36 protein-coding genes and 2 pseudogenes are annotated in these 45,606 nt (G+C 61.2%); 19 read left to right on the top strand and 19 right to left on the bottom strand.

Annotated elements, in window-relative coordinates:
- Positions 1-631: pseudogene (locus tag Q0072_RS07655) on the top strand (hypothetical protein); the annotation flags it as partial.
- Between the two features lie 149 nt (positions 632-780).
- On the opposite strand, the gene Q0072_RS07660 reads toward Q0072_RS07655, so the two are convergent.
- Positions 781-1,836 carry an aspartate-semialdehyde dehydrogenase gene (locus Q0072_RS07660; protein ID WP_298328012.1) on the bottom strand — a complete coding sequence of 352 codons (1,056 nt, stop codon included), beginning with the start codon at positions 1,834-1,836 and terminating at the stop codon, positions 781-783.
- A 310-nt stretch (positions 1,837-2,146) separates the two neighbouring features.
- Here Q0072_RS07660 and Q0072_RS07665 point away from each other — a divergent pair, with 310 nt between their 5' ends.
- Positions 2,147-2,632 (top strand): pentapeptide repeat-containing protein, encoded by a 486-nt coding sequence (locus Q0072_RS07665; RefSeq protein ID WP_290796831.1) that lies wholly within the window; start codon positions 2,147-2,149, stop codon positions 2,630-2,632.
- 129 nt (positions 2,633-2,761) lie between these two features.
- Here Q0072_RS07665 and aspS read toward each other — a convergent pair whose 3' ends face one another.
- Positions 2,762-4,543, bottom strand: a complete 1,782-nt coding sequence (aspS, locus tag Q0072_RS07670; RefSeq protein WP_298328024.1) for an aspartate--tRNA ligase — start codon at positions 4,541-4,543, stop codon at positions 2,762-2,764.
- A gap of 327 nt (positions 4,544-4,870) precedes the next feature.
- The gene (locus Q0072_RS07675; RefSeq protein ID WP_298328027.1) at positions 4,871-5,302 is read right to left on the bottom strand and encodes a hypothetical protein; all 432 of its coding nucleotides are present in this window, start codon (positions 5,300-5,302) and stop codon (positions 4,871-4,873) included.
- Positions 5,303-5,587: 285 nt separating this feature from the next.
- Between Q0072_RS07675 and Q0072_RS07680 the strand changes: the two genes are divergently transcribed.
- Genes Q0072_RS07680 through Q0072_RS07695 form a run of 4 tightly spaced genes read left to right on the top strand, consistent with a single transcriptional unit; the run spans position 5,588 to position 10,325 of the window.
- A complete protein-coding gene (locus Q0072_RS07680; RefSeq protein ID WP_298328029.1) occupies positions 5,588-6,253 on the top strand; it encodes a DnaA/Hda family protein in 666 nt (221 codons plus the stop codon).
- Positions 6,254-6,290: 37 nt separating this feature from the next.
- Positions 6,291-8,519, top strand: a complete 2,229-nt coding sequence (locus tag Q0072_RS07685; protein ID WP_298328032.1) for an RNA degradosome polyphosphate kinase — start codon at positions 6,291-6,293, stop codon at positions 8,517-8,519.
- Positions 8,500-10,026, top strand: a complete 1,527-nt coding sequence (locus Q0072_RS07690; RefSeq protein ID WP_298328035.1) for a Ppx/GppA family phosphatase — start codon at positions 8,500-8,502, stop codon at positions 10,024-10,026. The genes Q0072_RS07685 and Q0072_RS07690 overlap by 20 nt, the downstream gene beginning before the upstream one ends.
- A 5-nt stretch (positions 10,027-10,031) precedes the next feature.
- Positions 10,032-10,325: a hypothetical protein gene (locus tag Q0072_RS07695; RefSeq protein ID WP_298328038.1), complete on the top strand. Its 294-nt coding sequence runs from the start codon at positions 10,032-10,034 to the stop codon at positions 10,323-10,325.
- A 232-nt stretch (positions 10,326-10,557) separates the two neighbouring features.
- On the opposite strand, the gene Q0072_RS07700 is transcribed toward Q0072_RS07695, so the two are convergent.
- The 3 genes from Q0072_RS07700 to purM form a co-directional block, all read right to left on the bottom strand.
- Complete coding sequence (locus tag Q0072_RS07700) at positions 10,558-12,633, bottom strand: S46 family peptidase (protein WP_298328041.1); 2,076 nt, start codon at positions 12,631-12,633, stop codon at positions 10,558-10,560.
- An 86-nt stretch (positions 12,634-12,719) separates the two neighbouring features.
- Positions 12,720-13,301: a phosphoribosylglycinamide formyltransferase gene (gene purN / locus Q0072_RS07705; protein WP_298328044.1), complete on the bottom strand. Its 582-nt coding sequence runs from the start codon at positions 13,299-13,301 to the stop codon at positions 12,720-12,722.
- Between the two features lie 191 nt (positions 13,302-13,492).
- The gene (purM, locus tag Q0072_RS07710; RefSeq protein ID WP_013480481.1) at positions 13,493-14,521 is read right to left on the bottom strand and encodes a phosphoribosylformylglycinamidine cyclo-ligase; all 1,029 of its coding nucleotides are present in this window, start codon (positions 14,519-14,521) and stop codon (positions 13,493-13,495) included.
- A gap of 225 nt (positions 14,522-14,746) precedes the next feature.
- Between purM and rnd the strand changes: the two genes are divergently transcribed.
- Entirely contained in the window at positions 14,747-15,895 is a 1,149-nt protein-coding gene (rnd, locus tag Q0072_RS07715) for a ribonuclease D (RefSeq protein ID WP_298328048.1), read from the top strand.
- A 222-nt stretch (positions 15,896-16,117) separates the two neighbouring features.
- On the opposite strand, the gene ndk is transcribed toward rnd, so the two are convergent.
- Complete coding sequence (ndk, locus tag Q0072_RS07720) at positions 16,118-16,534, bottom strand: nucleoside-diphosphate kinase (protein WP_013480483.1); 417 nt, start codon at positions 16,532-16,534, stop codon at positions 16,118-16,120.
- Positions 16,535-16,630: 96 nt separating this feature from the next.
- Here ndk and Q0072_RS07725 point away from each other — a divergent pair, with 96 nt between their 5' ends.
- Entirely contained in the window at positions 16,631-18,532 is a 1,902-nt protein-coding gene (locus tag Q0072_RS07725) for an ABC-F family ATP-binding cassette domain-containing protein (RefSeq protein WP_298328051.1), read from the top strand.
- Between the two features lie 248 nt (positions 18,533-18,780).
- Here Q0072_RS07725 and Q0072_RS07730 read toward each other — a convergent pair whose 3' ends face one another.
- The 3 genes from Q0072_RS07730 to Q0072_RS07740 form a co-directional block, all read right to left on the bottom strand.
- Entirely contained in the window at positions 18,781-19,116 is a 336-nt protein-coding gene (locus Q0072_RS07730; RefSeq protein ID WP_298328054.1) for a proteinase inhibitor i78, read from the bottom strand.
- Positions 19,113-19,562 (bottom strand): DNA polymerase III subunit chi, encoded by a 450-nt coding sequence (locus Q0072_RS07735; RefSeq protein WP_298328056.1) that lies wholly within the window; start codon positions 19,560-19,562, stop codon positions 19,113-19,115. Before Q0072_RS07735 ends, Q0072_RS07730 begins: the two co-directional genes overlap by 4 nt.
- 114 nt (positions 19,563-19,676) lie before the next feature.
- A complete protein-coding gene (locus tag Q0072_RS07740) occupies positions 19,677-21,146 on the bottom strand; it encodes a leucyl aminopeptidase (protein ID WP_298328059.1) in 1,470 nt (489 codons plus the stop codon).
- 336 nt (positions 21,147-21,482) lie between these two features.
- Between Q0072_RS07740 and Q0072_RS07745 the strand changes: the two genes are divergently transcribed.
- The 6 genes from Q0072_RS07745 to rsmA all read left to right on the top strand — a co-directional run bounded on the left by Q0072_RS07745 (position 21,483) and on the right by rsmA (position 30,180).
- Entirely contained in the window at positions 21,483-22,637 is a 1,155-nt protein-coding gene (locus Q0072_RS07745) for an LptF/LptG family permease (protein WP_298328062.1), read from the top strand.
- Entirely contained in the window at positions 22,634-23,773 is a 1,140-nt protein-coding gene (locus Q0072_RS07750) for an LptF/LptG family permease (protein WP_298328065.1), read from the top strand. Before Q0072_RS07745 ends, Q0072_RS07750 begins: the two co-directional genes overlap by 4 nt.
- Before the next feature lie 217 nt (positions 23,774-23,990).
- On the top strand, positions 23,991-26,969 hold the full coding sequence (lptD, locus tag Q0072_RS07755; protein ID WP_298328068.1) for an LPS assembly protein LptD: 2,979 nt from the start codon (positions 23,991-23,993) through the stop codon (positions 26,967-26,969).
- Positions 26,970-27,040: 71 nt separating this feature from the next.
- Complete coding sequence (locus Q0072_RS07760; protein ID WP_298328071.1) at positions 27,041-28,312, top strand: peptidylprolyl isomerase; 1,272 nt, start codon at positions 27,041-27,043, stop codon at positions 28,310-28,312.
- Positions 28,313-28,317: 5 nt separating this feature from the next.
- Complete coding sequence (gene pdxA / locus Q0072_RS07765) at positions 28,318-29,346, top strand: 4-hydroxythreonine-4-phosphate dehydrogenase PdxA (protein WP_298328073.1); 1,029 nt, start codon at positions 28,318-28,320, stop codon at positions 29,344-29,346.
- A complete protein-coding gene (gene rsmA / locus Q0072_RS07770; RefSeq protein WP_298328074.1) occupies positions 29,347-30,180 on the top strand; it encodes a 16S rRNA (adenine(1518)-N(6)/adenine(1519)-N(6))-dimethyltransferase RsmA in 834 nt (277 codons plus the stop codon). It begins immediately after the preceding gene.
- 103 nt (positions 30,181-30,283) lie between these two features.
- On the opposite strand, the gene Q0072_RS07775 is transcribed toward rsmA, so the two are convergent.
- The 5 genes from Q0072_RS07775 to Q0072_RS07795 all read right to left on the bottom strand — a co-directional run bounded on the left by Q0072_RS07775 (position 30,284) and on the right by Q0072_RS07795 (position 34,042).
- Positions 30,284-31,045 (bottom strand): hypothetical protein, encoded by a 762-nt coding sequence (locus Q0072_RS07775; protein WP_298328077.1) that lies wholly within the window; start codon positions 31,043-31,045, stop codon positions 30,284-30,286.
- Positions 31,046-31,080: 35 nt separating this feature from the next.
- The gene (locus tag Q0072_RS07780; protein ID WP_298328082.1) at positions 31,081-31,884 is read right to left on the bottom strand and encodes a class II aldolase/adducin family protein; all 804 of its coding nucleotides are present in this window, start codon (positions 31,882-31,884) and stop codon (positions 31,081-31,083) included.
- A 94-nt stretch (positions 31,885-31,978) separates the two neighbouring features.
- Entirely contained in the window at positions 31,979-32,461 is a 483-nt protein-coding gene (locus tag Q0072_RS07785; protein ID WP_298328085.1) for an NfeD family protein, read from the bottom strand.
- Positions 32,462-32,472: 11 nt separating this feature from the next.
- Positions 32,473-33,402: an SPFH domain-containing protein gene (locus Q0072_RS07790; protein WP_298328087.1), complete on the bottom strand. Its 930-nt coding sequence runs from the start codon at positions 33,400-33,402 to the stop codon at positions 32,473-32,475.
- 211 nt (positions 33,403-33,613) lie between these two features.
- Positions 33,614-34,042, bottom strand: a complete 429-nt coding sequence (locus tag Q0072_RS07795; RefSeq protein WP_298328089.1) for an NUDIX hydrolase — start codon at positions 34,040-34,042, stop codon at positions 33,614-33,616.
- Positions 34,043-34,104: 62 nt separating this feature from the next.
- Between Q0072_RS07795 and Q0072_RS07800 the strand changes: the two genes are divergently transcribed.
- Complete coding sequence (locus Q0072_RS07800; protein WP_298328091.1) at positions 34,105-35,538, top strand: FAD-binding oxidoreductase; 1,434 nt, start codon at positions 34,105-34,107, stop codon at positions 35,536-35,538.
- Between the two features lie 190 nt (positions 35,539-35,728).
- On the opposite strand, the gene Q0072_RS07805 is transcribed toward Q0072_RS07800, so the two are convergent.
- Positions 35,729-36,580, bottom strand: coding sequence for a response regulator (locus Q0072_RS07805; RefSeq protein ID WP_298328092.1), 852 nt, complete (start codon positions 36,578-36,580; stop codon positions 35,729-35,731).
- A 295-nt stretch (positions 36,581-36,875) separates the two neighbouring features.
- Between Q0072_RS07805 and yaaA the strand changes: the two genes are divergently transcribed.
- On the top strand, positions 36,876-37,643 hold the full coding sequence (gene yaaA, locus Q0072_RS07810; protein ID WP_298328094.1) for a peroxide stress protein YaaA: 768 nt from the start codon (positions 36,876-36,878) through the stop codon (positions 37,641-37,643).
- Here yaaA and Q0072_RS07815 read toward each other — a convergent pair.
- Both Q0072_RS07815 and Q0072_RS07820 read right to left on the bottom strand, forming a co-directional pair.
- A complete protein-coding gene (locus Q0072_RS07815) occupies positions 37,640-38,569 on the bottom strand; it encodes an L-threonylcarbamoyladenylate synthase (RefSeq protein ID WP_298328096.1) in 930 nt (309 codons plus the stop codon). The two genes, yaaA and Q0072_RS07815, sit on opposite strands and share 4 nt — an antisense overlap.
- 230 nt (positions 38,570-38,799) lie before the next feature.
- Entirely contained in the window at positions 38,800-40,062 is a 1,263-nt protein-coding gene (locus tag Q0072_RS07820; protein ID WP_298328098.1) for a YceI family protein, read from the bottom strand.
- A gap of 217 nt (positions 40,063-40,279) precedes the next feature.
- Between Q0072_RS07820 and Q0072_RS07825 the strand changes: the two genes are divergently transcribed.
- Positions 40,280-42,034, top strand: coding sequence for an acyl-CoA dehydrogenase (locus Q0072_RS07825; protein WP_298328101.1), 1,755 nt, complete (start codon positions 40,280-40,282; stop codon positions 42,032-42,034).
- A 3-nt stretch (positions 42,035-42,037) separates the two neighbouring features.
- Here the strand turns inward: Q0072_RS07825 and Q0072_RS07830 are convergent, their stop codons facing one another.
- A complete protein-coding gene (locus tag Q0072_RS07830) occupies positions 42,038-42,913 on the bottom strand; it encodes a serine protease (RefSeq protein WP_298328104.1) in 876 nt (291 codons plus the stop codon).
- 277 nt (positions 42,914-43,190) lie between these two features.
- On the opposite strand from Q0072_RS07830, the gene Q0072_RS07835 reads away from it, so the two are divergent.
- Together Q0072_RS07835 and Q0072_RS07840 are read left to right on the top strand one after the other, a co-directional pair.
- Positions 43,191-45,323: a S9 family peptidase gene (locus tag Q0072_RS07835; RefSeq protein ID WP_298328107.1), complete on the top strand. Its 2,133-nt coding sequence runs from the start codon at positions 43,191-43,193 to the stop codon at positions 45,321-45,323.
- Positions 45,324-45,379: 56 nt separating this feature from the next.
- Positions 45,380-45,606, top strand: a pseudogene (locus tag Q0072_RS07840) (GNAT family N-acetyltransferase); the annotation flags it as partial.

Raw genomic sequence — 45,606 nt, forward strand, 5'->3', positions numbered from 1 at the left:
ACCCGTGCGCGAAGCCCTGGCGCAGACGGTCATCGAAAAGATCATCGAGCGCGACCGCGAACGCCAGAAACTGCCCGACCGCCGCAAGGGCTACATCCAGAAGGCCAGCGTCGGTGGCCATAAGGTCTATCTGCACACCGGCGAATACGAAGACGGTTCGGTCGGCGAAATCTTCATTGACATGCACAAGGAAGGCGCGGCCTTCCGTTCACTGATGAATAATTTTGCCATCGCCGTGTCGATCGGCCTGCAATACGGCGTGCCGCTGGACGAATTTGTCGATGCCTTCGTCTTTACGCGCTTTGAACCGGCCGGTCCGGTCAGCGGCAATGATTCGATCCGCTCGGCGACCTCGATCCTTGACTATATCTTCCGGGAACTGGCGATTTCCTATCTCAACCGCGAAGACCTGTCGAACGCCGATCCGGATGAGCTGAACGCCGACGGTCTGGGTCAGGGGCATGGCCTGTCGAAGCTGGTCGATGACGGCAATGAAGGCATTGCCGCCTCTCACCTGATTTCCAAGGGTTTTATGCGTGGACAGCCGGACAATCTGGTCGTCGTGCCCTTTGGACGCAAGGCCCCGAAAACGGACGATCCGTCCCTGCCGCCCGAAGCGCAGGGGGAATAGTCCAGCCTCCTCCCCTGTGAGCGGCGCGAACGGGAGAGGTGTCGAGCAAGCGAAGCGCCTCAAGACGGAGGGGGCGTTCGGCGGGTTTCGCCCCCTCCGTCTCGTCGCTTACGCGACGATCCACCTCCCCCGCTTTGCAGGGGAGGAGATCAGGCCCACGCCTTTTGCTTCAGCCATTCCTCGGCAATCTGCACCGCATTCAGCGCGGCCCCCTTGCGCAGATTGTCGCCGCTGATGAACAGGGTCAGGCCGTGCGCCACGGTCGGATCGCGGCGGATACGGCCCACCTGCACCGGGTCACGTCCGGACACAGCCAGCGGATTGGGGACATCGGCGATTTCGACGCCGGGGGCTTCGGCCAGCAGGGCCAGCGCCACCTCAGGCGTCATAGGGCGCTCAAACTCAGCATTGATCGACAGGGAATGGCCCGTAAAGACCGGCACGCGCACGCAGGTCGCCGCTACCAGCAGGTTCGGAATTTCAAGGATTTTGCGGCTTTCGTCGCGCAGCTTCAGTTCCTCTTCCGTATAGCCGTCCTCGCCCAGCACATAGTTCAGCGGCACGACATTATAGGCGATCGGCACGGCCCATTTGCGCACCGGTCCCAAATCGACCGCCGCCCCGTCCTGCGCCAGCGCGGCGCAGGCGTCCGCCCCGGCCACGATCTGATCGCGCAGGATTTCAACCCCCTCCATACCGCCACCGGACACGGCCTGATAGGTGCTGGCGATCAGGCGCTTCAGCCCCGCCGCCTCATGCAGCGGCTTCAAGACCGGCATGGCCGCCATGGTCGTGCAGTTGGGGTTGGCCACAATGCCCTTGGGCGTGTGCTTCAGCGCGTGCGGATTGACCTCCGCCACCACCAGCGGCACGTCCGGATCGCTGCGCCAGGCCGACGAATTGTCGATGACGATGGCCCCGGCGGCCGCCACCTTTTCGGCCAGCGCCTTGGAGGTGGAACCGCCCGCCGAGAAGAAGACGATATCAAGGCCGCTATAGTCGGCGGCGGAGGCGTCCTCCACCACGATTTCACGCTCCCCGAAGCGCACGCGACTGCCGGCCGAGCGCGCCGAAGCAAACAGGCGCAGCTTGTTCAGCGGGAAGCGGCGTTCGGCCAGTATGGACAGCATCATGCCGCCGACAAGGCCCGTCGCGCCAACTATCCCCACATTGGGAAACTGCGTATAATGGGATTGATCGTTCATAGGTCACGTCTCCTGCGTCAAAAAAGTTTGGCGGGAGGCGCGAGGTTTTGGGTTTTCTGTGAAACCGGCCCCGCGCATTCCGCGGGGCTTCGTCCAGATGCCTTGGCTTACACCGTCAGCACGACCGGACCGGCCCCGCGAAGCGGGTCGGCTTGGTAGTGGCTTTGGTGGTCGTCATCTGGAACATGAAAGCGGCTTTACCGGGAATGACGGGTTTTGTAAACCGCTCTTATACCTCTCCGGTTTATGGGGAGAGGGCGCAGGCCCCGATCTTGCTTAAGAAAAGCGAAACCATATGAGGTGTCCCATCATGAAACGCATCGCTCTGGCCGTGGCCGCGCTTTCGCTGTTTGCCCTTCCCGCTTCGGCGCAAAACCCTGTACAGATCAGCCGCGCCGGTTCGGGCGCGTCCTGCCCCGGCTGCAACCTGTTTCAGGCCGATTTTTCCGGTAAGACGCTGAAAGGCAAGAACTTCGCTGGGGCGCGCCTGCGTCAGGCGGACCTGTCGAGCGGCGTTTTCAACGGCACGAGCTTTGCGGGCGGTGACCTGCGTGACCTCAACGGGTTTGGCTCGCTGTTCGGCCATGCCAATTTCGCGCGCACCAATCTGACCAACGCCAATTTCGTCGGGGCCTATCTCGAAGGGGCCAATTTTGCAGGTGCCAATCTGAGCGGCGTCAACTTCTCCGGGGCCGAGATGGCGTCGGCGCGCGGCATCACCCAGCGCATGATGGATCAGGCCTGCGGCGACAAGACGACGGTGGCACCGAAGGGTATCCGCGTTCCGGTGTGCTAAACCTATGGGGTGTGGGGTCCGTGACCCCAAGTCTTCTACCCTCAAAGAAAAACCCCCTCGGCAAAACCGAAGGGGTTTTTCTTTGAATATAAAGGTTTGTGGGGCCGCAGGCCCCACACCCCATCCGTTTTAGCTCACCTTGATCGGCAGTTGCGTCCGGATATGCAGTTCCTTCAACTGCTTCTCCGTCACCTCCGACGGCGCGCTCATCATCACGTCCTGTCCCTGTTGGTTCAGCGGGAAGGCGATGACTTCGCGGATCGCCGTCTGCCCGGCCAGCAGCATCACGATGCGGTCGATACCGGGGGCCAGACCGCCGTGCGGCGGCGCGCCGTATTTGAAGGCGTTGAGCATCCCGCCGAACTGGCTTTCGACCACATCAGCGCCGTAGCCCGCGATCTCAAAAGCCTTGAGCATGATCTCCTGCTTGTGGTTCCGGATCGCACCGGAGCACAGCTCATAGCCGTTGCAGACGATGTCGTACTGATAGGCCAGAATGTCGAGCGGGTCCTTGGTGAGGAGCGCCTCCATCTCGCCTTGCGGCATGGAGAACGGGTTGTGCGAGAAATCGACCTTCTTCTCGTCCTCATTATACTCGAACATCGGGAAATCGACGATCCAGCAGAAGCGGAACTGATCCTCGTCCACCAGGTTGAGATCCGTGCCGACCTTGGTGCGCGCCAGACCCGCAAACTTATAGAAGACCTTGGGGTCGCCGGCCACGAAGAAGGCCGCGTCGCCCTGCCCCAGACCCAGCGCCGTCATCAGCGCCGTTGTGGCCTCGTTGCCAAGGTTCTTGGCGATGGGGCCGCCCCATGCGCCCTGATCCTCAGACCAGAAGATGTAGCCGAGGCCCGGCTGGCCTTCGCCCTGCGCCCACGAATTCATGCGGTCGCAGAAGGCGCGCGAGCCGCCCTTGGGGGCCGGAACGGCCCACACGGCATTGGCGCTGTTTTCGAGGATACGCGCAAACAGCCCAAAGCCGCCGCCGCGGAAATGCTCGGACACGTCCTGCATCTCGATGGGGTTGCGCAGGTCCGGCTTGTCCGAGCCGTACTTGGCAATGGACTCTTTGTAGGGGATGCGCTGGAACGGATAGCTGGAAACGCGCTTGCCTTCGCCGAACTCGGTAAACAGGCCGTGCATCACCGGCTCGATGGCCGCGAATACGTCTTCCTGCGTCACAAAGCTCATCTCGATATCGAGCTGATAGAATTCCAAGCTACGGTCGGCGCGCAGGTCTTCGTCACGGAAGCACGGCGCGATCTGGAAATAACGGTCGAAACCCGACACCATCAGCAACTGCTTGAACTGCTGCGGCGCTTGCGGAAGGGCGTAGAACTTGCCCGCATGCAGGCGCGACGGCACCAGGAAGTCGCGCGCCCCTTCGGGCGACGAGGCGGTCAGGATGGGGGTCTGGTACTCCAGAAAACCCTGCGCGACCATACGATTACGGATCGACTGAATGACGCGCGAACGCAGCACGATATTCTTGTGCAGGGTTTCGCGACGCAGATCGAGGAAGCGGTTCTTCAGGCGGATTTCTTCGGGATATTCCGGCTCACCGAACACTGGCAGCGGCAGTTCCGCGGCTTCGGACAGCACTTCGATATCCGACACCACGACTTCGATCGCCCCGGTCGGCAGGTTGGGATTGACGGTCGCTTCGTCGCGCGCCACCACCTTGCCATCGACGCGAATAACGCTTTCAGCGCGCAAGCGTTCGACCTTGGCAAAGCCCGCGCTGTCCGGATTGAACACCAGTTGCGTCAGGCCGTAATGGTCGCGCAGGTCGATGAACAACAGGCCACCATGGTCGCGCTTGCGGTGAATCCAGCCCGACACGCGCACCTCGGCGCCGGCGTCGGTGGCGCGCAGCGCGCCGCAGGTATGGGTACGGTAACTATGCATTGTGAGTCTCTGAATCCGGCTCAAAAAACGGTTGGGGGCTAGGGCACATGACAGGGGCTGATTGTCAAGACTTGTGTCCGGACTCCCGGCAAAAAGCCGCCTTAGGATTTAGTTTTTATTTGCAAGTGAGATTCTTTTTTTAGGTTTGAACCACGGATGCACACGGATGATCGCCTGCGGCGATCGCACGGATAATCAGGCCCACACGCCTCAGCCTTCTCGGACCATCCGTGAGCCTGCCCGCTTAGCGGGCGGGCATCGGTGTCTATCCGTGGTTCATTCTTTTTGTCGGCACCATCCATCGCAAAGATAAATTGCGAACCGCAATTAACCCCCGGCTCCACTTAGGCTTAGGCGATACGCTTCCAGTGCCTCCGAACGTTGGGCGGACTCGGCGACGTGTATCAGGCGGGTTTCCTTCAATTCAACGGTCGGGTGGCTGGCGCAATGTCCAGCAAACCACAGGACTTCTGACAATGATTCATCAGGATGCCACGTGGTCAAGACATGGTGATCATCCGGAATGGGGGCGATACTGAATACCGAGATATTGGCCCAATCGACCGCATCGTGCCATGCTTCACACGCGGCACCCCATGCCAACGCGTAAAGACACCCGCTGCTCACAAGCCATGTAGCCACCTTCTCCCGCCACACCTTGTCAACCGTCATGTCGGCAATGATAACAGCCCGGAAAGGCTTGTTACCCAACTCAGGCAGCGCTTTTGCGGGCGTAATGTGCAGATATTCAAATTCCATGGAACAACCCTAGCCTTTAAAAGCGGGAAACAAAAGCGATGGCCTTTGTGTAAACCATCTGGGTTTTAACCATGGATGCACACGGATGATCGCCTGCGGCGATCTCACGGATAGTCAGACCCACACACCTCAGCCTTCTCGGACCATCCGTGGACCTGCCCGCTTAGCGGGCAGGCATCCGTGTCTATCCGTGGTACCTTTTCCCCAGATTAGTCCCCGGAACGACCCAAAGCCATAATGCGCCTGCCGATTGCCTTCTGCGCCCCATCTTCCTAAGTTAAGCGCATGGCGCATCAGTACCCGCTCGACCTGTCCCTGCCCGCCCCCTATGCGGCGGCAAACTTTGTCGTCTCCGACGCCAATCGCGGGTTGTTTGCGCTTTTGATGACGCCCGCGGACTGGCTGAACCCGCATCTGGTACTGACCGGCCCGGCCGGCTCTGGCAAGACCCACGCCGGCCATGTCTTTGCTGAAACGCACGGGGCGCACTGGCTGAACCCCGCCGCGCCCGTGCCGGACAACGCCACCCTGTTCGTGGTCGATGAAGCCGAGGCCTTCGATCAGGAGGTCCTGTTCCACCTCTATAACCGCACGGCGTCGGATGGCCGCCTGCTGCTGCTGTCGCGGCAGCACCCGGCGCAATGGACCATCCGTGTCCCCGATTTCGAGTCGCGGCTGAAAGCCATGCGCGTCGTCGATATGCCGGAACCGGACGATAGCCTGCTCAAAAGCGTGCTGAAAAAGCTGTTTGAGGCGCGGGTCATCACGCCGTCCGACGACGTGCTGGAATATCTCAGCCGCCGTATGGAGCGCTCCGTGGCGCACGCCCAAAAAATTGTCACAGGTCTTGAGGCATATGCCAACGGCCGCGCCTTTACCCGGTCGCTGGCGCGTCAATTTATCGAGACGAGTGAAAATATGACTTGGTTCGATGATTGGGATGAGATTTAGTCAGGAACATATAAGAAAATAAGGATTCTGAACCGCTATGCCTGCGTCCGAAACCGTCAATGACATTATCCGCACGACCGAGTCGGTGGCGGCTGAGCCTCAGCCAGAGTCTCAAATTGATCTGACCTCGGACGAAGCGCTGGGCGATGCGCTCTATATCAACCGCGAACTGTCGTGGCTGGCCTTCAACAAGCGGGTGATCGAAGAAGCCGAAAACCCCCGCCATCCGCTGCTGGAGCGTCTGCGCTTCCTGTCGATTTCAGCCAACAATCTCGATGAATTCTACATGGTGCGCGTCGCCGGGCTTCAGGGTCAGGTGCGCGAAGGCGTGCGCATCCTGTCCGAAGACGGCCATACCCCGGCCGAGCAGCTTGAGGCCGTCAACAAGGTCGCTCAGGCCCTGATGAACAAGCAGCAGACCATCTGGTCCAAACTGAAGGCCGAACTGTCGGCCAATGGCCTGATCCTGCTGGACCACAAGGAAGTCACCAAGACCGACACGGCGTGGCTGGAAAAGCGCTTCCATGAGCAGCTTTTCCCCGTGCTGACGCCGCTGGCGATCGACCCGGCGCACCCCTTCCCCTTCATCCCCAATCTGGGCTTCTGTATCGCGCTCAAGCTGCAACGCCGCGCCGATGCCAAGACGCTGTATGCCCTTGTGCCCATCCCCACGGGGGTGCGCCGTTTCTGGGAGATCGGCGGCAATTCGCGCGGTCAGAACACGCGGCGCAAATTCGTCACGCTGGAGGGCATGGTGGTCATGTTCGCCCAGCAGATCTTCCCCGGCTTTGACATTCTGGGCAAGGGCGTCTTCCGCATCATCCGCGACTCGGACATCGAAATCGAGGAAGAGGCCGAAGACCTTGTGCGTGAGTTCGAGGCCCTGCTGAAGCAGCGCCGCCTCGGTTCGGTGGTGCGCGTCAAGTTCGGCGCCTCCATGCCCGAAGACCTGCGCGAATTCATCATCGAACAACTGCACGCCCAGCCGCAGGATGTGACGATTGTCGATGGCATTCTGGGGATGTCCGAGCTGTCGCAGCTTATCCCGCCCGACCGCAACGACCTGAAATTCAAGCCCTATACGCCGCGCTTCCCCGAACGCATCCGCGACAATGCCGGGGACATCTTCTCGGCCATCCGCGAAAAGGACATTCTGGTCCACCACCCGTTCGAGAGCTTCGACGCCGTGGTGCAGTTCCTGCGTCAGGCGGCGCGCGACCCGAACGTCATCGCCATCAAGCAGACGCTTTATCGCACCTCCAAAGACTCGCCCATCGTCGCCGCCCTCATTGAGGCCGCCGAGCAGGGCAAGAACGTCACGGCGCTGGTCGAAATCAAGGCGCGCTTTGACGAAGAGGCCAATATGCGCTGGGCCCGCGCCATGGAACGCGCCGGGGTTCACGTCGTCTATGGCTTTGTGGAATACAAGACCCACGCCAAGCTGAGCGTCGTGGCGCGCCGCGAAGGCGAGGCCTTGCGCACCTATTGCCACTTTGGCACCGGCAATTATCACCCGGTGACGGCCAAGGTCTATACGGACCTGAGCCTGTTCACCGCCGACCCGGCGCTGGGGCGCGATGCTATGCGTGTCTTCAACTTCATCACCGGCTATGCCCGCCCGGACGTGATGGAAAAGCTCTACTTCTCGCCCGTGACGCTGAAGCAGGGGCTGATCTATCTGATCGAGCAGGAAATCGCCAATGCCCGCGCCGGCAAGCCCGCGCAAATCTGGGCCAAGATGAATTCGCTGGTCGATCCGGTGATCATCCGCAAGCTCTATCAGGCCTCGCAGGCCGGGGTGCAGATCGACCTTGTTATCCGTGGCATCTGCTGCCTGCGTCCCGGCGTGGCGGGCTATTCGGACAATATCCGCGTCAAGTCGATCGTCGGACGCTTCTTGGAGCACACGCGCATCGTCTGCTTCGCCAATGGCCATGCCCTGCCGTCGGATCAGGCCCGCGTCTTCATCTCATCCGCCGACTGGATGAGCCGCAATCTGGACCGTCGCGTCGAAACCCTGATCCCCGTCGATAATCCCACCGTGCACCGTCAGGTGCTGGATCAGATCATGGTCGCCAACCTGAATGACGAGGCGCAATCGTGGAACCTGTCGTCGGACGGCACCTATACGCGCTTTGATACGACCGGCCTTGATGCGCCCTTCTCGGCCCACGAATACTTCATGACAAACCCGTCGCTGTCCGGTAGAGGTCGCGGCGTCAAGGATCTCCCCCAAGCGTTTGATCATGTCGGTGCCCGAAAGTAGCTTTGCCCCCCTTCCCGTCGCGACGGCCCTGCCCGCCGCCTACTACACGGCCGTTATCGACATCGGGTCCAACTCGGTGCGTCTGGTCATCTATCGCATTGAGGGGCGCTCGATCTGGCCGGTGCATAACGAAAAGGTGCTGGCCGGGCTGGGGCGTGAACTGATGCGCAGCGGTCGCTTAAGCCCGTCGGGCTGCCGCGACACGCTGATCGCGCTGAAACGCTTTCGCTTTATCGTCGATTCCTACCCCCTGTCGCAGGTGCACGCCGTGGCCACCGCCGCCATCCGCGAGGCCGTGGACGGCCCGGACTTGGTGCACAGTATCGAGGCCGAAACCGGCTTCAAGGTCCGCGTCCTCAGCGGGGCCGAAGAAGCCTATTATTCGGCGCTGGGCGTGCTGTGCGGCCATGACGATGCAGTCGGCGTGGTCGGAGACCTCGGCGGTTCGAGCCTTGAACTGATTGATCTGCAAGGTGAAAACGCCTTCAAAGGCATAACCCTGCCTCTGGGGCCATTCGCGCTGGGGGCTCCGGCAGCGGTCGATATCGACAAGACCCTGACGCACATTCGTGAGGTTCTGACGCCCCACAAGGATCGCTTTCAGTTTGCAACTTTTCATGCGGTCGGTGGCGCTTGGCGCAACCTCGCCATCATCTGGATGCAGAAGGCCAACTATCCGCTTCAGATCGTTCAGCAATTCGAGCTGCCCGCGCGGGAAGCCCTCAATATCTGCCGCCTGATTGCCACCCAGTCGCCCGCCTCGCTGGAGCGCATCCGGGGCGTCACCAAGCGACGCATGGAGCATCTGGCCTATGCGGCTCTGGTGCTTCAGGCCCTGATCGAAACCTTCGGCTTCGACACCATCAACTTCTCGGCCAACGGCCTGCGCGAAGGCGTGCTGTTTGAGCAACTGCCCAAGGACGTGCAAAAGCGTGATCCGCTGATCGAAGGCTGCGCCGCTCTGGGCGCGCGTCAGGGCATCAGCAACGATATGGGGCCGGCTCTGGCCCAGTGGGTGTGCGATTTCTATGATACCACCTCCGGCATCGACATACCCGATGTGCGCCTGATCCGCGCGGCGGCCAAGCTGTCGGACATGGGCGCGCTGCTGCACCCCGACCACCGCGCCGACCTCGTCTGCGATCAGGTGCTGCGCGCGCCCATTCCGGGGCAGAACCACGCCGAGCGTGTCTTTCTGGCCTGCACCCTCTTCACCCGTTATTCGGGAGACGCCTACACCAAGGAGCCGGTGCTGATCAGTCGTATTCTGGGCGATGAGGGGCTTGAACGCGCCACGCGATTGGGTCTGGCCCTGCGGCTGGGCTGCGACCTGTCGGCCAAGTCGGGTGCTCTGCTCAGCCACGCCCACCTGACGCAACAGGGCCGTGATCTGGTGCTGGAGGCCAAGAGCGGCTGGGAAGACCTGCTTTTGGGCGAACAGACCCGCAAGCGGGTCAAGGCAATGGCCAATGCGCTGAAACTCAATCTGAAAATGGGAAGTTATTGAGGCTCATGCCACCAGAGTCTGAAAGGCCAGATGCGAAACTGAAAACATGGGCAGGCCTGATAGTAGTGGTTGTCGGCATAGCTGCCTTTTTCTCGCATGGGTATCTGTTCGATTTGTGGGGCCAGAGACTTCAATTTCGCTGGGCATCGCTCGGTTGGTTTGGCTGGTTATCCGTTGTGGCTTTCGGTGCCGGAGCCATGACCGGGGGAATCAAGGATGGACTGAAGACTGCGGCTGGTGTGATTGGCTTGCTGTCCTTAGCCTTGATTGTAGGATTTCTAAGCGGAAAATACAGCTAACCTTCTCCTCCCTGTGCCGAAGGCATGGGGACCGGGCCGCCGGTGCGGGTGGATTTTGGCGCGAAGCGACAAAAGCCGGAGGGGGATGACACAGAAAAAGGCCAGAGGCGCAAGCCCCTGACCTTTTGCAAGCTCTATATTCAGTACACGGAATAACGGAAGAGTCATCCCCCCTCCGCCTCGCAAGCTCGGCACCTCCCCATCGCTACGCGACAGGGAGGAGGGTTGAGACTTACTTACCGGTCAGCTCCTTCACCAGCGCCTTTTGGTCATAGACCTTGTCCAGCGCCTCAAGGATAGCGGTCGAGGCCACGGTGACGGTGCGGTTGATCGTGCCATCGTAATAATAGGCCCCACCCAGTGAGTGGATATTGCCGTCGAAGGCCGCGCCCACGACTTCCGCCCTGGCATTGATCACCGGTGAGCCGGAATTCCCACCGATGATGTCGTTGGTCGAGGAGAAGTTATAGACGATCTTCGGGTCGATCTTGCCCTTGGCGGCAGCGAACTTCGGCGACAGCTCATAGGGGTCATTGCCAGTCGCACGATCATAGAGACCCGCAAACTGCGTAAAGGCCGGCACGGTCTGACCGCGATAGGTCCAGCCCGTCACCTTGCCGTAGGACAGGCGAAGCGAGAAGGTCGCGTCCGGATAGGTCGAGTTGCCATAGGCCTTAAAGCGGATCTTGGCGACCTTTTCGGCAGCGATACGCGTCGGGCCGGAAACCTTTGCCTCATATGCCTTGCGCAGGGCCAGCGCCTGATCGTCGATACGAAGGGCATACTGGATCATCGTGTCGTCTGAGGCCTGAATGGCCGCCAGACCGCCGTCCCACAGGGCCTTGCGCACCGCCGGATCACCCAGCTTGGTGCCTTCGATCAGACGTTTCGACAGGCCTTCGGGCGATTCCTTACCCAGCATCAGCTTGGTGATGGCGTTGTCCGTCGTCAGGTATTCGCGGGCCTTAAGCAGGCGGAATTCGAGGAAGATGCGCTCATGCGCCGGGATGATGTTCGCCTTGTCCAGCAGGCGCTTTTCGACCAGCGGCAGGCGCGTATCGGCAAATTCCGGCAGACGCTCGGCCGATGGCTTGGCGCGCTCCTTGGCGGCACGCACCAGGGTGCGGGCATAGGAGAACAGGCTCGACGAATTGAGCGACGAGTCGAGGAAATAGTAGGGCAGATAGAGGTCCTTGGCCGTCACCTGAACCGCCGCCAGATCGGCCCATGGATCGCCATAGAGCGCCTTGTCTTCAGCGCTCATACCGGCCTTTAACGCGGCTTCTTCGGCGCGCTTGGCCTCCATGACCTTAGGGTCCTGAAGCGCCAGTTGCTGACCGTAGAAGACTTTGAAGCCGTTTTCGAGGCTGGTCAGGGTATCGACCGTGATCTTCTTGTTGGCTTCCGATTCGGCGCCGAACTGGATCAGGCGACCGCGCAGCTCCGAGCGCATCAGTTGCTGCGTCGGAATGGTCACATCGCGCAGGGTCTCAAGCTGAGAGACCGTCAACAGACGGCTGGTCGAGCCGGGGTTGCCGGCCACCAGCACCAGTTCGTTCTCCTTCGGCGCGGTGGTGGCGAATGTCAGGTGCTGCGGCGTCTTCACCGGCTGACCGTTTTCGTACAGGCGCAGGAAGCCGGAATCGAGATTATAGCGCGGGAAGTTGAAATTGTCGGGGTCGCCGCCGAAGAAGCCCGCCTTATATTCCGGATAAAAGACCAGGCGCACATCGGTATAGCGGCGGTATTTATAGAGCTTGTACTCACCGCCCTGATAGAAGCTGATCACCTGACAGCGGATCGTCTTATCGTCGCCGCAACCCGCTTTTTCCAGTTCCGCCGACTTGACGTTCTGCGCCTTGACGAAATCAGCGCCGGTGAGGCCCTTGGTCGCGGCGTTAATGTCCTTGGTCACATCCGTGATCGACAGCAGGATTTCCGCCGTCTGACCGGGGCAGGTCTTTTCCTCGGTGCGCGCCTTGGTCAGAAAGCCGTCATTGACGTAATCGGTCTGCGGCGTGGTCAGGTCCTGCGCACAGGCAATCACGCAGTGGGCATTGGTCAGGACCAGACCGTCCGGCGACACGACCGAGGCCGAGCAGCCCGACAGGCGCACGGCCGCGGCCTGCACCTTGTCCATCCACGCCTTGTCGAGCGTGACGCCGTAGGTTTCCTTGACCTTGGCCGTAGGGAAGTTGTCGAAGGTCCACATGCCTTCGTCGGCCAGCGCCGTACCCGGCGCGGCAGGAGCCATTACGGCGGCCAGCGCAAAGGCGGCCCCATAGGTGAGGACGGATTTCAGCGACATGCGAGCGCATCCTGTGTAAATTTATAACAGGCTGCGGACTTTACATGAGCGCCTTTGTTGCGCAAGAAACCTTAACGGCGGCCAGATTACATTTTTGTTAGAATATCGCGCACCGCGGCGGGATAAAGCCGGTGTTCCTCTGTCAGCACGCGCGCCGCCAGCGTATCGGGCGTGTCGCCTTCAAGGATCGGCACGCGGGCCTGAGCGATCAAAGCCCCTTCGTCCACCCCGGCGGACACCCAGTGGATGCTACACCCGGCCTCGGCATCGCCCGCGTCAATCGCGCGTTCGTGGGTGTGCAGACCCTTGTACTTCGGCAGCAAGGACGGGTGAATATTGATCATCCGCCCCTCCCACTGCGTCACCAGCCACGGCGTCAGGATGCGCATATAGCCGGCCAGACAGATGAATTCGACGCCGCGCGCCCGCAACTCAGCGTCAATGGCGCGCTCGTGCGCCTCGCGGTCCTTGCCGAAGGGCTTGTGATCGACAGCCAGCGCCGCAATCCCCTGCGACGTCGCCCACTCAAGCCCTGCGGCGGCAGGGTCATTGGAGACCACCACGACGCATTCGGCCGGAAAGTCCGGAGCTTTGGCGGCTTCGACAAGGGCCATCATATTGGACCCCCGGCCGGAAATAAAAATGGCGATTCTGGTTTTGCGTGTCATGCAATCCTCCTACTCCCCCAACCTGTTTGGGGGAGGTGGCATCCGCGGAACGGATGACGGAGGGGGGCTCGGATAAGCACCACAACGCAGCGCTTTCACAGCTTGGGCTGCCCCCCACCACCGCATCTCGCCGCATACATGCGGCATCGTGCGGTCCCCCTCCCCCGCTGTCGCAGGGGAGGTATATGTTCTTACCCCGCGACCAGTTGGCCGCAGATAAAGGCGTCTTCGCCCGCATTGAGCAGCGCCGCCAGCACGGCGTCGGCATTGTGCGGCTTCACATAGAGCACAAACCCGACACCACAGTTAAAGGTGCGCAGCATTTCGTGTTTGTCGATATTGCCCGTCTGCATCAGCCACTGGAAGACCGGCGGGAAGGTCCAGCCGTCGAAATCGAACTCGGCCTTAAGCCCCTCAGCAATGGCGCGGCCGGGGTTTTCGATCAGGCCGCCGCCCGTGATATGCGCGCCGCCGGTGACCAGACCCGCCTTCATCAGCGGCAGGACCGACGAAATATAGATGCGCGTCGGCTCCAGCAACGCCTGCGCCAGCGACTTTTCGGTGGCAAACGGCGCGTCGTCGGCCCAGTTCAGGCCCGACCGCTCGACCACCTTGCGGATCAGCGAATAGCCGTTGGAGTGAGGACCCGACGACCCCAGAGCGATGATCAGATCGCCTGCCGCCTGTGCCTCTAGCTTCGGCAGCACCTTGTCGCGGTTGACCGCGCCGACGCTGAACCCGGCCAGATCATAGTCTTCGCCCTCGTACATACCGGGCATTTCGGCGGTTTCCCCGCCGACCAGCGCGCAGCCCGCGCGCTTGCAGCCTTCGGCAATCCCGGCCACCACGCGGCGCGCCGTATCGACGTCGAGCTTTGACGTCGCGTAGTAGTCGAGGAACATCAGGGGCTCAGCGCCTTGCGCCAGCAGGTCGTTGACGCACATGGCCACCAGATCGATGCCCACCGTGTCGTGGCGGTTGGTGTCGATGGCGATGCGCAGCTTGGTGCCCACACCGTCCGTCGTGGTGACGATCAGCGGGTCGTCATAGCCCGCCGCCTTGAGGTCAAACAGGGCACCAAACCCGCCCAGACTGGCTTCGGCACCGGGGCGGCGCGTGGCCTTGGCCAGCGGTTTGATGGCGTCCACAAGCGCTTCGCCCGCGTCGATATCGACGCCGGACTGGGCATAGGTAAGGCCGTTGGATTGGGGCTCGGTCATAAAACTAACCTTAAGTATACGCGCCGGAAAGCGATTTGAGGGTGATTTGAGGATGATTTGGGCGCTCTATAGCGGGCTTGACGCTTTTCGTCCCGCAAAAACTTGCTATAGCTATTCGCAAAATCGTCAAATCGTGCGCCGGGCAGCCGCCGTGCGGTCCTCTCTTTTCATCGCCGTGGAAAAAGACGGGCATCCCCGTCGCGCTTCACGCACAAAGTCGTATTTATGCCCACTATCACCACGACCGCCGCCCTCACCGACTTCTGCGCCAAAATCGCCAGCGCCCCGTTCATCACCGTCGATACGGAGTTCATGCGCGAAACCACCTACTGGCCCAAGCTGTGCCTGATACAGGCGGCGTCTGAGGACCACGCGGGCATTATCGACCCCCTGTCTCCTGACCTTGATCTGAAACCGTTTCTGGACCTGCTGACCGATCCGGCCATCCTCAAGGTGTTCCACGCCTGTCGTCAGGACGTGGAAATCTTCAACAATCTGGGGGCCATGCCCGCCCCGGTCTTCGATACGCAGGTTGCGGCGATGGCGGCGGGCTTTGGCGATCAGGTGGCCTATGATTCGCTGGTCCGTCAGGTGATCAAGGTCGATATCGACAAGGGCTCGCGCTTCACCGACTGGTCGCGCCGGCCCCTGTCCGAGCAGCAGTTGCAATACGCGCTGGGTGACGTGACGCATCTGGCCAAACTCTATCCGAAGCTGGTCGAAAAGCTCAAAGCGCAGAACCGCTACGAATGGGTCGCCGCCGAAATGGCAGACCTGACCGATCCGAAGCTCTACAACACTTCGCCCGACGACGCCTGGCGGCGGCTGCGTCCGCGCAAGCCCTCGCTGAAATATATGGCGGTGTTCAAAGAGGTCGCCGCGTGGCGCGAGCGCGTGGCGCAGGAGCGCGATCAGCCGCGCGGCCGTATCCTCAAGGACGAGGGCGTGGACGAAATCGCCACGCAACTGCCCACCGATGCGGCGGCTTTTGATCGGCTGCGCTCGACGCCCAAGGGCTTCGGGGCGTCCAAATTCGGCATCGAACTGTGCGACGTGATCCAGACGGCTCTGGCCGAGCCGGAAAAATACGCCCCCAAGGTCGATAAGGCCCCGCCCCCGGTGCAGGTCCCGGCCAGCGTGGTGGAACTGCTGAAGGTGCTGCTGCGCGTGCGCTGCGAAGACGAAGGCGTGGCCCCGAAGCTGATCGCGTCTGTGGCCGATCTGGAAAAGATCGCGCTGGATGACAAGGCCAATGTCCCGGCGCTCGAAGGCTGGCGACGTAAGGTGTTCGGCGACGACGCCATCAAGCTGAAAAAAGGCGAGCTGGCTCTGGTGCTCAACGGCACCCGCGTCGAAGTGGTCGAGCTGGATTAGATTCGCGGCCGAAGAATTTAGCCACGAAAAACACGAAAATCACGAACAACGCGGTCAACATTTGGCGCGCCGCGCTGTACATGAAGTCCTGCCACAATGACAGCAGGCCCTTCGGGCAAAAAGGGGGGCAGCCTTTTTGTGCCTTTCGTGTTTTTCGTGGCCAATAAAAAACCCCGCCGGGCGCACCGGCGGGGTTTTTAAGTTCCGGCAATAAGCCTCAGATTAGCCGACGATTTCGGCTTCCGAGAAGAACTGCGCGATTTCGATAGCGGCGTTTTCGTCCGAGTCCGAACCGTGCGCGGTGTTTTCACCGATCGACAGGGCGAACAGCTTGCGGACGGTGCCTTCGGCGGCCTGTTCCGGGTTGGTGGCACCCAGCACTTCGCGGTACTTGGCGACGGCATTTTCGCCTTCCAGAACCTGAACGACGACCGGCGCGGCGGTCATTTGCTCAACCAGTTCACCGAAGAAGGGGCGCTCCTTGTGGACGCCGTAGAAACGCTCGGCCTGAGCCTTGGTGAAGTGAACGCGCTTCTGAGCGACGATGCGCAGGCCGGCGGCCTCGATCACGGCGTTGACGGCGCCGGTGATGTTGCGGCGGGTGGCGTCGGGCTTCAGGATGGAGAAGGTGCGGGACATGGGAAATCCGTTTTGTCTTGCGTTTAGGTTGGGGCGGCTTATAGCGAGGCCGACGGCTTACGCCAACCGCTTTTTTACGACGTTTTTTACAGTCTCATGCTTCAGATCACCAACCTGACCTACGACGCCTATGGTCGTCGCTTCTTTGATGGCGCCAGCCTGACCCTGACGCCGGGAACCAAGGCCGGTCTGGTGGGGCTGAATGGCGTCGGTAAATCGACCCTGTTCGGCCTGATTTTGGGCAAGTCACAGCCTGGCGGCGGCGAAATCACCACGCCCAAAGGCTGGCGCGTGGCCAGCGTCGATCAGGAAATCGCCGCCTCGCCTCAGCACCTGATCGACGCGGTGCTGGCCATCGACACGCGCCGCGCCAATCTTTTGAAGGCGCTCGAAACCGCCGATCCGATGCAGCAGGCGGAAATCCACCACGACCTCTATGCCATTGGCGCGGATCGTGCGCCGTCACGTGCTGCGGAAATTCTCAGTGGTCTGGGCTTTTCCAATGCCGACCTGACGCGGCCCATCTCGGATTTTTCCGGCGGCTGGCGGATGCGCGCGGCTCTGGCCGGGGCGCTGCTGGCCGAACCCGACCTGTTGCTGCTTGATGAGCCGACCAACTATCTCGACCTCGAAGGGGCGTTATGGCTGGAAGCCAAGCTGAAACGCTATCCCAATGCCGCCCTGATGATCTCGCACGACCGCGACCTGCTCAATGAGTCGGTCGATGCCATCGTGCATGTGGTCGGGCAAAGGCTCGACTACTACAGCGGCAATTACGATAATTTCGAGCGGATGCGCGCCGAAAAGGCCCGCCTCAATGCCGCCAATGCCGCCAAGCAGGAGGCCGAACGCGCCCACCTTCAGGCCTTTGTTGATCGGTTCAGGGCCAAGGCGTCCAAGGCCTCGCAGGCGCAGTCGCGCATGAAGAAGCTGGAAAAGCTGCCGCCGATTGCCGCCAATATTCAGGACCGCGTGGCCCCCTTCCGCCTGCCCTCGCCCGAAAAGGAACTGGCTCCGCCGATCCTGCGTCTGGACGATGCCAGTGTGGGCTATGGGGATACGGTCATTCTTCGGAACATCAACATCCGGCTCGATCCCGATGATCGGATTGGGGTTTTGGGGGTCAACGGGGCCGGTAAATCGACCTTTGCCAAGCTGCTGGCCGGGGCACTGACCGAGATGCACGGCACGCAGTGGCGCGACCGCCGCATGACCGTCGCCTGGTTCCATCAGCATCAGATCGAGGCCATGGACCCGGAGGACACGCCGCTGGAGATGATGCGCCGCGCCCGTCCGGATGAGACGGAGTCGAAACGCCGCGGGCGTCTGGGCAGCTTTGGCATGACGGTTGAAAAGGTCGAGACCAAGGTGAAGGACCTGTCGGGCGGTGAGCGCGCGCGCCTGCTGCTCAACATGGTGGCGATGGACGGCCCGCACCTGCTGATCCTCGATGAGCCGACCAACCACCTTGATATCGACTCGCGCCGCGCCCTGCTCGATGCGCTGAACGATTATGAAGGCGCCGTGCTGATCATCACGCACGACCGCTCTCTGGTCGAGCTGGTGGCGGACAAGCTGTGGCTGGTCAATGACGGGACGGTGAAGACCTATACCGGCACGATGGACGACTATGCCAAGCTGGTGGTCGAACGCGCCAAGACGGCCACCCGCGAAGAGGCGCAAGCGGCCGCCAAGGACAAGCCGGCCAGCGTCAATACCAAGGAGGCGCGCAAGGCCGCTGCCGCCGCCCGAAACGCCATCGCGCCTTTAAAGAAAAAGGCCGATGATCTGGAGCGTCAGATTGAGACTTTGGGCAACAAGATCAAGATGATCGACCTGAAACTTTCGGACCCGGACATCTATGTGAAAGCGCCCACTGAGGCCGTCAAACTCGGCAAGGAAAAGGCGAAGCTCGAAGACGATCTGGTGAAGCTGGAAGGCGACTGGATGGAGGCCGCCGAAGTCTATGAGACGGCCAAAACCGAGGCGGGGCTATAGACTTCCCTCCTCCCCACGCTTCGCGCAGGGAGGAGAGAGGTCTGCAAATTGCGAGATTTGCGGCGAATAGCAGGAGCCTAGCGCCGCAGGTACGCTTGTACCTGCAAGCGACGGCGACGAACCAGAGCATTCGTCGGCTAAGTTGAGCCGCCGAATGGCTCTAATTATTTCTAACGCCTCATGTTTTTCCGAAAAGTGGTGTCCACTTTTCGGCATGAGGCTCTAGGCGCCCAAAGACCGCGATTTGCCTAACCGCAGGTGACCGACTTTATGATCCCCGTATCCGTATCGAAGATGATCGTCTGACGGTCGGCGCGGTAATCCATGGTCGCTGCGCAGGTCGAGCACAGGACGCGGCGCTTTGAGGGCTCCAGCGGCACCGGGATCTGGGTGCGCGGCTTGCCCACCAGATATTGCAAGCCCTTGGCCTCACACTTATCGGTATCGACCGGTTTAAATTCCGGCGGCTTTTGCGGCGCCGGGCGCGAGACGGCGGGCGGCGGTGGCGCAACAGGCGGCGGGGCCGGCGTCGAACAGGCGGCCAGCAGCCACAGGGCCGAACCGGCCGCGATCTTTTTCATCATTGCACCTTCTCCCAACGACCGGCGTCGTTTTGTTTCCAGTAGGCCAGATCAAGATTTTGGGCCTTCAGCGTCTTCCATTGGGCGCGCGCCCAGTTCAGATGCGTCTCGTCGTGCCCCTCGAACAGGATCAGACACCTCTGATACGGCGACAGTTCGGGCAAATTCATGGCCGACACCGAGAACAGCACCTCGGCCCCGTTGGCATTGCCGCCGCTGTCGCCCAGCAGCACCGGCTGGCGCGCCGCCTGAGGCTCGCTCTCCAGCCCATGCGGCAGCAAGGCCTCATCACGATACGCCCACAGGTGCTGATCCAGCCCCTCCAGCGTATCGCCCGCCTCACCCAGCACATAGGCCTTCCAGCCCTTTTGCAGGGTTTTCTCCAGCAGGTCCGGCAGGGCGGCTCTCAGCGGCGTGCGTTCGAGATGATAGAACCAAATCTGGGTCATGGCATTCTATACCTCGCCAACGTGCTGGGGCCCCTGCCTCGGCATGTGCCCCCCTCCGTCTTTTGTCGCTTCGCGTCAAAATCCACCTCCCCCGGCACGCCGGGGGCGTATGAATCACGCCTCGTAATAGGCCTCAACCAGCGCATTGAGCGTGCGCACGCCAAACCCGGTGCCGCCTTCGGGCACGGTGGTCAGCCGCTGCTCATTGGTCCAGGCCGTCGGAGCGATGTCGATATGCGCCCAAGGCACCTCATTAACAAAGCGCTGGAGGAACAAGCCCGCCGTGATCGAACCCGCCGGACGGCCGCCGATATTGCGGATGTCGGCGATCTTGGAATCAATCTGCTTTTCGTACTGCGCAGGCAGCGGCATCCGCCAGGTGTTTTCCGACACCGACTTGGACGCATCGGCCAGCCTGTCGGCCAGATCGTCATTGTTGGAGAAGACGCCCGCATAATCCATGCCCAGCGAGATGATCATGGCCCCGGTCAGGGTGGCCAGATCAATCATGAACTGCGGCTTGAAGCGGTCCTGACAATACCACAGGGCGTCGGCCAGAACGAGGCGGCCTTCGGCGTCCGTATTGATGACTTCGATCGTGGTGCCCGACATGGCCTTGACCACATCGCCCGGACGCTGGGCATTGCCGTCCGGCATATTCTCGACCAGGCCGACAATACCGACGGCATTGACCTTCGCCTTGCGCCCGGCCAGCGCCACCATGGCCCCGACCACGGCCGCCGAACCGCCCATATCCCACTTCATATCTTCCATGCCCTCGGCGGGCTTGATGGAGATACCGCCGGTGTCGAAGGTCACGCCCTTACCCACAAAGGCCACTGGCTGCGCGTCGCCCGCACCGTTCCATTGCATGACGACCAGCTTCGATTCCTTGCGCGAGCCCTGCCCCACGCCCAGAAGCGCGTTCATACCCAGCGCCTTCATCTCGGCTTCGCCCAGCACCTCGACCTTAAGGCCGAGCGTCTCATAGCCCTTGATGATTTCGGCGTAGGATTCGGGATAGAGGACGTTCGGCGGCTCCGACACCAGATTGCGCGCCAGAATGATGCCCTCAGCGACCGCCTTCAACGGTTGATAGGCCGCTTCGGCAGCGGCCACATCCGCCGTCACCAGCGTGATCGTCTTCAGCGCCGGAAGCTTGTCCAGCTTGGCCTGACCGAAATACTTGTCGAAGCGATAGGCGGCGAGCGTCAGGGCAAAACGCACCGTCGCCACCTCTTGCGCCGCAAAGCCCGACAGGTCGAGCGCCACCGAGGTCAGGCCCGACGCTTTCAGGCCATGCCACAGGCTGCCTGCCACCGATTCGAGCGTCTGGCCTTTCAGGTCGCCCAGAGGTCCGGCCCCCAGCGCCACCAGAGCCGTGTAGGACTGATCCGGCGTGGCCGATACCGTCTGCACCTTGCCCTTAGCGCCGGTAAAACCCGCTTTTTTCAGCGCCCCGGTGAAGTAGCCGCCCGTGGCGGTCTCCAGCGCCTGCGCAGCGGTGCTGAGGGTCAGGCCCTCGCCGACCACAACGGCCAGGGCGTTATCGGCGGGAAGGATGGCGGACAGTTCGATCTGCATGGAAACTCCATCTGATACCAGCGGCCGAAAATGCTGAGCGCACAGGGCCGCTGAAGACACGCGTAAGCTACGGGCCGCTCACACACCCCATGTCACTCAGGGCAGGGGCCCGCAATCCGCGCCCGTTTAAGCACCATTTGCCCGGCCGTGGCAAGGCGGTCACAGTTGTCTCAGGGCAAACAAACAACCGATTTTTCTACTGCACTGCGGTAGATGGCTTGCTATTGCCTCACTATGCAGTCAAAACAGACGGCATAGAGAGTGTCCGGCCATAATTTCGACATGGCTGCCGCTCACGTGCCATCTTTGTTTCTTTTCATTTTTTCAGGCTGGCCATTGCGTACGATCGAAGGTTACATCTCGCGCCAGATGCGCACGCCGATTCTGGGGGCGATTGCCGCCCTGACGGCTATCGCCATCCTGTCGCAATCCCTGACTCAGTTCGACGTCATTGTTGAACGCGGGCAGAGCCTGAGCACCTTCCTGAAAATCACCTTCCTGGCCCTGCCGCAGTTGTCCGGCCTGATCTTTCCGGTGGCCATTTTTGTCGGCACGCTGGTGGCGCTCAACCGTATGCATAACGACCATGAAATCGTGGCCAGCTATGCCAACGGCATGTCGTTGTGGCGTATCGCGTCTCCGGTGGTGCGCTTTGGCGTCTATATCACCCTGACGGGCCTGCTGATGACCCTGTTCATCCAGCCCGCCGCCTCCCGCGCCATGCGGGAAGAACTGTTCAAGATCAAGACCGACGTCATTGCTGCCGCCGTGCGCGAGGGCGACTTTTCGACGACGCCGTCGGGCATGACCATCTACGTGCAGCGAATTGATCAAAGCGGCCTGTTGCGTCAAATCTTTATCCGCACGCCCGGCGCCAACGGGCAGGACCGCACCTATATGGCGCGCGAAGGCCGCGTGATTACGCCGGCCAAGGGTGGGCAGGTCCTAATCCTGCGCGATGGCTCGACGCAGCAGTTGTCGCCGCAGGGCGTGCTGAACCATCTGACCTTTGCCGAATACTCCTTCGACATTTCGCAGTACGTGATTTCCGAAGATTATCTGCACTTCAAGGATTCCGACCGCTTCCCGCATGAACTCTTCTTCCCCAACCGCGCGATGGAGTGGGAAAACGGTAACTGGACAAAGCTGATGGCCGAAGGTCATGCCCGCATTTCGGGGCCACTGTACAATCTGGGCTTCTGCTTGCTGGCTGTGGTGGGCGTTCTGGGGGGGGCGTTCAGCCGTCAGGGCTATGGCCGCCGCATCGCCACTGTCTCTTTTATCGCCGCCGGTATCCGCATCGTCGGCTTTGCTATTGAGGCCGGTTGCGCCAATACCCCCGTGGCCAATATTCTGCAATATGTCGTGCCGGTGGCGCTGATCTGGGCTTGCCTGGCCATCATCCGCAAAAACGACCGCACCTGCGTGCGGAGCAAGGCCACAGGCGCGCAAAACCTGAGGGAACTCAGACCCCTCGGAGGTCAGGCATGAACCCGCTTACCGCCGTTCTCACTCTGCTGAGCTATGCCAATCCATGGCGTCGGGAACGTCTGACGACCTACATCATCACGCGCTGTCTGATGGCCGTCGGCACGGCTCTGGTGATCGTCTCCAGCATTATCTTCCTGATCGACTACGTGGAAGTGTCAAAATCGCTGGGTCAGCGCGGTGACCTGAGCAGCCTGCAGATTGTCGGGCTGCTGCTGCTGAAATCTCCCAATATTATTCTCGTCCTTCTGCCCTTTGCCTTCCTGTTTGGCACCCTTTCGGCCTTTGTGGGACTGAACCGCCGTTCCGAGCTGATTGCCATGCGCGCCGCGGGCATGTCGGCCTGGCGCTTTGTGCTGCCGGTAGCCGGCATGGCGGCCATTCTGGGGGCCCTGACCATAACCGTCCTCAACCCCATCGCCACCCGGCTGGCGGATGAGTACGATCGTTTTGCTGCGTTCCAATCGCAATCTGATACCCGCGCCAAAACGGGCGAGGTCTATCTGAGGCAGGGGGACGGCAAGCAGCAGACCGTTATCCATGCTCGCAAACAGAGCGATGACGGACGCCTGATCGACGCCAGCTTCTGGACCTTCGCTCTGGACGAAACCGAAATCCCGCGTTTTCTGACACGTATCGACGCCTCAGAGGCGGTTCTGCGCCCCGGAACCTGGCAACTCAAGAATGCGCGCGTCAGTAAACCCGGCGAGTCCCTGTTGTATTACAACACCCTGTCTATCGACTCGAATTTGAGTCCTGATCGGGCGTTCAGCCGCTTTGCCGTACCGCAATCGACCAATTTCTGGCAACTGCCCGGCACCATAATGCAGATCGAGTCTTCCGGCTTTTCGGCCGCAGGCTACATTCTCCGCCTGCACCAGTTGCTGGCCACGCCGCTGATGTTCGCCGCCATGACCGCGCTGGGGGCCGCCTTCAGCCTGCGCCTGATGCGGATTGGCGGGCTGGCGCGACTGACCCTATCGGGTATCGTGCTGGGCTTCATGGTGTTTTTCCTTAATCAGCTCTGTGGTTCGCTGGGCAAGGCCGAGGTTATCCCTGCCTTTCTGGCCGGCTGGGCCACACCGCTGGTCGCCTTTTTGACGGCCCTGACATTGCTTGTTTACACTGAGGACGGCTAGGAAAAGGAATTGACATCTGAGGACGCCCGGTGCGCCCTCGCCCTACTCATATGAAAAACTGTCCTGAGTGTCCTGACTCTGAAACTCGTTCGGCTTTCGACATGAAAAATGAAGCGAAATTCAAATTCACGATACCCGACAGTCGTCTGGCAACCTATTATTAGCCAAATCACCCGAAGCGTTTGTCCCGCGTTCCCTTCCATCAGGTACACCCCACATGAGAAAAGCGTCGCTCAAGCTGAGCGTAGGAGTCCTGACCTTAGTGGCCGCCGGCGTTGTCAGCGGAGAAGCCGCCGCGCGCCCGGAAACCGATGCCGAAGGTGAACTGGGTGTAAGGGGGGTTCGCTTTTTCGCCGATGACAGCGATATGGCCGCACCGACGGTCGAGGCTGTCGCGCGCCCGGCACCTGTTGTGACGACGGCCCCTGTCCCTACCCCGGCTGCACCGCCTGCGGCCGTCAATCAGACGATTGCCGACACCTCCGAAGTCCCGCATGTCACGCGCCCCCGGCGCTCTGCCGCCCCCGCTGCGGAGGCCGTCGCCCTGCCCGCCCTGGCTCAGGCCGTAACGGATAGCCCGCCGACATCTGCGCCTGCCCCGGCTCTTGCCACTGCGCCCGTAACGATGACCGCACGCCTGAGCGATGAACAGGTGTTGAAGGCCGAACGCGACCGCCTGAACGGCAAGGATAGCCCCAACGGCAACAAGCCTGCGGAACCACCGCTGCCGGACGATGGGCTGGGTGAAGAGGGGGCGTTTATCACTGCGGACGAGGTCACATCTCCGGAAGACAACATCATGCTGGCGCGCGGGAAGGTCGAGATGCGCTGGGAAGGCCGCCTCATTCGTGCTGACGAGGTCCGCTACGATCAGACGACCGGTAAAACCGTGGCAACCGGCAATGTGCAAACGATCAATCCGGACGGTTCGGTGCAATATGCCGACCGGCTGGAGGTCGATAACGAGCATTCGTCCGGCACCGGTGATCGTATCGCTTATATCGACGGCGAAAAATCCAAGCTGTTCGCCAACAAGGTTGAACGTCTGGATGAACAGACCAACCGCCTCAGCGAAGCGATTTTTACCCCCTGCGAACTGTGTGTAAAAAACAATGTCACGCAGGAGCCGACCTGGCATATTCAGGCCAGTTCGATCACGCAGGACAAGAAACACCGCGTGGTGATCTATCGCAACGCTATCATCAAGGCCAAGGGCGTCCCCGTCCTCTATCTCCCTGTTCTGTGGCACGCCGACGTGACGGCCAAGCGCAGCTCAGGCTTCCTGATGCCAAAGCCCGGCTTTTCAGGGCGGCGCGGAGCGACGCTGGAGTTGCCGTACCTGTGGGCGGTCTCGCCCTACACGGACATTATCATCAGCCCGGAATTTTCCAGCAAGCTCAATCCACTGCTGTATCTGGAACTCAACCGCCGCTTCTACTCCGGTGATTTACACAGCCGCTTTGGCGTCACCAACGAGCGCTTCTTTGATAATGATGGCCGCAAATGGGGCGAAAGCGCTACCCGTGGCTTCATGCTGCTGGATGGCAAGTTCGATATCAACGAAGACTGGCGCTGGAACTTCACGGCGCAGCGGGTATGGGACAAGACCAGCAACGGCCTGCTGTCGTGGTCGGCCGACACCAATGGTAACCCGGTCTCGACGCCCATTCCTGCGGGTCTTCCGATCTCGAACTTCTACGAACGCTATAAGGTGGATGAAGGCTTCCCTTATGCCGGGGATTTTTCGAGCAATTCGCGCCGCCTGATCAGTCAGATCAATCTGGTGCGTCAGACCGATACGGCCTTCTTCAGCGCCTCGCTGATTTCGTTCCAGAGCCTGGCTATTGGCGGTCAGCACCGGCTGAGTTCCGATCTGGCAACAAGCCCAGTTCTCTATCTGGCAGAGCGCGACCGGTTCCAACCCGTTGTCGCCCCCATGATCGACGCCTATTGGTCGCCGGACAAGGAAATACTGGGCGGGCGTCTGACCCTGTCGGCCAATGCCGTGTCGATCATTCGCAAGACAACGCCTTCAACGGACATTTTCCCCGGGGCCGATGCCATAGTAACCAAAGGCAACACAACGGTTGATTATCGTGGGTCTGTTGATACGGCGCGCGCCAATATCGGCCTGTCGTGGCGGCGCGATATGGTCACCCCCGGCGGCCTCAAGTTCGCGCCCTTCCTCGATGCCCGTCACGACGAATACTATCTGCGGGACTATCTCAATAGCGATCAGATAGCCCTATACGCGAAAGACTACCCCCTTCCATCGTCAGGCGTTGCGGATACTCGCCGCATATCGCGCAGCCTCGGTACGGTCGGCCTCGACCTCTCCTATCCGCTGCTGCGTAAGTTCGCCGGCTTATCCGTGGTGGTCGAACCCATCGCGCAAATCGCCCTGTCCCCCGATTCGCAGGTTGAGCCCTTCCTCACCAACGAAGACTCAAATGCGTTCGAAGTCGATGCGACCACCCTGTTCAAGGCCAACCGTTCCCCCGGTTTCGACCTTTACGAGGGTGGCAAGCGTCTGAATGTGGGCCTGAAGACCCAGCTCAGCTACGATTCAGGCTTCCGTTTCTCGTCGCTGATCGGTCGTGCCTTCCGCAAGACCCCGGAAGAAAACTTCTATCGCCTCTATAAGATCGGCAATACGACCTACAAATACGACGCCTCCAGTCTGGCCAACACCAGGTCCGACTGGATCGTACAGGCGGATGTCGATACGGGCCGGGGCCTGCGCCTTTACACCCGTCAACGCATCGGCGATGATGGCACGATCCGCCGGGGCGAAACCGGGGTGAGCTATTTCAGTGCCAATACGCAGCTCACCCTGCGCCACCAGTACGACAAGACGGCTCTGCTTGGCCTGAAGAACAACTATAATTTCACCGTCGTCGATGGTGAACTGGTGCCGACCGTGGGCTACCACGACCTGCAACTGTTCGGGCAGCACTTCTTTAACTCCCGGTGGGGCGTCTCCGCTCAGGTCAGCCGCGACATGCTGCGTGACCGCTGGCTGCGTTCCGAAGCCTCGGTCATCTATAAGGATGACTGCGCACGTCTGGAGCTGGTCTATCAACGCGATGAAACGGCCCTGCTCGGCAATAATGGCAAAGCGAATGAGTCTATTTCGGTTCGGATAAGTCTTGCCACATTGGCGCCATCGGACGATGATTTTGTCAATGTACGCTAAGAGCCGTATGGTTTATAGATTGCCAGACCCGGCCGCAGCGCCGCTTTGTTGAAAAGATTAAAACGAACGACATGACCTCCGTTGCCTTCCGCCGTTCCGCGCTGCTGCTTTGCACCTGCCTCACCCTGTCGGGCCTTCCGGCCGTGGCACAGACGACCGCCCAACCGTCAGCGCAGGCGCGCCCGCTGGGCGAAGGGGTCGTGGCGCTGGTCAATGACAAGTTGATCTCGTCCTACGATCTCAAGCAGCGTATGCTGTTGCTGATCATCACCTCGGGTGTGCAGGTCACGCAGCAGAACTACGCGGCTTTCCAGCAGCAGGCCCTGCGCGCTCTGATCGATGAGCATCTGCAACTGGCCGAGGCCGACCATTTCAAGCTGACCGTCTCCGATGAGGAAATCGACGAGGAAATCGCCAATATGGCGCAGCAGTCGGGCCTGTCGAAGGATCAGCTTCTGGCCGAACTGAAGCGCGCCGGGATCGAAGCGCAGACCCTGCGCGATCAGATCAAGGCCGAAATCGCCTGGGGGCAACTGGTCAATGGCCGTTTCCGCCCCAAGGCGCGCGTCGGCAAGGATCAGGTCGATTCCTTTATGACCAAGCTGACCGAGGACAGCCAGAAGCCGCAATATCTGGTGGCCGAAATCCTGATTGATCCGGAAGTCGCCGGCGGCCAGAAAGAGGCCGAAGCCGGGGCGCAGCAGTTGTTTGAGCAGATCGCGCAAGGCGTCGCGCCGTTTCAGTCGGTGGCACGGCAATTTTCCAACGCCCCGTCGGCGGCCAATGGCGGCGACGCGGGATGGCTCGTTTCCGGCACCATCGACCCCAAGGTCGAAACCGTGCTTAAGGGCATGAATCCGGGGCAGATGACGCGTCCCATCGTCACGGACGAAGGCGTCTATATCTACTATCTGCGCGAAAAGAAGGAAGGCAAGACCGACGCCAAGGTCCGCCTGAAACAGGCCGCTGTGCCGCTGACCGGTGGGGATTCGGCGATGCGGGCTCTGGCCAGCTTCCGCGCCAAGTATCCGACCTGTGACGCCCTTAATAACGAAAAAGGCAATGGTCAGGTCAGCGTCGCTGATCTCGGCTTTACAACCCTCAGCGACTTAAAGCCGGAATACGCCTCTGCCCTGCAACCGCTCAAGGTCGGGCAAAGCACCGAGCCGATGAAAAACGCGATGAATATCAATGTGGTCTATGTCTGTGACAAGACCGCCGCCGGTGATGACGTCCCTTCGCGCGAACAGGTCGAACAACGCCTGACGCAGCAAAAGGTCGCCATGCTGGGCCGTCGTTATCTGCGTGACATCCGCGACGGTGCCACCATCGAAAGCCGGTAAGGGCGTTGCGCCCGCCCGTGACGGCACCGCTGGTCCTCAGTCTGGGTGATCCCTGCGGCACCGGACCCGAACTGGTGCATAAGGCGTGGGCGGCCCTAAGGTCAGAGACGAAATACGCTTTCGCGGTTCTGGGCGATGCCGATCTGCTGGCATCTTTGGGGCCGGTTCAGCGTATCAATGACCTGTCCGAAGCCGTAGCGGCCTTTCCCGATGGCCTGCCGGTTCTTGACCGCCCGCTGAGCGCCCCCGCCCTTCCCGGTCAGCCCGATCCGGTTCACGCGCCGCAAATTACCGGCTGGATACGCGAAGGTGTGTGCCTGTGCCTGTCCGGCGCGGCGCGCGGCCTCGTCACCGCCCCTATCGCCAAGTCGGTGCTCTACGCCACCGGGTTTGCCTTTCCCGGCCATACGGAATATCTCGGTAACCTGACCGCTGACGCCCCCTATTCCGGCACGCGCGGCCCGGTGATGATGCTGACCGCGCCCGATGCCGCCAATGACAGCGCCCTGCGTGTCGTACTGGCCACCATCCACATCCCCCTGTCGGAGGTGAAAGCGCACCTGTCGGCGGAGACCGTTCGCACCCTTGCCCACGTCACCCACGAAGCCCTGATCCGCGACTTTGGCGTGGCCAAACCGCGGCTGGTGCTGGCCGGGCTCAATCCTCATGCGGGTGAAGACGGCACCATCGGGCGCGAAGAAGTCGATCTGCTGCGACCGCTGGTGACGGCCCTGCGCAACGAAGGGCTGGACATCTCCGGTCCCCTGCCCGCCGATACGCTTTTCCACGCTGAGGCGCGTCGCACCTATGATGCGGCCCTGTGCCTCTATCACGATCAAGGCTTGATTCCGCTCAAGACGCTGGACTTCTGGGGCGGCGTCAATATAACCCTCGGCCTGCCCATTGTGCGGACGTCTCCGGATCACGGCACCGGTTTTGCTATTGCCGGCAAAGGCGTGGCCCGCCCCGACAGTCTGATCAACGCCATCCGGGCCGCCCACGACATCAGCCTGAACCGAGCCCAAACCCTCTAAATGACCCTGCCCTCCCTCCGCGAAAGCCTCGAAGCCCACGGCCTGATGGCCAAAAAGAGCTTCGGTCAGCACTTCCTGCTCGACCTCAATGTGACGCGCAAGATCGTGCGTCTGGGGCAGGAAGGGGGCAACAGCTTTGACGGTGAGGTGGTGATCGAGGTCGGCCCCGGCCCTGGCGGCCTGACGCGCGCGGCGCTGGAAAGCGAAGCCGCCTATGTGCTGGCGGTCGAAAAGGACGCGCGGTTCATCGACTTGCTGACGGAGTTGGATACGGCCTACCCCGGCCGTTTCGGCGTGGTCGAAGCCGATGCGCTGAAGGTCAATGAGCCCGCTCTGCTGACAGAGCGCGGCCTGCCGCCGCACGCACATCTGGTGTCCAACCTGCCCTATAATGTCGGCACACCCCTGCTGATCAAGTGGCTGACCGGGCCGTGGCAGCCCAAATCCCTGACCCTGATGTTTCAGCTTGAGGTCGCCCTGCGCGTTGTGGCCCCGGTCGGCGACGATGATTATGGCCGTCTGGGGGTCATCTCTCAGGTCCTGTGCGACTGTGAAAAGCTGATGGACCTGCCGGCACGCGCCTTTACGCCGCCGCCCAAGGTCGATAGCGCCGTGGTGCGCCTGATCCCCAAGCCCGAGCGCCCCGATGCGCGCGTCATTCGCAATCTGGAAACCCTCACTGCGGCTGCCTTTGGTCAGCGCCGCAAGATGTTGCGGGCCTCGTTAAAGGCGCTGGGCGGAGAGACCTTGCTGGCCAAGGTTGGGATTGACCCGACCCTGCGCGCTGAAAAAATCAGTCCGGCGGACTTTTTGCGGTTGGCCGAAGCGCTTTAAGGTCTTGGGGCCAGTTGGCCCCAAACCCCATAAAGGCCCGCACCCACTCCGACAGTGCCTTTTGCTCCCAGTTACGGGTGAAGGGCCCGTGGCCCTTCGGCCTTCAAAACCGTTTCCACAGGCCGACCGTGAGGGCGCTGGATTTCGGCACATTCTCGCCGCTGACCGTCTGACGCAGGCCAAACTGCACGCCCAGGGTCTGTTTGGCATCGAAAAAGCGCACGGCGCTGGTTTCCACGTGCGTCCATTTGGCTTCAAAACCGTTCAGGCGATCCGTCTTGCCCGCAAACACCTGAGCCATAACGATCCATTTGGGCGAAGGCCGCGCCCCGACGGTCAGATCCACCCGCCATTGATCGGCGTTTGACCCGCTGCGCGCGCGGCGAGCGACCTGCGCATCGACAAACATCGGCACCTTGCGCGCCTCGAAACTATGGCCGCCATAGAGGCGCACTTCGATATCCGGGTCCTCATCGCCGGGCACCGAGAACTCATCGCGCCGCCCTTTGCCGAAGCCATCCAGCGATACACTGGCGCTCAGCGCACTGTTATCCGAGCGATAGAGCGGGGTTTTCAGCCCGATTTCGATGGAACCCAAACCTGAGAAACTGTCCACAGAGGTTTGAATATCCTGAATATTCGCCTTGGCAAACACGCTCAGCAGGTCGTGCACGCCGCGTTCGGCAAAGACCGTCACACGCTTCTCTTCCCAGTGCGGCAGATCGATCGCCGCCGTGCCGGAGGCGTCGAAGCCCTTGCTGGTGCTGACCACCTCCGCCTTGACGATGACTTCGCTCGCGCCGGTGTCCGGCCCCCAAGCTGAGGCGCAGACGGACGCCGGCCACAGGGCCAGCATCAATGCCAAAATCCACCGCCCCCACCTGCTCAAAACCGTCCCCCTCAGCAATCCCAACCGGGATAATGACGCTCCAGCCGCCGCATCAGCCCCGGCCACAACAGACCGGAGACAAAACCCACCCCGGCCCCTAACGGTGCCACCTTGTCCTGAACGTCCTGTGGCGCTTCCAGCACCCCGTGGCGTCCGGCCGACAGGGCGGCAATCTGCTGCCGACAGGCCTGCTCCAGAAAATAGATCAGGGTAAAGGCCTCGGCCGCTGAGGCACCATAGGCCAGCGCCCCGTGATTACGCAACAGCATGATCTTCTTTGGCCCCAGATCGGCGACGATACGCTGCCTTTCATCGTGATCGAGCGCCACCCCCTCATAGGCGTGATAGGCCAGGTGCGGCCCCAGCAACAGGGCGTTTTGCGTCAGGGGCAGCAGGCCCTCCTTTTGCGCCGATACGCCGGTCATGGCGTCCGTATGCAGGTGGATGACCACATGCGCATCCGGGCACGCCGCGTGCAGGGCGCTATGGATGGTGAACCCCGCCGGATTGACAAAGGCATCCGTCGCGCCCACGATCTGCCCGTCCAGATCGACCTTGACCAGAGCCGAAGCCGTCATTTCCTCAAAAAAGGTGCCGTAGGGATTGATGAGAAAATGATCGACCGATGACACCACCGGCCCATCCGTCCCGACCACAAGCGAGTCCTTTGCCGGAACGCGGGCCGAAATATGGGTAAAGATGGTGTCGTCCCAACCAAATATGGCCACCAGACGATAAAGCGCCGCCAGATCTTTACGGATGGCCCATTCGGCGGAGCTAATCAGCGGATGAACCGAGGCGGTTTCAGTGGTCATGAGGTCGTCTCCCTGTATCGTTTTGCCGATGACAGGGGATTGACGTACCGTAAGTCAAGCGGATTGCATGGCTTGCCGGGTTATCTACGCAATATCAGACCCTTGTAACGATCAGCTTACCTTCGCTGACGCCGAGAATGCGCACCTTTTCGGTCAAACCGATGGGGGCATCCTCCCGTTCACTCTGAGCTGGCCATTCGACGCCATCGAAGATGACACGACCATTGACGCGCTGACCTTCGAGGTCATCGAAGGCGTGAATCACCGTCGCCTCCTGCCCGATCAGGCGGTGATGCGGGTCGTTGATGTCGGCCCCTTCCGCGGCGGGTGGTTTCAGAAACCGCCGCGACAGAAGCGTCATGATCAGGGTCAGGACGCAGAAAATAACGATCTGCACCAGAAGGTTGGCCGGTGCCCCGGTCAGTGTGATCACGGCGACGATCACAGCCGCTGCGGCGGGCCACAAAAGCCACTGCGTACCGATGACGATTTCGAGCGCCAGCAGCGACCCGCCAATAATCAGCCATGCCCAGAAAAGCTGCCGCCCCTGCGACTCCGCCAGCAAAAACTCCAGCATACTCCCCTCCGTTACTTGCTCCGCGTGGCCGGAGCCTGATCCGTGACGGTCTTCAGCAGTTCGGCCACACCCGCGACGGACCCCGACAGCGAGGCCAGATCGGCCGGCAGGATCAGGGTCTTGGTATTGGGCGAATTGGCGAAGCCGGCAAAGGCCTCTACGTATTTTTGCGCCACGAAGTAGTTGATGGCCTTGGTATCGCCCGACGCGATGGCGTCCGACACCATCTGGGTCGCCTTGGCTTCGGCCTCGGCGGCGCGTTCGCGCGCTTCGGCGTCGCGGAAGGCGGCTTCCTTGCGCCCTTCGGCCTCAAGCACGGCGGCCTGCTTGGCCCCTTCGGCGCGGGCAATGGCGGCCTGACGCTCACCATCGGCTTCGATGATCAGGGCGCGGCGTTCGCGCTCGGCCTTCATCTGACGCGCCATGGCGTCAGTAATATCGTGCGGCGGACGCAGGTCCTTGATCTCGATGCGCGTCACCTTGATGCCCCAGGGCGATGTCGCATGATCAATGACGGTCAGCAGGCGTGTATTGATCGAATCGCGCTGCGACAGCACTTCGTCCAGCTCCATCGAACCGACCACTGTGCGCAGGTTGGTCATGGCCAGCTGCGTGATGGCATTGTTGAGGTTATCGACGCGATAGGCGGCGGCGGCGGCGTCCATCACCTGCGTGAAGACGATCCCGTCCACCTTGACGATGGCATTGTCCTTGGTGATCACGTCCTGCTGCGGCACGTCAAACACCTGCTCCATCATATTGACCTTCTTGCCAACCACTTCGATGAACGGCGTCAGGAAGGAGATGCCAGGCTTGAGCGTGCGGGTATAGCGGCCAAAGCGTTCAACCGTAAATTCGCGGCCCTGCGGTACGATCTTGATGACCGAAAACAGGATGAAAAAAGTCACGACGATCAGAACGCCGGCAAAGATACTGAACATGGAGACGCCCCTCAGTGGTTAGAGCGCAAGCCGATAAAGTGGATACCACTTTTCGGAATAATTGCGCGACCAAACAAAATCTTAGAGCCATTCGTTGTCTCAACTGAGCTAACGCATGGCTCTAGGTGCACAGTGTAGCGCAACCGGGAGGAATAGCTACGAAAACCGGAGGTTACGCCGCCGATTTTCGTAGCGCAAAAAAGGGTAAGCCTTAGCCGCGCAAACCGCGCGAACGCGTCACCACATCCTTCAGATCGTCCTCAATCAGCAGACGCAACGCTTCCTCATAGGCCACAAACCGCGCTTCGTCGGCATCGTCCGCCGCCACCGGTTGGCCCGCCGTCCATTCGGCCACATAGTCGATCAGCACCAGATGAAAACCATCCGGATGGGCCTCGCTGCCCGGTTCGATGATCTCATAGACGTCGATCAGCGGCCCCAGTCGCGCCTCAACCCCCGTCTCTTCGCGCAGCTCACGCAAGGCCGTATCTCTAAGCGGCTCGAAGCGCTCGACCTTGCCACCGGGGATCGACCACTGGCCTTTGCGCGGTTCGCGCCCGCGACGAATTAGCAGAACTTCATCGTCGCGCCAGCAAACAACGCCTACTGCCGGGACCGGACGCTCGATTTTGGCTTGCACTTGGCGATTCTCCCGCTAAACCGCCGTGATATATAACACACCTGTTTGCCGGGATACGCCGCATGACCGCCACCGCCGATTTCGCCCAATGCCCACCCGTCGCGCCCGAAGTGATCGCTGAGATCAAGGCCGTGGTCGGTGACGCCGGCTGGTCTGATGACGCGTTGCGCGTGACGGCCAAGCTGACCGAATGGCGCGGCAAGTGGAAAGGCCACACGCCGCTGCTGGTACTGCCCAGGACCACCGAAGAATTGTCGCAGGTCGTCAAAATCTGCAACGCACACGGCGTGGCCATCACCCCGCAGGGCGGCAATACAGGGCTGGTCGGCGGTCAGATTCCGTTCGGCGAAATCCTTGTCTCGCTGGAACGCATGCGCGCCATCCGCGACGTCGCCCCCACCGATGACACCATGGTGCTGGAAGCCGGGATCACGCTCCTTGAGGCGCAGGAGATTGCCGAAAAAGCCAATCGCTTCTTCCCCCTGTCGCTGGCGGCTGAGGGCACGGCCACCGTCGGCGGCGTGATCAGCACAAATGCCGGCGGCACCGCGGTGCTGCGTTACGGCGTGACGCGCGATCTGGTCTCCGGCCTTGAGGTGGTTTTGCCCAATGGGGAGATTTTCAATGGCCTGAAGCGCCTGCGCAAAGACAATACCGGCTACGACCTCAAGCAGATGTTTATTGGCGCCGAAGGCACGCTGGGCATCATCACCGCCGCTTCGCTCAAGCTGTTCCCGGTGATGAATTCGCGCTGCGTGGCGATTGTCGGCTTTGAGACGGCGCAGAAGGCCATCGACCTGCTGGGCCGCGCCAAGCAGGAAACCGGCGGTCAGGTCGAAGCCTTTGAACTGATGGGCCGCTATGGCCTGTCGCTGGTGCTGAAAAACATCCCCGACACGCGCGAACCGCTGGAAGGGGAATATCCCTGGTATGCCCTGATCGAGGTGGCTTCCGGCGATCCTGAGGGTGCAGAAGGGTCGATGGAGCGCCTGCTGACCGCCGCGTTCGAAGAAGAGCTGATCGTTGATGCGGCCATAGCGCAGAACGAAACGCAGGCTGCGGCCTTCTGGCGTCTGCGCGAAGAACACTCCGCCGCCGAAAAGGTCGAGGGCGCGGCGTGGAAGCATGATGTCTCCGTGCCTTTGTCACAGATGGCCGACTATATCGAAAAGGGCGCGGCGGCGGTCGAAGCCTTCCTGCCCGGCGCGCGTCTGGTCACCTTTGGCCACGTGGGCGATGGCAATGTCCACTTCAACGTTATCGTCCCCGAAGGCATGGATGCCGCCGAATTCAACGCCCTGCGCGATCAGGGGGCCAAGGTGGTGCACGATCTGGTGCATCAGTACGAAGGCTCGATCTCGGCCGAACACGGTCTGGGGCGCATGAAGACGCAAGAGGCGCTACAGTACAAAGACCCCACAGCGGTCGAAGCCATGCGCGCCATCCGCCTCGCTTTAGACCCGAAGCGCATCATGAACCCGCACGTCCTGTTCTAAGACGGATACGCGCTTCGGTTTTGGGTTGCGCTAACGCTTCGCTCCTTGAGCGCGAGTGCATCATGAACCCGCACGTCCTGTTCTAAGGCGGATACGCGCTTCGGTTTTGGGTTGCGCTAACGCTTCGCTCCTTGAGCGCGAGCGCATCATGAACCTGCACGTTCTGTTCTAAGGCGGAACCAAATCCGGCTCAGCCGACCTTTGTCGGGTCCAGAGCGGCCTTGGCCTCTTCGTTGCGCGCCTGAATGCGGTGCTTGGCCATGCGCGCCACAGCCGTCATAAGTTCGGGAATGACGAACGGCTTGGGCAAAAGCTCGTCGGCACCGGCATCCTTGGCCGCCGCCAGCACGTGCATAGCGCCGATCTTGTCATTGATGCCTTCGGACATGGCCAGGGTGCGGATGTGCGGATAGTCCTTGCGTAACTGCATGATGCCCTCGACCCCGCCCATGCCGGGGATAAGCACCGCCGTGATCACCGCATCGACCAGCCCCAGATTGTGGTCAAACAGCACGTCTTCCATCGTGTTGGCGACACTGACCCTGTAGCCCACCTGTTGCAGGGTCATGCCGATAAAGGTGCGCAGTTGCACGTCCGGATCAACAACCAGCACATGGAAGTCCGTCTGCCGAGCCCGGTGAAACTTGAGCGTCTCGCCCAGCAGTATTTTCAGTTCAGACGGATCGACGGGCTTGGGCAGCATGAAATCCGCGCCGGCTTGCAAGGCTTGTTCGCGGACCTTTTGGGTCGCGCCCGCCCCCTTCCAGACAAAGGACATCAGGGCAATCGGCGTATCCTGCATCAGGCTTTTGAGGCTGCCGACCTTTTTCAACATGTCCACGCCATCGACATAGCCGTCCATCACCAGCAGTTGAAAGCGGTTATGCTGTAGTGTGCGTGTCGCCATGACCTCATTGAAACACAGCACAGACGTCCAGTTCTGCCGGCTCAGTTGACGCGCCATCTCACGCGCCTGATCCCGGTCGGAATCGAGCACAAGCACGCTGCCGTAAGTTGCGGAAGGCCCTCTTTCCGCGTTCATCTTTGCCCTTTAGCTCACAGTGAGGTACGCAACGCCTAAAATAAACACAGAACAGGGAGCGAAATTTGCAGTTAAATTCCTTAAAAATTTAAAAATATAACATATTACCCAATGAAAGCCGCCGCAAAACTCGCCAAAAACGCGTATTTTTATTTTATACTTATCAAATCTTTATTTGAGAAATACCCAAACGGACAATCCCCAAAGGTTCCCTCGATATGACCACCGCAGAACTGCGCCCGTCGCTGCCCGCAAAGCCCTTTGCAGCGCCGGGATTCGCCGTTAAACAGGCGGCATGATCCTGCTGCTGTCCCCTGCCAAATCCTTAGACGAAACGCCGGTTTCGCCGCCTCTGTCCGCCAGCGAGCCGCGCTTTACGCGTGAGACCCAGAGCCTGCTCAAGGTGATGAAGGGCAAAAAGCCCGCTGACCTTCAGCGGCTGATGGATATTTCGGCCAAACTGGGGGAACTGAACCATCAGCGCTACAAAGCGTTTGCCGATCAGCCCGCCCTGCCCGCCGCCCTGATGTTCGACGGCGATGTCTATACGGGTCTAAAGGCGCGTGACCTCGATGCCGAGGGGCTGACCTTTGCGCAGGACCATGTGCGGATATTGTCGGGGCTTTATGGTCTGCTGCGACCGCTCGACCTGATCCGGCCCTACAGGCTGGAAATGGGCACCGGTCTGGAAACGACCAAGGGTAGCACCCTCTACGCCTTCTGGGGCGACCGCATCGCCAGGGAAATCGTGGCGGATGCCAAAGCCGCCGGCAGTGACACGGTGCTAAATCTGGCCAGTCAGGAATATGCCCGCGCCGCCCTGACCAAGGCGTTGAAACTGAAGGTCATTGAGGTGAAGTTCCTGGAGATCAAGGGCGACAAGACCTCGATGATTTCCTTCTTTGCCAAGAAGGCGCGCGGCCTGATGGCGCGCTACGTCATCGACCACCGGATCACCGATCCCCAAGCGGCAAAGGCCTTCGACTCCGAAGGCTATCGCTTCGTGCCGGAACAGTCGTCAGAGACGGTGTGGACCTTTTCGCGGAAGCACACCGACGTCTAACCCACAAACCCCGCGGCGCGTTTCAGGCGGTCATTGATCGCCTCCCCCAAACCGTCCGACGGGATCGGTGCCACGCAGATACGGGCGGGCTTATGGGCATCGGCTTCGCGCAGGTAAGCGAACAGGTTAGCGGCGGCCTCCGACAGGTTGCCCGTCAGGCTGAGGTTGAGGATTATCCCCGCGAAATTCACAGCCTTATCCACCGTCCCGAAGGCCAGATACACACAGTCGCCGGGCGGGTTTTGCACATTTATATCCACAGGCGCGTCCGGCGCATAATGCAGGCTGAGACGGCCCGGTGAGCGGTGCCCTTCGGTGGCATCATCGGCCAGCGGCCCGACCACGGCCTCGACATCTGACCGCGTCACGGCACCTGGGCGCAGGTAACGCACCTCCCCCAGAAGGCTGACCACCGAGGATTCCAGTCCGACCTGACAATCACCGCCATCGACCGACGCCCCGACAAAGCCCCCGGTTTCGCTCAGCGCATCGGCAAAGCGCGTCGGGCTGGGGCGGCCCGATCGGTTGGCCGAAGGGGCCACCACACCGCCCGCAAAGCCTTCGAGAATGGCGCGCGCCAGCGGATGCGACGGCACGCGGATCGCCACGCTGTCGAGCCCGGCGCGCGCCAGATCACAGACCTTTTGCGTGTCGCGCACCGGCACCACCAGCGTCAGGGGCCCCGGCCAGAAGGCCTGAGCCAGAGCCCGCGCGCGATCGTCAAACACGCCAATAGCTTCGGCCGCCTCCAGCGACGCCACGTGCACGATCAGCGGATTAAACCTTGGACGGCCCTTGGCTTCGAACACCTTCGCCACCGCCGTGGGATCATCGGCACGCGCCCCCAGCCCATAGACCGTCTCGGTCGGCAGGTGGATCAGTTCCCCGCGTCCCAGCGCGGCAATGGCATCAGTAACCGTTGACATAACTACATCTCTCCTCCCTGTGCCGCAGGCATGGGGAGGTGGCGGCGAGCGCAGCGAGGCCGATGGAGGGGGATGACTCGATAGCCGACCAAGGCCCGAAACCCTTGAAACAGAAGCGCTATCCCCGTCCACCCTCTGCGCTGCGCCTGAGGGTCCCCCTCCCCATCGCTACGCGGAAGGGAGGAGAAAAGGATGGCGCGCCATATCACACCATGGCGCGCGCGTAAGCCCTATTTCGTCGTGGCCGTGACCTTGAGATCCAACGACACCGCATTGGGCACGGCATCCGTGGCCGTCCATTCGCCGGAGCCCACCCCATAGTCCAGGCGATTGAGCTTGGCCGTGGCGGTCATCACCGCCTGTTTGCCGTTGATTTTCAGCGTAAACGGCAGGTCTAAGGGTTTGGTCTGGCCGTGCAGGGTCAGGCGGCCCTTGGCGAGATACTTATCCGGCCCCGTCTGGCTAAAGGTCGTCGCCTTGAAGGTCGCCTTGGGGGTAGCGGCCGTGTTGAAGAAGCTGTCGCTTTTCAGCGTGTCGTCGCGGGTCTGGTCGCCGCTGTTGACCGAGGCCAGATCAATCACCACGGTCGCCTTCGACTGATCAAGGCGTTGCGGATCGAAGGTGATATCTGCCGTATAGCTGCCGAAACCGCCCTTGATGGCCTCACCGTTAAAGGTGGTGGCGAAGTGGATATAGGAGGCCGCCTTGCTGACCGTCCACACGGGCACCGCTGTGGACGCCTCTGTGGATGACGAGGCCGATTCTGTGGATGAGGCCGCTTCGCTGGTCACGGGTTCGGCTGAGGCCACTGTTTCCACCACTTCCGGCGCAGCGACGGGGGCCGGTTCCGGCACACTGGCCCCGCGCATCATAAAGGTGGCCAGCACAAACGCGCCCACCACCGCTACCGCCGGCACCAGCCAGCGCAGGTTCAGCGCGCTTTGCAGGAGGGTCGGCTTCGGCTCCAGCCCCGGCAACATGCGCGTCACCGTATCGTCCTTGTGGATGAAATGGTGCATCAGCGCCGCGCCGACATGCAGCGGGATCAGGACGTAGAAGATCAGCTTGGCAAACAGCCCATGCAGCGCCTCAAACACCTCATGCGTGTCGTGGCCCAGCGGCAGGTGCGGGATCGGCACGACGCCGAACCACAGGGTCGGCACCGGCACCTTGGCCGTTGACACCAGCGCCCAGCCGCTCAGGGGCAGGCCGATCATCAGCACGTAGAAGCCGATATGCACGGCCTTTGCCGCCGCCATCTGCCATTTGGGCCCCTCGATCTCCGGCGGGGCCTTATAGGCCACACGCAGGCCGATCCGCACAAAGGTGAGCAGGAGGATCAGAAAGCCCACGGACTTGTGCATCTGATAGCGCGAGAACAGACCACCGTCCTTGTCCTCCAGCGTCCAGCCCAGAAAGACCATGTAGAAAATCAGGGCGGCCATGGCCCAGTGCAGATAGCGCGAGGCGCGGTGATAGGTGGCGGGCGTCATGGGACGACTCCTCAAATGTGCGTTGCTGAACACTATGCCGATGCGGCATGCAAAATCAACGGCTATATGTAACCACCAAAATTACATATCAAGACCTGCCCTGTTTTCATGCGGCTTTTGTCTTATGCCGTAAGGGAAGTTCACGGAACTGTGAATTTCCCTGCCGCCACGTCATGCGTCATCAGGAAATCAGTAGAATAAAAGCTGAGGAAATCCCATGACCTACCGTGCCCCGCTCGCGGATCTCAAGTTCAGCCTGACGGCGGTAACGGGCATTGAGCGCCTGTACCAGAGTTCCGCCTATCCCGATTTCGACGGTGATCTGCTCGACGCGATTCTCGACGCCGCCGGGCAGTTGTCGGAAGAGGTGCTGGCGCCGCTCAACCGCGTCGGCGATACGCATGGCGCCAAGCTCGAAAACGATAAGGTCACCGTCGCGCCCGGTTTTGCGGAGGCCGTGTCCGCCTTTGCCGAAGGCGGCTGGGCCGGTCTGGGGGCCCCGGCCGAACACGGCGGGCAGGCCATGCCTAAGGCGCTGGAAATGGCGGCCTATGAAATGTTCCACGCCGCCAATATGGCCTTTGCGCTGTATCCCACCCTCTCACAGGCCGCCATTGAGGCTTTGCACCACCACGGCACCGAGCGTCAGAAGGCGCTCTATCTGCCGTATCTGACCAGCGGAGAATGGTCGGGCACGATGAACCTGACCGAACCGCAGGCCGGCTCCGATCTGGCGCTTCTCACCAGTCAGGCCGTGCCGGACGGCGATACCTACCGCCTGACCGGGCAGAAGATCTACATCACCTGGGGTGATCACGAGACGCGCGACAATATCCTGCATCTGGTGCTGGCGCGACTTCCCGGTGCACCTGAAGGGACGCGCGGTATCTCTCTGTTTTTATGCCCGAAATACCTCGTCAATGACGACGGGTCGCTGGGCGAGCGCAATGCTCTGCGCGCCGTTGGGTTGGAACACAAGCTGGGCATCCATGCCTCGCCCACCTGCGTCATGGCCTTTGAAGGCGCGAAGGCCGAGCTGGTCGGGCAGCCGCATCAGGGGCTGATGGCCATGTTCACCATGATGAATGCCGCGCGTCTCGCCGTCGGCGTGCAGGGCGTGGGCATTGCCGAACGCGCTTACCAACTGGCGCTGGCCTATGCGCACGACCGCCGTCAGGGCAATTCGGTCCTGACCGGCGAAAAGAAGGCCCCGATCTTCGATCACCCCGATGTGCGCCTGATGCTGGCCCTGTCGAAGGCCAGGATCGAAGCGGCGCGCGGTATCTGCCTGCTGACGGCCATGGCCGCCGACGATTATCGCCTGAACGCCGACGCCCGCGTAAAGCGCCGTGAGGACTTTCTGGTCCCCGTCGCCAAGGCCTGGGCGACCGATATCGGCGTCGAAGTGGCCTCGGCCGGGGTGCAGGTGCACGGTGGCATGGGCTTTATCGAAGAGACCGGCGCGGCCCAGCATTACCGCGACGCGCGCATTGCCCCCATCTACGAAGGGACCAATGGCATTCAGGCCGGCGACCTTGTGGGCCGCAAGCTGGGCGACGATGCGGCCTCGGCAATGGAGCTTAAAGCGGATATCCAATCCTATATTCAAAACAACAATTTAAGCGACGATCTTAAGGCATCCGTCGCACAACTTGACACCGCTCTGACGGCCTTTGAGGCCGCCAGTCTGTGGCTGGTGGGGCAGAAGAAAGCCCGCCCCGCAGACGTTCAGGCCGGGGCCACGGCCTATCTGAAACTGACCGGCGACGTGGTCGGCGGCTATGTCCTGCTGCGCGGCGCGGTCGAAGCGACGGCGCGCCTCAAAGCCAATGACGGCGATCCGGCGTGGCTGAGGGCCAAGGTCGAACTGTGGAAGCTCTATGCCGCGCACATCCTGTCGCACGCGCAGGCGCTGCACACCGCCATTACCGCCGGGGCGGCCTCGCTGGAGGCCCTGTCCGAGGGTCTCTGAGGCTCAGGGCTTGCTCTTGGTCTGCCCCGCTGCCGCCGCGCCGGCGGCTTCTCTGGGGGAGAGTTTTTTCGGCGCAATCACCACCGGTGGCGGCGCGGCCGATGAGGTCACGCCGACCTTAACGCCGGGGGCCTGTCCCCGCGCGACGAACAACTGCTCGATGGTCTGGCGCACAAAGACCGCATGGGTGACAAGGCCCAGTTCAAGACGCTGCGCATTGACCTCAACCTGTTTGGTCAGGATGCCGGAGACCAGAGTCGCCCTGGGCGCATCGGCCCCCGGCGCGCGCTCGGTGTGTTCGGTCATAAACACAGGGCCGCCGGAATTTCCCGGAATGGCCGTCAGGTCGATCAGGAAGGTCGGGAAGCTCGATACCGGCCCCACCGGATAGGAGGCCAGCCGACCCGCGCGCAGGATGGGAAAACCGATCGTATTGGCCGAATAGCCGTGCGGATAGCCGAGCGTCATCATCTCGTCGCCGGGCGAGACGTGCCACTGATCGAAGGAGCGCTCATCGGCCAGCCAGCTCAAAGGGATGGCCTTGTCCTTATAGGACGGCGGCACCTGAACGGCGATGACGGCAATGTCCTGCTTGGGGTTTTGCGTCCACAAAGGCCCGGCATTGGTGCGGATGGGGATGCGGGTCGGGCTATATTGCCAGGTGCCGTTGGCGGCCTTGACGCGCCAGCCGATACGCACCTCGTTCTGGGGCATACGCTCAAAGACGTGGGCGGCGGTGACCAGCACCACTTCGGGGGCGGCCCCTTCGCGCGGAACGGACACAAGGAAACCCGTGCCGACCATGCGCTTCTGATCATTGACCGGCTGGTCAATCTGAACGGTGGCTTCGATCAGGTCGAGGGTCAGGTCAGCATCCATATCCTATGTCTTACCCCCCAAATGGGCCAAAACCATGCCCAAACCACCGCCACAAATAAACAAGGCGTAAGTTGACGTCCGGCAGTGGATCGTATCAACCTGTTGCCCATTCATCCTTGCGTCCCGAACGCAATTTGTCAAAGGTGCTCCCATGAAAAACCCGCCGGTTCGTGGCCTCAATCGCCGAAATTTCCTGAATTATAGCGCCGGTGCCACCGTCGCCCTGAGTGCCGGTGCGCTGGGTGCCCCTTCCTCCGTCTTCGCCGCAGAGAGTCTGATGTCCCAAACCCCCGCCCCCAAGCCCCTGAAGAAGCCGCACACGATCGAGCAACTGGGCTTCAAGCGCACCGACGACTATTTCTGGATGAAGGACGACAACTGGCAGGCCGTGCTGCGTGATCCTGCCGCCATCAAGGCCGACGTCAAGGCGCAACTGATCGAGGAGAACGCCTATACCAAGGCCCTGCTCAAGCCGACCGAGGCGCTTCAGACGACCATTTTCGAAGAAATCAAGGGCCGCATCAAGGAAGACGATTCGTCGGTGCCCGCGCCTGACGGCGCGTGGGAATATTATGTCCGCTACAATATCGGCGGTCAGCACCCGATTAATGCCCGCAAGCCGCGCAGCAAGGACAAGATCAGCAGCGAAACCGTGCCCTTCGCCAAAATCCCAGCCGATGAGCAAATCCTGCTGGACGAAGACGCCGCCGCCAAGGGCCACGAATACTACGCCACGGCCACCACGACCCACAGCCCGGATCACAAACTCTATGCCTGGGCCGAGGATACCCAAGGCTCGGAAGTCTATAAGATCTACGTCAAGGACCTCGCCACAGGGCAATTGCTGGGCAAGCCGGTCGAAAGCGCCACGGGTGACTTCGTCTTCACGCCGGATTCGCAACATATCTTCTGGACCTTCCGCGACGATAATGGTCGCCCGTCCAAGCTCTACCGTCGCCCGGCCAAGGGCGGTGAGGACGTGCTGGTCTATGAGGAAACCGATCCGGGTTTCTTCATGGGGGTCGGCCTGACCTCGGATGAGCAGTTCATCCTGATCAGCATCAATGATCACGAAACCTCAGAGGCGCGCCTGATCCCGGCCAAGACCCCGACCATTGCCCCCGTGGTGGTCGAAGCGCGTCACACGGGCGTGCAATACAGCGTTGATCACTGGGACGATCGTTTTGTTATCCTGACCAATGCCGACGGCGCGGTCGATTTCCAGATCATGACCTCAACCGCTGCCGTCCCGGCGCGCTCAACATGGAAGCCGTGGATTGCGCACCGTCCGGGCATCTACGTCACCGGTTTTGGCCTGTTCAAGGGCCACATGGTGCGTACCGAGCGCGAAAACGCCAATTCGCGCATCGTCATCACCAAAAAGGCCGACCTCAGCGAGCACGAGATCGCGGTGAAGGAAGAGGCCTATGCGCTGGGCCTGGGCGGCTCTATGGAATACGACACGACGGTGATGCGCTACACCTATACCTCACCGACCACCCCGGCCCAGACCTATGATTACGACATGGCAACCAAGGAACGGGTGCTGCGCAAGACGCAGGTCGTGCCATCGGGCCATAACCCCGCCGACTATGTCGCCAAACGCCTCTACGCCAAGGCGTCTGACGGAGTCGAGGTGCCGGTGACAGTGCTGATGAAAAAGGATACCAAACTGGACGGCTCGGCGCCTCTGCTGCTCTACGGCTACGGCTCCTACGGCATTTCGATGGAGCCGACCTTCTCGGTTTCGACCCTCAGCCTCGTCAATCGCGGCTTTATCTACGCCATTGCGCATATCCGCGGCGGCACGGAAAAGGGTTATAACTGGTTCCTGGACGGCCGAAAGTTCAAGAAAAAGAACACCTTTACCGACTTTATTGCCGCGGCGGAGCATCTGATCGCCAATGGCTATGGTTCAAAGGGTCGCATCGTGGCGCAAGGCGGTTCCGCCGGCGGTATGCTGATGGGGGCCATTGCCAATCTGCGTCCGGACCTGTGGGGCGGCGTGATCGGTCAGGTGCCGTTCGTCGATGTGCTCAACACCATGAGCGACACCTCCCTGCCGCTGACGCCACCGGAATGGCCGGAATGGGGTAACCCGCTGGAGGACAAGGCGGCTTACGAATATATCGCCTCCTATTCGCCCTATGACAATGTGACGGCCAAGGCCTATCCGCCGGTTCTGGCCACGGGCGGCCTGTCCGATCCGCGCGTCACCTACTGGGAGCCTATGAAGTGGGCTTCGAAGCTGCGCGAATATACGACCTCAGGTTCGCCCATCCTGCTCAAAATCAATATGGAGGCCGGGCACGGTGGGGCTTCGGGACGTTTTGATCGCCTGAAGGAAACCGCGCTTAACTACGCCTTCGCTATCTGGGCGCTGGACAAGGGCTGGACCAAACCGGCGTAACTATCGCCCTCCTCCCTGTGTCGCAGGCATGGGGAGGCGATTTTTGAGACCTAAGAATGACCGATATTCGCCCGGCTGAGGCCGCTGATTTTGCCGCCATAGCCGAAATCTATAAGGACGGGGTGCTGAACGGGACCGGCACCTTCGATACCGAGCCGCCGGGTGAGGACGCCATGCGGGCGCGCTGGCAGGAATTGCAGGGCATGAACCTGCCTTATCTGGTGGCCACCGAAGGCGGTAACGTCATCGGCTATGCCTATGCCTCGCCGTTTCGGGCGCGCAT

It is taken from the genome of Asticcacaulis sp. (assembly GCF_027484505.1).
In the GTDB taxonomy this organism is placed as follows: domain Bacteria; phylum Pseudomonadota; class Alphaproteobacteria; order Caulobacterales; family Caulobacteraceae; genus Asticcacaulis.

Coding starts and splice junctions, on each gene's coding strand:
- Q0072_RS07660 (WP_298328012.1), bottom strand. CDS start 1,836: ATGAACGATCAATCCCATTATACGCAGTTTCCCAATGTGGGGATAGTT.
- Q0072_RS07665 (WP_290796831.1), top strand. CDS start 2,147: ATGAAACGCATCGCTCTGGCCGTGGCCGCGCTTTCGCTGTTTGCCCTT.
- aspS (WP_298328024.1), bottom strand. CDS start 4,543: ATGCATAGTTACCGTACCCATACCTGCGGCGCGCTGCGCGCCACCGAC.
- Q0072_RS07675 (WP_298328027.1), bottom strand. CDS start 5,302: ATGGAATTTGAATATCTGCACATTACGCCCGCAAAAGCGCTGCCTGAG.
- Q0072_RS07680 (WP_298328029.1), top strand. CDS start 5,588: ATGGCGCATCAGTACCCGCTCGACCTGTCCCTGCCCGCCCCCTATGCG.
- Q0072_RS07685 (WP_298328032.1), top strand. CDS start 6,291: ATGCCTGCGTCCGAAACCGTCAATGACATTATCCGCACGACCGAGTCG.
- Q0072_RS07690 (WP_298328035.1), top strand. CDS start 8,500: ATGTCGGTGCCCGAAAGTAGCTTTGCCCCCCTTCCCGTCGCGACGGCC.
- Q0072_RS07695 (WP_298328038.1), top strand. CDS start 10,032: ATGCCACCAGAGTCTGAAAGGCCAGATGCGAAACTGAAAACATGGGCA.
- Q0072_RS07700 (WP_298328041.1), bottom strand. CDS start 12,633: ATGTCGCTGAAATCCGTCCTCACCTATGGGGCCGCCTTTGCGCTGGCC.
- purN (WP_298328044.1), bottom strand. CDS start 13,301: ATGACACGCAAAACCAGAATCGCCATTTTTATTTCCGGCCGGGGGTCC.
- purM (WP_013480481.1), bottom strand. CDS start 14,521: ATGACCGAGCCCCAATCCAACGGCCTTACCTATGCCCAGTCCGGCGTC.
- rnd (WP_298328048.1), top strand. CDS start 14,747: ATGCCCACTATCACCACGACCGCCGCCCTCACCGACTTCTGCGCCAAA.
- ndk (WP_013480483.1), bottom strand. CDS start 16,534: ATGTCCCGCACCTTCTCCATCCTGAAGCCCGACGCCACCCGCCGCAAC.
- Q0072_RS07725 (WP_298328051.1), top strand. CDS start 16,631: ATGCTTCAGATCACCAACCTGACCTACGACGCCTATGGTCGTCGCTTC.
- Q0072_RS07730 (WP_298328054.1), bottom strand. CDS start 19,116: ATGATGAAAAAGATCGCGGCCGGTTCGGCCCTGTGGCTGCTGGCCGCC.
- Q0072_RS07735 (WP_298328056.1), bottom strand. CDS start 19,562: ATGACCCAGATTTGGTTCTATCATCTCGAACGCACGCCGCTGAGAGCC.
- Q0072_RS07740 (WP_298328059.1), bottom strand. CDS start 21,146: ATGCAGATCGAACTGTCCGCCATCCTTCCCGCCGATAACGCCCTGGCC.
- Q0072_RS07750 (WP_298328065.1), top strand. CDS start 22,634: ATGAACCCGCTTACCGCCGTTCTCACTCTGCTGAGCTATGCCAATCCA.
- lptD (WP_298328068.1), top strand. CDS start 23,991: ATGAGAAAAGCGTCGCTCAAGCTGAGCGTAGGAGTCCTGACCTTAGTG.
- Q0072_RS07760 (WP_298328071.1), top strand. CDS start 27,041: ATGACCTCCGTTGCCTTCCGCCGTTCCGCGCTGCTGCTTTGCACCTGC.
- rsmA (WP_298328074.1), top strand. CDS start 29,347: ATGACCCTGCCCTCCCTCCGCGAAAGCCTCGAAGCCCACGGCCTGATG.
- Q0072_RS07780 (WP_298328082.1), bottom strand. CDS start 31,884: ATGACCACTGAAACCGCCTCGGTTCATCCGCTGATTAGCTCCGCCGAA.
- Q0072_RS07785 (WP_298328085.1), bottom strand. CDS start 32,461: ATGCTGGAGTTTTTGCTGGCGGAGTCGCAGGGGCGGCAGCTTTTCTGG.
- Q0072_RS07790 (WP_298328087.1), bottom strand. CDS start 33,402: ATGTTCAGTATCTTTGCCGGCGTTCTGATCGTCGTGACTTTTTTCATC.
- Q0072_RS07800 (WP_298328091.1), top strand. CDS start 34,105: ATGACCGCCACCGCCGATTTCGCCCAATGCCCACCCGTCGCGCCCGAA.
- Q0072_RS07805 (WP_298328092.1), bottom strand. CDS start 36,580: ATGAACGCGGAAAGAGGGCCTTCCGCAACTTACGGCAGCGTGCTTGTG.
- yaaA (WP_298328094.1), top strand. CDS start 36,876: ATGATCCTGCTGCTGTCCCCTGCCAAATCCTTAGACGAAACGCCGGTT.
- Q0072_RS07815 (WP_298328096.1), bottom strand. CDS start 38,569: ATGTCAACGGTTACTGATGCCATTGCCGCGCTGGGACGCGGGGAACTG.
- Q0072_RS07820 (WP_298328098.1), bottom strand. CDS start 40,062: ATGACGCCCGCCACCTATCACCGCGCCTCGCGCTATCTGCACTGGGCC.
- Q0072_RS07825 (WP_298328101.1), top strand. CDS start 40,280: ATGACCTACCGTGCCCCGCTCGCGGATCTCAAGTTCAGCCTGACGGCG.
- Q0072_RS07830 (WP_298328104.1), bottom strand. CDS start 42,913: ATGGATGCTGACCTGACCCTCGACCTGATCGAAGCCACCGTTCAGATT.
- Q0072_RS07835 (WP_298328107.1), top strand. CDS start 43,191: ATGTCCCAAACCCCCGCCCCCAAGCCCCTGAAGAAGCCGCACACGATC.